A 55,878-nucleotide genomic window follows, 5' to 3' on the forward strand; every position below is an offset into this window, starting at 1 on the left:
GCTGGTTAGATCGTCGCAGTCCTGACAACTGCCGTACTCTGCTAGAATTTCAAGGTTGCCGTCTAACGGCCGCGGATAAAGAGAGCCCCAGCATTCAGCTGTGGGCACCGCGCAACGAATAGAGAGGGGATCACCTTATGGCTCTTGAAGCTAGCATCAAGAAGGCGATCATCGAAGAGTACGCAACCCACCCAGGTGACACGGGATCCCCCGAGGTCCAGATCGCGATGATGACTCGTCGCATCCTCGACCTCACGGAGCACCTCAAGATGCACAAGCACGACCACCACTCACGTCGTGGACTGCTTCTTCTTGTTGGTCAGCGTCGTCGTCTGTTGGGTTACCTTCAGAACGTTGACATCACGCGTTACCGTACGCTGATTGAGAAGCTGGGACTGCGCCGCTAGTCGACTCGTCACACTTGCCAAAGGCCGTCTTCGCTCTGCGAAGGCGGCCTTTGTTGTTGGTGCTGTGCGCCTCTAGGCGGTGACGTCCGTTGTGTTTTTCTCTGGGGCCTTGTTCTTGCGCGGCAGTGTGAGCAACGTAGTGACGCTGACAGCGATCATGAGAATCGCGCCGATGGCGACGAGCGAGGTGAGGCTTGCTGCCGGGAGCACGAACATGGCGACGCCGGCAGCCATCGAGACGATCCCGCTCACCCAGCCGAACCAACGGGGGTGGATGGTGCCGCGTACGCCACCGACGAGGTCAATGATTCCTTCAAGGATCCACCCGATTCCGATGACGAGCGCTAGCGCGATGAGAGTGTCGAACGGGTTGGAGAGGCACAGGATGCCGGCGATGACAATCAGCAATCCGAGGATGCCCGTGACCCAACGCATCGTGAAATCGAGGTTGGTAGCCACTGATGCAGACATGATGCGGTACATGCCGGAGGCAATCAGGTAGATCCCGAACAGCACAGCAACGGTGAGAAGGGTAGCGCCGGGAAAGAGCAGGCCTACTACGCCAAGCACTAGCCCGATCACAGCAACGGCTACGAGCTGTCCGCGGTGTGCGCGCAACAATCCAGGAAGAATATCTTGCGTTGACGTTGCGCGGGTGGCCGTGTTGTCAGATGAGCTCATGAGAGTCCTTACCGGTGTCGTGAATCGGTGTACGTTACGTTCATTCTTCCAGTTCACGCGGGCTGGTGTGTGAAAACGACGCACCCGCTACGCTCGATAGATGTCACGTCGCGTTTCTTATTCTCAGCTCGGTGGGCCTGAAGTGCTCACGATTTCCGATGTCAATGAACCGCACGCGGGGGAGGGCGAAGTGCGGGTTCGTGTGAAGTTCGCAGGGATTAACCCCTTTGATGCCAAAGTTTTCGGCGGAAAAGGCACCGCGAACCCTCAGAGTATTTCTTTTCCCAATGGGAACGGCACTGACTTTGCGGGTGTCGTTGACGAACTCGGGGAGGGTGTTGTCGGGTGGGCCATCGGTGACGAGGTGCTTGGCGGCAAGGGCTTTAGCGCTCAGGCTGACTATGTCGTTGTTCCGGCGGCCAAGCTCGTGCTCAAGCCTGCTTCCCTCGGTTGGGAGCAAGCGGGCAGTCTCGATGTTGCTGGTCGCACCGCCTGGGCCAGCGTCGAGAGCCTTTCATTGACGTCCACCGATACCGTGCTTGTGAGTGCGGCGGCTGGCGGCGTCGGGGTGATCGCGGCGCAACTCGCCAAGCTGAAGGGTGCGAAAGTAATCGGCTCGGCTAGCGAATCGAACCACGAGTTCTTGCGTTCGCTTGGTATCCATCCCGTCACGTACGGCGAGGGAATGGTAGAGCGCATATTGGAGATCAGCCCCGAAGGAATCACTGCAGCGCTCGATAACAACGGTCGTGAAACCGTGGATGCCGCTCTTGCCCTTGGTGCGCCAGCAGGCCGTATCAACACGATCGCCGACTACGGCGCCAGCGAGAAGTATGGAGCAACCACTGTCGGAGCAGCGGGGGCTGGTACCGATGATCTTGCGGCGCTTTCCGCCTTGGTAGCCGCCGGCACAGTCAGGTGCCGATCGATTCAGTATTCCCCTTTGAGCAAGTTTCTGAGGCCTATGCGAAGTTGGCCAAGGGGCATTCTCGCGGCAAAATCGTTCTCGAACTCTAGCCGCAACCAGAGAGTGACGACCACCATTTTTCAGCTCTTTTCTACGGGCGTTATTGCGGCAATTGCAGGTTTCGCGGCCTCATTTACTCTGGTGATTGCCGGGCTGCAGGCGGTTGGGGCCAGCGAAGCTCAATCCGCATCCGGTCTTCTGATTCTTACCGTTCTGATGGGTCTCGCGACGATCGGGCTTGCGTGGCGCTATCGGATGCCGATCACCGTCGCGTGGTCTACTCCGGGCGCTGCGTTGCTGATTGTCGCTGCTGACGGCAGCATGGATTTTCGGTCAGCAGTCGGTGCCTTCATTGTGTGTGCGGCGCTCATCATGGTGAGTGGTCTCGTACCGGCACTACGTCGGCTCGTGACGAGCATTCCGCAACCGATTGCCAGTGCCATGTTGGCTGGCATCCTTTTCACAATTTGCCTTGCTCCGATCACGGCGTCCGTTGAATTCCCGTGGTTAGGGCTGCCGATGGTGATTTTCTGGTTGGTGCTGCTCAAAGTCGCTCCGCGCTGGGCCGTGCCCGGTGCGCTCGTGGCAGCGGTGGTGGCAATTGTGCTCACGACAGAGGGCGCTCTGGTGCCGCCGACGGCGATCGTGCCCCAGCTGACGCTCGTTACGCCCGACTTTGATCCGATTGTGATGGTCAGCCTGGGGATCCCGCTGTTCATCGTCACGATGGCGGGCCAGAATGTGCCCGGCTTCACCGTGATGCGCACTTACGGGTACACGGTGCCCGCCGGCCCGGCGCTCGCCGTAACGGGGGCGACCTCGGCGGTTGGCGCCTTCTTTGGCGGGCACGTCGTCAACTTGGCTGCCATTACCGCTGCCCTGACGGCGAGCGAAGAAGCGCACGACGATCGCAGCAAACGCTGGATAGCCTCCGTTGTCGCTGGCGCTACCTACGTTGTGATCGGCTTGGGGGCAGGGTTTGCGACAGCCCTCGTCTCGATGGCACCACCCATCGTCGTGGTGGCGATCGCCGGGCTTGCCGTAGTTGGGGCGCTGATCGCCTCGGTGCGTTCCGCGCTGGAGGCTCCCGAACACCGTATCGCCGCGATCTCGACGTTCTTAGTCGCCAGTTCTGGCATCACGGTGCTCGGCGTTGGTTCTGCCTTCTGGGCGCTCATCGTTGGTGCGGCTGTAATGGCGTGGTTGGGCTGGCAACGAAAATCTCGTTCACAAGTTTTTTGAGATGAGTGCATCCAAATAGGGTGCTCAGCCAGAAGTACTCCATGTCAGGCGATTTACGCCCGAACATGAGAGGACAAGAACAATGCGAAACAAAATTATTGCTGGCGTAGCTGTCGGCGCGATCGCCGCAGTCGGCGTCGCTCTTCCCGCGCATGCGATCTCAGACACCAATGCAGACCTGTACGTGCTGCACGCGGTGCCCGGGCTGACCGTTGACGTCTACGTCAACGGCGACCTAACTCTTGACGACTTTGAGCCAAGCGACCTCGCTGGGCCCCTCGACCTTCCTGCTGGTACCTACACGGTAGCGATCACGGCAGCGGATGCCGCCGATGACTCGTCGCCCGCCATCGGTCCCATCGACCTCACCCTCGAAGCCAACATGAGTTACACGGCTGTTGCTCATTTGGATGCCGCTGGTGACCCCACGGCGAGCCTCTTCACTAACGACCTGAGCACGATCCCGGCGGGAGAAGGCAAGCTCACCGTGCGCCACACCGCTGCGGCTCCCGCCGTCGATGTGCTCGCCAACGGCGCTGCAGCCTTCACTAACCTCAGTAACCCTGACGAAGTGAAAGCAAACCTTCCCGTGGGAACTATCTCCGCTGCTGTTGCGCTGACGGGCACCACAGATCCCGCAATCGGCCCGGCCGACGTGACGATCGCCGAAGGAGTAAACACGATCGTTTATGCCTGGGGCAGTGCGGCTGATGACAACCTCACCCTCGCAGTGCAGACCATCGACGGTCTCCACTCCGTTCCCGGTGGAGTGGACGCGGGAACTGCCGGTCTCGCCGCTGACAGCAACAACGGTCTACTTATCGGCGGACTCGGTGCTCTTGCGGCACTGATCGCGCTCGCCGGATTCGCGGCGACCCGGATCACCGCAGCTCGCGCCGCGAAATAGTCACCAGCGTTAGTACATCTCACCACCAGCCCTCACCCACCCCAGCAAGGAGAACGTCATGGCCGCGAGAATCCTAGCCCTCGCGGCCATGGCGCTTCTCCTTGCTGGTTGCGCATCACCACAAGCACCATCGATCGCCCCCGAGCCGGCCCCTGCTCCGCTTCCGACCGCGGCGATCGATGTACCACGACAGTCGAGTGAGGTCGTGCCGGTACAGCCCGCCGCGGCCCCAATACGGATTCAGATTCCGGCGGTAGCTGTCGACATCCAAATTTCTCCTGTCGGCATCGAGCCAGACGGCTTCATGCAGATTCCCGAAAACATCACGATCGCCGGATGGTACCGCTACGGTTCGTCTCCTGGCAGCGCGACCGGTTCAACGGTGATCACCGCCCACGTTGATGACTTCATTCAGGGCCTCGGCCCGTTTGCCACTCTCGCTTCACTGTCCGCGGGGGCAGAAATCATCATTACGACTGACGATGGTGTAGATCACCGCTACCTTCTCGAATCAGTGCAGAGCATCCAGAAAGCGCAAGTTCCGCTCGATCAGGTCTTTGATCGGGATGGCGCTCCTCGGGTCGTGCTTCTCACTTGTGGTGGACAATTTGACGAAAATGTGCGGCAATACTCTGACAACGTCGTAGCGATAGCGAACCCGCTGTGACGACCACCAACCGGAGAGCTATGACCGACGCAGAAGTCGCCAACGAAGCCCGCATAACGCAGGCGTTCGTGGCCGGCGACGAGTCGTCGCTCGCCGAGGTTTATTCTCGCTGGTCGGCGCTCGTGTTCACTCTTGCCTTTCGTTCGCTTGGCGACCGGGGTGACGCTGAAGACGTCACCCAAAAAGTCTTTGTGTCTGCCTGGACCGGTCGAGCCGGGTATAAACCAGAACGCTCGAGTCTTTCCGCGTGGTTAGTGGGAATCGCGAAGAACAAGATCGCCGACACTCACGAAGCCAGAGCACGTGTACGGAGGCTCCAAGAGGAACTCGCCGCTACAACCGTGAGGGGAGAACCAGTTGTGCAAGACTTCGATCTGGCTGACACCTTGATGATGGCCGACGAAATCGCTCGCCTCGAACCGGATGCTCAAGCAATCATGAGATTGGCATTCTTTGATGACCTCACCCACAACCAAATAGCCGATCGCCTCGAACTACCTCTTGGCACGGTAAAAAGCCATATCCGGCGCAGCCTGCAACGGATGAGAACACGATTGGAGGGGACCTATGCAACACGTTGATCCGGAGCTCCTTGCGTTGCTTGCCCTTGGCGAGCAGGTCGCCCTCCCCGAAGATGGTCAGCACATTAGCGAGTGCGAACAGTGCCGTCGCGAGATCGAAATCCTTGCGCGCGCCGCCATGGTTGGCCGTTCGACCTTCGACGCCGGAGAGCTGCTCGAGCCGCCGTCGTGCGTCTGGGATCGCATCAGCGACGAATTGTCGTTGACGGCAGAAACAGCGAGTGCGCCCTCCACACCCGCGGTCGTTGGCCTCATTGACGATGTGCCGGGCGATGATCTGGCGCAAAAGCGCGCCGAACATGACCGCGCTCCGATGAAGGAACCTGCGGCAGCTGATGCTGCCGCCCCCGCGGACGCTACGGGTGCCCCCGCTGATTCCCCCGCTGCTCCTGAGGATGCGACCGTGCATTCCTTGGATAAGCGTCGTCGTCCTTGGGGCGGCATTGTCGCGGCTGCGGCCGCGGTTGCCTTAGTAGCGAGTGCGGGAACGGCGCTGTGGTCGACCTTCCGCCCCGCGGAACAACCCACGATTCTCGCGAGTGCGACGCTCGACGCGTTCCCCAACTGGCCCGATTCCACGGGCGATGCCCAGCTTGAACAACTGCCAGATGGCACGCGCGTTATCGAGGTGAAGTTCGACGCACCCGCGACCGACGGTGGCTATCGAGAAGTGTGGCTGATTACGACGGATGCCACGGCTCTCGTCAGCCTCGGAATCGTTGAGGGTACGACGGGTCAGTTCACTGTTCCTGAAGGTCTCGATATCTCCAACTATGACCTCGTCGACATCTCAGAGGAACAATTCGACGGAAACCCGGCTCACTCCGGCGACTCCATCGTGCGGGGCCAGCTCTCTACTGAGGCGTAGCCCGCAGCGCCCGCACTGGCGCCGGGTGGCCCAGAATCGAGCCCCGCAGGCTTCGGGCTGACATTGTTGACCTACAATACTCGTTAATGAGCACTATTCACTCTTGGTTGTGATCCCGTCAGCTCATGCGCCGACGGGACGAAGAAAGGCATCGACGATGATCCGTTGGACAGTAAGCAACCAGGCCGGTCACCGTAGCTAGGCACACTTACGTCGCTTGTCGGTTTCGGTCGCGGTCGAATGAGTACCGTGAGGGTTCTGCGCGTGCTTGTTGCCATAGCGGTGTCTGCTGCCGTAGGGGTTGCCACGGCAGGGTGCGCAACCGCGCAGCAAAGTGACACTGCCGTGGCCGCTGATCAACAGACCCAGTTGGATGAGTACATTTCCCCAGCGGATTTGTGGGGTGCCGAAATTATGGCGCAAATTCCCCTCGACGAGACGGCTACCGTTTACGAACGATTAGGCGGAGTTCGCTCTACGAGCTCAGGTTCCGAGGAATGGCCGAAGTATTACTTTTGGTCAGAAAGCGTAGATCTGCTGCTTGAGGATGCGCGAACTCCGACGCAACTTGCCGATGATCTAGAGCCTTGGTTAGGCGATGAAGGCTGGGAGACAGTTGATAACGGGTTTTTGTTCGGCGACGATTTTTTTCGCCGGAGCTACTCTCGTGGAGAGTACAGTCTGACCGTTGAGGTCTACACGGTCCCTGCACCAAGCGCTCAGACCCTTGTATTTTCGATCGTGGCGCCGGATACCGATTGATCTTGGTTCCTCACTAGTCGAAATGCGTAGTTTCTAGTCGGTACAGGGCCAGCGCAACCGAGAGTCGCGTGCGCCCGCGCGAGGTTCGCACGTCGAAGCCGAGTTTTCCACTGAGTTCCTCAGCGCGGGATTGCACCGTTGAGTGGTGAAAACCGAGCGTGCTGGCGGCGGCGCGGAGGCTTTCGCTCGCGGCGAGGGTATCGAGCATGGGCAGGATGCGCGGGGTCTCACGAATCACGACACCGAGCGACTGCAGGTCGCAGTTTTCCGGGGCTCCAGCGGGGCTAATCTCGGCGAGCAACAGCAGCGAACCAAGGTCATCAGCGTGCAGCACCGGTTCGCTTTCGGAGGTCAGTCGCAGGGCGGTGAGGGCTGAAAGCCACGAGCGCACCAGATCGGCGGGGGAGGCAGCGATGCCGATTCCTGCTCGCAGAGCCGTGACAGTATCCGAACTGAGAACGATCTCAGCACGGATAGTGCCCGCGACTGTCGTGATGACGGCGGAGGGGCCAGCGGCCGCATTCGCGGTGTTTGCGGGCTGCGTGATTACGCGGTAGCGCGTGGTGGGAACGAGGTGCAGGGATTGTGCGGCTGAGTGGCGGTGCTCAGTGGTATCCGCAGCGTCCAGCAACACTTCGACCGGATTGTGCATCGATTCGGCTGGTCCGGTGCGCTCGAAAAGGATGCCGATCGCGAGGGCGACCCGTTCGAGGATCATCTCGTCGTTGGCGTGAGCTTCGCCAGCACGTTCAATCCATACCGTGGCCCCGCCGGAAATGGGGCGGGCGGGCCTAGAACCGGCTGACCACTGCTCGGGGCTCCGACGGCCCCGCTCATCCACGCGCACGTTGAGGGCGGCCGACGTGAGGCCTGCAGGGCATCCAGCCAGCATGCTTGCCCCGCGCAAGAGCACCTCGGCACTGGCGTGGCCCGCGGTAAGCGCGTCAAAGTACGAGATCACTCGAAGCGTCTCGCTCGCTTCGGGGTCGAGTGCTTTCAGGCGCCCCGCTAGTTCTTGCATTCTCGTTCCGTCCTTAGTGGTTCGAGCCCTACTCTATTGCCGCGACAGTCGCGAGGCACCCGTGAGGCTCGAACCACCTGGACCAAGTGTTCGAGGAGAATCTAGACGCCGAGCGTGCGACGTAACCAGTTCAGCCGGGCGTCTTGAGTAGCAATCGAGAGAGCCGCGAATGGTGCCATGCTGTCATAGCCGTGGAAGCCGCCAGGCCAGACGTGAAGCTCACAATGTCCGCCCGATGCCCAGATGGTCGAGGCATAAGCGACATCCTCATCGCGGAATACTTCCGCTGTCCCCACATCGATGAATGTGGGAGGCAGATTGCTGAGATCCGTAGCGCGCGCCGGGGCAGCGTAGATCGAGACCTGATCGGTCTTGCGGCGATCACCAAGCAATGCATCCCACCCGGTGTCGTTGCTGCCGCGATCCCACACCCCGGTTCCATCAATTTGATGGCTAGAGACGGTTTCGTTGCGGTCATCAATCATGGGATAAATCAGCATCTGTGCGGCAAGGTGCGGTCCTCCGCGGTCTCGCGCTAGTAGCGCGGTTCCTGCCGCGAGCCCGCCTCCGGCGCTTCCGCCAGAGATCACCAACATGGCGGGATCGATGCCGAGCTCAGCGGCGTTGGCTGCCGTCCACACGAGGCCCGCATAGCAATCCTCAACCGGTGCAGGGTCAGGATGCTCGGGGGCTAGCCGATACTCGACAGAGACGACGACAGCATCCAGCTCGTCGATCCACGACAGCATTGTTTCTAGGCCGGTGAAGCGGTCGCCAATGATCATGCCGCCACCATGAGTGTGGAAAATCCCCGGACCGGCCGTCCTGTGGTCGTCGCGCGCGAAGATGGAGACGATGAGGTCACCGTCGGGTCCAGGAATTGTTTGCTCGCGATGACTGATTGAACGGCCGTCTAGCAGCGCAGGCACATCGGTGACGAATCCCTCGCGCAGGAGGGCAATCATCTCCGGAGTGATTGTTGGCGGGAGTTGCTCATTGACGACGCCGAGAACAGCGGCCAGTTCGGTGTCGAACGGGGGAGCGGGATGAACGTTGTGCGTAGTCATGAGACCTCCATTGGTCCGCGTCACGCCGGTGTGACGACCTTGTCTCCACGGTAGAGGCTCACGCGGGCGGGGGCGTACCGCCAGCCGCTCGACGTTCGAACCAACTTAACCGCCATGTGGCGGTACGGTGCTGGAATTATCCGGAAACAGGGTGGTTGAACCGGATAACTGATTCATCCAGACAGATTTTGGGAGACCGGAGCACACCATGCAGTTCGGAATTTTCACCGTTAGTGACGTCACGACTGACCCGACAAACGGCCGCACGCCTACCGAGGGCGAGCGCATCAAGGACATCGTCACGATCGCAAAGAAAGCGGAAGAGGTCGGGCTCGATGTCTTCGCCCTAGGGGAGCACCACAACCCGCCATTCTTCTCCTCAAGCCCCACGACGACGCTTGCCTTCATCGCGGCTCAGACCGAGAAGCTCATTCTCTCGACGAGCACAACGCTCATCACCACGAACGACCCGGTGAAGATCGCCGAAGACTACGCGATGCTCCAACACCTCTCCGATGGCCGCGCCGACCTCATGATGGGCCGCGGCAACACGGGGCCGGTGTACCCGTGGTTTGGTAAAGACATTCGTGAGGGCATCCCGCTGGCCATCGAAAACTACTCGCTGCTGCACAAGCTGTGGCGTGAAGAGTTCGTCAACTGGGAGGGCAAGTACCGCACACCGCTGCAGGGCTTCCAATCGACGCCACGACCGTTGGATGGCGTGCCTCCCTTTGTCTGGCACGGCTCGATCCGAAGCCCCGAGATCGCCGAGCAGGCGGCGTACTACGGAGACGGCTTCTTCGCGAACAATATCTTCTGGCCCAAAGAGCACTACATGCGTCTCGTGAGCTACTACCGTCAGCGCTTTGAGCACTACGGCCACGGCACTGCGGCGCAGGCCATCGTTGGGCTCGGCGGTCAAGCGTTTATGCGCAGTAACTCGCAGTCGGCGAAGGCAGAGTTCCGCCCGTACTTCGACAACGCTCCCGTGTACGGCCACGGGCCGTCCATGGAGGACTTCACCGAGCAGACACCGCTCGCCGTCGGCAGCCCGCAAGAGGTGATCGACAAGTACGCGGGAATGCGCGAACACTTCGGTGATTACCAACGCCAGCTCTTCCTCATGGATCACGCCGGCCTGCCGCTCAAGACTGTTCTCGAGCAGCTCGACATCCTCGGTGAAGAGGTCGTTCCCGTCCTTCGCAAGGAATTCGCGACCAACCGCCCAATCGAAGTTCCGGATGCCCCCACTCACGCCTCGCTCGTCGCCAAGCGTGACGCGGCTCTCGCTGCCCCCGCGGCTGTCGACACGACAACCGTCTAACGCTCGCAATTCTCAAATCAGCAGTACCCACAAGAAAGAAGCGCACCATGTCAGACGTCAAGAAGATTGCCGTCATCGCCGCTGGTCTCAGTCAGCCATCGTCCACCCGATTGCTCGCCGACCGCCTCACCGAAGCAACCGTCAACGACCTGCGTGAGCGCGGCATCGACGCAGATGTCACGGTCATCGAATTGCGTGACCTCGCGCACGACGTGACCAACAACCTGCTCACGGGCTTCCCGAGCACCAAGCTCGACGAGGCAATCGCGGCCGTCACCCGCGCTGATGCTCTCATCGCCGTCACGCCCATCTTCACCACGAGCTACAGCGGGCTGTTCAAGTCGTTCATCGACATACTCGACCCGCAATCGCTCACAGACCTACCGGTGCTGCTCGGTGCGACGGGTGGAACCGATCGGCACTCGCTCGCGATCGACTATGCGATGCGACCGCTGTTCGCTTACCTTCATGCCGTGGCAGTGCCAACCGGCGTGTATGCGGCATCCGCGGATTGGGGAAGCACAGGAGACAGCGCATCGAGCACACTCCCCGGGCGAATTGCTCGTGCAGCAGGAGAGCTGGCGGCGCTCGCCGCAGCCTCTGATCGATCTGATCAGGTGGTAGATCCGTTTGCGTTGTCTGAGGGCTTCAGCCCGGTCGGCAGTTTCGGCGCCCAGTAGTACTGAGCCGCGCTGCTCGGCGAACTCCGCGGGATGTAATCCACGCGGTGTCGCCGGGCGGCAGCGGTTGTTCCGCTCGTTTATCCAGTCTTGCGGCGGAAGTCGCGCTTGTGATCTGCGCGATCCTGCGTGCCGTGAATAGCCGATTCGGCATCCAAGTGGCCTGGGCGTGATGTTTCTTTGCCCTGCTTGCGATCAAGCGCCTCGCGGAACCTGCGCTTGTTCTCTTCGCTCGCAGAGGGTGTTTCTTCTGTGGGTTCCATACTCCCCAGAGTAAACGACGAGGCGGCTGTGCGTGTCGATACCGCTGATTTCGGAGGTCAGAAGGTGCCTAATGATACGATTGTGGGAGTTGTCCACGTAGTTGTAGGGCAACGTACGGAGCAGGCTGGCAAGAAGCTGGTCACCGGTGGTAATTTTCCGAGTCGTTCGGAGGCTTTCTACTGTTGGCCAGACATGCGCCGCCACTCTAGGCAAGCGCATGAACCATCGCGTCCTTCTGCCCGCTCCTGCTCCTTGACGAGTCGCACACCACACGGGTGCGCGACGTAAAACAAAGGAGAAACCCCCGCATGGAGGGTCCAGAAATCACATTCGCCGAAGCCGTTCTCGATAACGGTAAGTTCGGCAAGCGCACCGTGCGCTTCGAAACCGGTCGACTCGCTCAGCAGGCACAGGGTGCCGTCGCTGCGTACCTCGACGAAGAAACAATGATCTTGAGCGCCACCAGCGCTGGCAAGCACCCGCGTGAAGGCTTCGACTTCTTCCCCCTTACGGTGGATGTTGAAGAGCGTTCCTACGCAGCAGGCAAGATCCCCGGCAGCTTTTTCCGTCGCGAGGGTCGCCCCTCCACGGAAGCGATTCTCGTCTGCCGTCTCATTGACCGTCCGATGCGTCCGACGTTCGTTGAGGGACTCCGCAACGAAGTTCAGATCGTCATCACCGTTCTGAGCATCGCTCCTGACGAGTTCTACGACGCTCTCTCGATCAATGCTGCATCGCTCAGCACCCAGATCTCGGGCCTCCCGTTCTATGGCCCGATTGCCGGCATCCGCCTGGCTCTGATCGGTGACCAGTGGGTTGCATTCCCCAAGCACAGCCAGCTTGCTGACGCTGTCTTCGACCTCACTGTTGCCGGCCGCATGGTCACCAACGACAAGGGCGAAGAAGACATCGCCATCATGATGGTGGAAGCAGAAGCTACTGAGAACAGCTGGGAGCTCATCAAGGCTGGTGCAACCAAGCCAGATGAGGCCGTTGTTGCTCAGGGCCTCGAGGCATCCAAGCCGTTCCTCAAGCAGCTTGTGAAGGCTCAGCTCGAGGTTTCGACCAAGGCCGCAAAGCCTGTTGCCGAGTTCAAGCTCTTCCCGCCCTACTCTGACCAGGCCTACAACGCCGTCAGTGAAATTGCTGAGGCAGAGCTTCGCGATGTCTACAAGATCGCGGACAAGATCGAGCGCCAGACCGCTGACGACGAGCTCAAGGCTCGCGTCAAGGCTGAAGTTCAGTCGAAGGTCGACGCTGAAGAACTCGGCGAAGACGTTCTCGCGATGGTTGGCGGCGCGTACAAGGCTGTCAGCAAGAAGGTAATGCGCACCCGCGTACTCACCGAGGGAATCCGTATTGACGGCCGTGGCTTGAGCGACATTCGTGCGCTTGATGCTGAGGTCGAGGTCATTCCTCGCGTTCACGGTTCAGCAATCTTCCAGCGCGGCGAGACTCAGATCTTGGGTGTTACCACACTGAACATGCTCAAGATGGAGCAGCAGATTGACTCACTGGCCCCAGTGACCAAGAAGCGCTACATGCACCACTACAACTTCCCGCCTTACTCGACTGGTGAGACCGGTCGCGTTGGTAGCCCGAAGCGTCGCGAAATCGGTCACGGTTTCCTCGCCGAGCGTGCCATCGCACCGGTGCTTCCTCCCCGTGAAGAGTTCCCTTACGCCATCCGCCAGGTTTCCGAGGCTCTCGGTTCCAACGGTTCGACGTCGATGGGTTCCGTCTGTGCTTCGACCCTGTCACTGCTCAACGCTGGTGTGCCACTGCGCGCACCGGTTGCCGGTATCGCCATGGGCCTGATCTCGGATGAAGTTGATGGCGTTACGCGCTACGCCGCTCTCACCGACATCCTCGGTGCTGAAGACGCACTCGGCGACATGGACTTCAAGGTTGCCGGTACGAGCGAATTCGTTACCGCCATTCAGCTCGACACTAAGCTCGCTGGTTTGCCTTCGTCAGTTCTCGACGGTGCACTCAAGCAGGCTAAGGAAGCGCGTACCGCGATTCTTTCGGTGCTCAACGCTGCAATCGATGCTCCCGACGAGATGGCTCCCACGGCTCCTCGCGTGATCTCGGTTCAGATTCCGATCGACAAGATCGGTGAGCTCATCGGGCCAAAGGGCAAGAACATCAACCAGATCCAGGATGACACCGGAGCCGACATCTCGATTGAGGATGACGGAACGGTCTACATCGGCGCTGTCGATGGTCCTTCTGCCGAGGCTGCACGCGCGGCGGTTAACGCCATCGCGAACCCGCTCAACCCTGAGGTTGGCGAGCGCTTCTTGGGTACGGTCGTCAAGATCGCTACCTTCGGTGCATTCGTATCGCTCACCCCGGGCAAAGACGGACTGCTGCACATCTCCGAGGTTCGCAAGCTTGCCGGTGGCAAGCGTGTGGAGAACGTCGAAGACGTGCTCGGAGTCGGCCAGAAGATTCAGGTCGAAATCACCAAGATCGATGACCGTGGAAAGCTCTCGCTTGCCCCCGTCACTGACGAGACTGACGCAGAAGCAGCGGCTCCCGCTGACGAAAGCTAAGACCAACTAGTTACTAGTTTGTCTGCGGCGCCCATCCTCTCTGAGGGTGGGCGCTGTGTCGTTGACGGGCAAATCTGTTGGCGCGCGACGTAATTGCCGCCCACGTTCACCGCGCTGCTCAATCGCAATACCGTTGAACCCAGCGCTTTGTGGGGTAGTCACCTCAGTCTGCCCTAGCTCTGGGTGGCTATCCGGGCGTGTCGTCCCGGTATGGTGTACCTGTGACCCGAATCACTACACCCCTTGACGCCTTCATGAGCGACATGCTCTTGTGGCTCGATACCGCGTGGTATCTGTGGGTTGCTCTCGGAATTGTTGCCGTTGTTGTTGTCGTAAGTGTGGTTGTTGCGAAGATGCGCAGCCGTGGTTATGAACGCGTGCCACATTACTTCCGCCGCAGCAGCTAGTTCCGCAGTCCTCGTGATGATCCCTTTTCCCGTATTCCCGACGCGGGATGTTTGTTGAGCCTAGTGACTAGGCGCGAGACGCTTAAGCGCGCGTTATGCTCGGGTTATTCGCCGACCTCGGTGGTCGAATAGCCGATAAGTTGGGCTCGCGCTACGACGTGATCGCGCAGCGCGAATCCGAGCATGGCGGGGGTGCTGTCTTCGGAGACGTCGAGTCGTTCTATGTTCAGGGCACTCAGGGTAAAAACGTAGCGGTGGGCCCCGTGCCCAGCAGGCGGTGCCGCTCCTTGAAATGATGCAAGTCGAAGTTCATTGGGAAGCGTCACAGTGCCGTTCGGCATGAGTTGAGCGTCGGGGTTGCCGGCATCCTGGGGCAGCGACTCTACGGACGCGGGGATATTGAAGACGGCCCAATGCCACCATCCACTTCCCGTTGGCGCGTCAGGATCGAATACGGTCAGTGCGAAGCTCTTGGTGCCAGAAGGAAAGCCGTGCCAGTGCAGTGTGGGGGAGCGGTCTTCGCCTCCGGCATTCGCTATCCCAGATCGGGCCCATTGCGGGAGTGTTCCGCCGGCTTCGAAGTCGGGGCTCTCAAGTTCGAAAGTCGGCACGATGGGCAGATTCCAGTTCGGGTCGTTCACGATAGTGATCCTCTCGATATGAGCAATAGAGCTGGTGCCATTATTGCGAGGATGAGCGCTAGGCGACACCACCCGCTGCTGGCGGGCCCATATATGACAGTTTTCGACACGGACTAGTAACGATCAGGGTGTGCTCCGTGTATTCGCAACGCTCCCGGCATACTCTTACGAAAAGCCTTGTGGGAGGCCGTTATGACGCAAGTGCACCCGACGCGATCACTGCCGGGTTCCACCAGTGCGCGACCAAGTCCGCAACCCCATTTCGTCACCCGAGTGGTTGGCTCATCTGACCTTCGTGTGTATCCCCTCGCGCTCAGCGGAAACGTCTTTGGCTGGACGGCCGATGATCCCGCGACCACCGCGATTCTCGATGCTTTTTCCGAGGGCGGTGGCAATTTTATTGACACTGCTGACTCGTACGCTTCAGGTCGAAGCGAACTGATGATTGGCAAGTGGATGCGGGTTCGCCGCAATCGTGATGACATCGTCGTTGCGACCAAGGTGGGCAAGAGTCGCGAAAACCCGGGCATGCGCGCTGAAGCGATCAAGCGCTCGGTAGCGGAGTCTTTGGCTCGCTTGGGCACGTCGCACATCGATTTGCTGTACCTGCATGTCGACGACGAAAGCGTCGATTTCGACGAGACGTTGTTGGCCGTCGACGAGCTCATCAGTGAGGGTAAGGTTCGCTACTTTGGCGGCTCTGACCACACCGGAAATCGCCTGATTCAGGCGCGCATTGCGTGCGGCCAAATGGGAGTTGCTCCGATGGTCGCCGTGCAATCGCACTACAACCTCATGCACCGTGAAGAATATGAGACTGGACTCGCCCACGTCGCGGCGATTCAGGGCTTGGGCGTGATGCCGCGCTTCGCTTTGGCAAGTGGTTTTTTGAGCGGAAAGTATCGTCAACGCGCTGACCTTGCACTTAATTCGCGCGGTCACGACACGGTGCAGTATCTTCGCCGCCGAGGCTTCAAGGTGCTTGCTGCTTTGGACGAAGTGGCTGACGAGCAAGAAGCAAGTGTGGCGACGATCGCTTTGGCGTGGCTGCTAAATAAGCCAGGAGTTGTTGCCCCGGTCGTGAGTGCGAGCAGTGCGTCTCAGGTGCCCGATTTGCTTGCGGCAGCGCGGCTGCCATTAACGCGTCACCAATCAGCGGTGCTGGATCGCGCCTCTGCGTACTAGCGGTGCCAGTTGGCTCGCTGAGGCCTGAGACCAGGTTGTGCTAGCTGCTAGGCCGAGACAGATTCTGCGAGAACGCGCTTCACGACGCGCCCCATTGCCGCGCCAGCGGCGATCGTATCGCCCGCGTAGCCGCCGGCAAGGGCGCCGTCTTTGGCGAGCATGAGTTCGTCTGCGGCATCGCCAGGGAAGGGGTGGCCAGCGCCGCGCATGAGCTCATAGAGAGCTTCGTTGTACCAATCGCGGTGCTCGGCGATCAGGCGACGAACTGGATGTGCCGGATCGGGTACTTCGGCGACGACGTTGAGAAAAGGGCATCCGCGAAAGTCGTGTTTGGTGAGTTCGGCAGCGACGCTCTCGAGCAGGCCGAGAACAGCATCGTGCGGAGACGCTGCCCCGTCGATGATGGACTGCACTTGTGATTCGGCTGCTGCTCGACGGCTCTTGACGTATTCGAGGATCAAGTTGTCTTTTGAGCGGTAGTGCTTGTAGAACGTTGCCTTGGTCACGCTGGACTGGGCGATGATGCGGTCTACTCCGACGTTCAGGATGCCGTCTTGGTAGAAAAGTTCGTTGGCGGTGTCAAGGATTCGGCCTTTGGCCGGAGCGCGCTGTGCGGTCTCTGGTGTCTCAAGTACCATCACAGCGCACTCCTTCCGGGGGAAATTCGGATCAGGAACTAATCCCCACTATGTGCACCACCTGATTCGGGTCAAGTGATGCGGTTCGGTTGACACAACCCGGTTCGGGTCCGGGTTGTGTTTTTACTACCATCGCCCGGTTCGGGTCCGGGTGATGAGTTGGCGGCTTCGGGTGCCTAGAAAGAACATTACCACGTGAGGACATACAGACAAGTCTGTCTGTCCTCATTGCGTCACCCCAGTTGGGGGGACTCTTCGGGAATCGATGTTTGGCAACCTCGCTGGGTCAACTAATGACGTAGGCTCATTGGTGATGAGCGACGCTGTGATTCTCCCTCTTGACCTTCCCGAACTATCGTTCACCGCAACCGGCGACAGTCTCGTTCGTAGAACTGTTTTGCCCAGCGGTGTGCGCATCCTGACTGAGCAAGTGCCCGGCGCACGCAGCGCGACGGTTGGCTATTGGGTCGCTGCGGGCTCGCGCGACGAGCAGCCGGTCACCTTTGGCGCAACGCACTTCCTAGAGCATCTCTTGTTTAAGGGCACGCCATCGCGAACGGCGCTCGATATCGCCGTCAGTTTCGACGCAGTCGGCGGCGAGCACAATGCGATGACCGCTAAGGAATACACCTGCTATTACGCCAAGGTTCAAGACATTGATCTCCCGATGGCGATCGAAGTCATCGGCGACATGCTCACCTCGAGCCTTATCGACCCAACGGAATTCTCCAATGAGCGCGGAGTGATTCTCGAAGAACTCGCCATGGCAGACGACGACCCGACAGACGTTGCCAGCGAGCGATTCTTCGAGGCAGTCTTCGGCGACCATCCTCTTGGCCGCCCGATTGGCGGCAGCCCCGAAACGATCAATGCTATTTCGCGCGATTCGGTCGTCAAGCATTACCGCGGCAACTATCGTCCGCAAGATCTCGTCATTACCGTGGCTGGCGCCGTCGACCATGACACTCTCGTCGCCGCGGTCTCGGCATGCCTTGTTGCTGCCGGTTGGGATCTCTCGCTTGAGGCGACGCCAGTCTCACGCCGTGATAGTGCGACGGCGGCGTCCGCCACTAGTAGTCCAGGGCAACGGCTCCAGATCACCCACCGCCCTATCGAACAGGCAAACATCATCGCGGGTGTTGAGGGGCTATCGGCAACCGACGAACGTCGTGCGACTCTCACCGTGCTCAACTCCATTTTGGGCAGCGGAATGTCATCGCGGCTATTCCAAGAGGTGCGCGAAAAGCGTGGTCTGGCGTACTCCGTCTATTCTTTCGCTCCGAGCTACTCCGATGCTGGCATCTTTGGCATCTATGCCGGATGCTCGCCGGCGAAGTCTGCGCAGGTTGCAGAACTCATGCTCGAGGAGTTCAGCAAACTCGGCACAGCGCCCGTTACTGATGAAGAAATTAGTCGGGCCGTTGGCCAATTACGGGGGGCATCTGCTCTTGCGCTCGAAGACTCGGACGCTCGGATGTCCAGACTCGGCCGCAGCGAATTGACACTCGGCGAGTTCATCGACCTCGATGCCTCAATTGCCCGAATCTCGGCGGTCACTGCCGACGATATCCAAGAACTTGCTCGCGAACTCTCATCGCGCCCGCTGTCAATTGCGGCGGTAGGTGCGGTCACAGAAGAGATGTTTTCCGGGCTGACTTTGGGCAGCGCTGCCCAAAGCTAGATCAACAAAGGAATGGTGATGGCTCACTACCTGTACCTCGTTCGTCACGGCGAACAGCAAGATGCAGAACACGGACTCCCTGACGGCCCACTTTCGGGCAAGGGCACACGTCAGGCGAGGGCAATTTCTGAGCGCCTCGGTGGCGTTCCCTTCACGCGTGCGTTTCATTCGCCTCTTCAGCGTGCCGCTGAAACTGCGGCCATCATGACAGAGCGGATGCCGGCGCTCGAGTCGCAACCAACAACTTTGCTCATGGATTGCATCCCTAGCGGTCCTACCTCCGACATGCCTTCAGCGTTCGAACCATTCTTTGGTTCGGTAACGCCCGAGGAGATCGATGCCGGTCAGGCCCAGATGGAAGATGCCGTTGCAGAGTTTCTCACGCCGGCTCGTGAGGACCGCCATGACTTACTCATTACCCACAACTTCGTGATCGCGTGGTTCGTTCGCGAAGTTCTTGGTGGCGATCAGTGGCGCTGGCTTGGCCTCAATCAGGCCAATTGCGGGCTCACGATCATCCGAGTGCGTAGCGCTAAGCCGCCTGTGCTGGTGGCGCACAACGATCTAGGGCATTTGCCGGCAGAGCTCCGCACAGGTTTGCCAGAAGAGCAGCCTTACTAGGCGAGCCCCATCGCGTTCTACCGGAGTTCTTTGCGGTACCAGGTAGTCGCGTTGGGATTGTCGTTATAGGGCGCCACGGTGGCGAACCCGCTTGAGCGATAGAGCCCGCCGGCGGCCGCCAGGCTCTCATTGGTGTCTAGCACCAGCGCGGTCGCTCCCCAAGCCCGGGCTCGACGTTCGAGTTCACCGAGCAGCTGTCGCCCGAGCCCTGCGCCACGACCGTCTGGCCGCACCCACAAGTGCTTTACCTCGAACACGCCCGGATCGAGCTGGCGGATGCCGCCACAACCGACAACGTTGCCTGACTGCTCGATGACAACAAAAACGCCATGCGGCGGCTCGAACTGCTCGGCAGTCGGGAACGTCGTGACGTAACCCGCGGGGGTGGGGAAGCTCTCAGCGCGGTAGCTGAAGTACTCGGTGAGAAGCTCGCGGGCGAGAACATCCGTGACGGAGACGGGACGAAACTGTGGCACAGCCCTAGAGTACTCGCCGCCGCTTCAGCACGCAGTAAGCGGCATCCCTCAGCATTGGTAGATTTGAACAATGACAACGAAAGTAGCAGTAGTCGGTGCGAGCGGTCGCATGGGCAAATTCATTAGCAGCGTGGTCGAAGCCGCAGACGACTTTGACCTGGTCGCTACCCTCAACTCGCGCTCAGAGCTCAGTGAGATGCTCGAAGCAGACGTCGTCGTGGATGTCACTGAGCCGAGCGTTTCGCCGTCTGTTGTCGAGTTCGCGACGTCTCACGGCAAGAGTGTTCTTGTCGGAACCTCAGGCTGGAGTGAAGATCGGATCCAGGCCGTGCGCTCTGCACTCACCGATGCCCCAGAAGTCGGCGTGATCTTCATCCCCAATTTTTCTCTTGGTTCGGCGCTGGCAACCTCGTTTGCCGCATCGGCCGCGCGCTACTTCGACTCCATCGAAATCATCGAAAGCCACCACGCCGGTAAGGTCGATTCGCCGTCCGGCACGGCGGTGCGTACGGCAGAACTCATGGCAGATGCACGCAATGAGCGTGGTCCGGTGGCGGCACCCCATCATGATCAGCGAGCCCGGGGCGAACAGGTTGCGGGAATTCCCGTCCACAGTCTGCGGATGACCGGAGTCGTTGCCCACCAGCAAGTAGTTTTTGGCGGCGCAGGTGAAGTCCTCACAATCGACCACCGCACAATGTCGCAAGATTCGTACGAAGCCGGAATTCTGCTCGGACTGCGAGGAGTTGTGACGGCACGCGGCGTCACAGTCGGGCTCGATCAGCTTATAGATCTCGCACCGAGCAACCGTGCGGAGTCAGCATGAAGACGCGTATCGCGGCTCTCGTCATGGTGGGACTCTTGGTTCTTTACCTAGTTTTTATCATCAACTATTCGTTTGTATTGATCGGCACTGGCCAACTTATCGCTCAGATTATGGGCTGGGCATTGCTCGTGCTTCCGCTAATTGGATTCTGGGCCTTGGCCGCCGAGATGGCCTTTATTTTTCGGGCTGAGCGACTGCTCAATACTCTTCGGGATGAGGGCGCCCTGCCCGAGGAAGTTGAAGAGCGTCGGCCGAGTGGTCGCCCTGATCCTGAAGCTGCTGACCGGGCGTTTGGGCGTTACCGGGACGAAGCCGAGGCAAGCCCCGAATCGTGGCGAGCGTGGTTGCGCTTAGGGCTCGCCTATGACGCCAGTGGAGACCGCAGCCGCGCACGCTGGGCTACGCGCCGCGCTATTGTGCTGTCTCGCAGTTCTCCGCGCACAACGGCGTAGCTTCCGATGCTCTCACTCCACCGGCGGCTAGCGTTCGCTGAATATGAGTTGGATTAGTCGACGAATTCGTCGATGGCCTGCTCAATTGTGGTGTGCGAGAAGGCAAAGCCAGTCTCGAGTAGAGTGCGCGGCTGAACATTCTCGTCGACCAAAATGAGGTCTTTGCCTGCGTCTCCGAGCATCCGAAATGCGAAGCTAGGAACGGCCAACCAGTGCGGTTTATGCATGGACCGCGCGAGCGTCTTCGTAATCGTTTCAGCGGTGGCGGGGGTTGGCCCGACGAGCGATACGGCACCAGCGAAATCACTGCGCAGCAGGTGGATGATGGCAGCGGCCTCATCGTGAAGGCTAATCCACGGCCAGTACTGCTCTCCGCTGCCGAGGCGGCTACCCAGTCCGTAGTGGGTGAGCAGATTGAGCGGAGTGAATGCTCCACCTTCTCCGACAACAATGCCTGTGCGAAACATGACTAGGCGCGTCGTGGGGGGAGTGAGCCGTGCGGCCATCTCCCACGCGTCAACGACATCGCTCAGAAAACCCGTTCCCTTAACTGACTCGTCATCCAAGACCTCGCCGGGGCGGCTTCCGAAGTAACCGACCGCTGAACCGTTGAGAAAGACTGCCGGGGGAGTGTTAGAGCGGCGAATGGCTTCAGCGATGGTGCGCGTGCCACTGACTCGCGAGCGCAGTATTTCGCTCTTGTAGCTTGGTGTCCACGGGATTTTGCCGGTACTCGCGCCAGCCAGGTTGATGACCGCATCGGCGAGCGTGATGGAGCGGTCGTCGATAGTTCCGGAGCGGGGATCCCAATAGAATTCTGTGTCGGTGCGCGGTTCGCGGCGCACAAGACTCAGGACCTCGAAACCGGCTGCCTCGAGTTGAGAGACAACTTCGGTGCCGATGTAACCTGAGGAACCGGCGACCAGTACCCGCGTGACGGTAGCCTCAGTCACCATTACGCCAGACTTGCTTCAAGTGTGATCGGGATGCCCGTCAGGGCGCGAGAAACGGGGCAACCTTCTTTGGCTTCCTGAGCCAAGCGCTGAAAGTCTTCTTCGCTGAGGTCGGCAACTTTTGCGCTAACCAAAAGGTGGCTACCGGTGATTCCGACGGCGGGATCAAACGTGACTGCTGCTGTAACTTGCAGGCTCTCGGGAGGCGTGCCGTTGGTGGCAAGTCCATTGGAGAATGCCATCGCGAAACACGCCGAGTGAGCCGCACCGAGAAGTTCTTCGGGGTTCGTCGTTGACTCTTGACCTTCCGACCGTGCTGCCCACGTAACGGGGAGCTCTGCGGCGTCAGAGGAATCTAGCGATGTCGTTCCTTTGCCACTAAACAGGTCACCAAACCAGAGTGTTGTTGCTTCGCTTGTAACAGGCATTGCCGTTCCTTTCGTCGGGCTCAACACTATGCGCTGGCTGAGGGAATCGCATCTGAAACCCATGTGAAGATCCATCAAGCCCGGTACTATCGATCCGATGGCTTCTACGATTTCAACCCCCTATGAAGACCTGTTGCGCGACACTCTCGCAAACGGCGTCCACAAGAGCGATCGCACGGGCACCGGCACGCGAAGCGTATTCGGCCGCCAGTTGCGCTTCAACCTCGCAGAGGGGTTTCCCCTTGTCACCACCAAGCGTGTGCACTTCAAGTCGATCGCCTATGAACTCTTGTGGTTCTTGAGGGGTGAAAGCAACGTGTCGTGGTTGCGCGATAACGGAGTCACAATTTGGAATGAATGGGCAGACGACGACGGCGAACTTGGCCCGGTCTACGGTGTGCAGTGGCGCTCCTGGCCAACCCCTTCCGGCGCACAGATCGATCAGATCTCCGAAGTCATTGAGCAGATCACGACCAACCCCGACTCGCGCCGGTTGATCGTCACGGCATGGAATCCGGCGGATATTCCGAAGATGGCTCTGGCCCCGTGCCATGCCTTCTTCCAGTTCTATGTTGCCGATGGCAAACTCTCGTGCCAGCTCTATCAACGCAGTGCTGATCTCTTTCTTGGTGTGCCCTTCAATATCGCGAGCTACGCGCTACTTACGCATTTGGTGGCTGAGCAGACTGGTCTTGAGGTCGGAGACTTCGTGTGGACCGGTGGGGACTGCCACATCTACGACAACCACATCGATCAGGTCACCGAACAACTCACGCGCGAACCATTCGCGCCGCCGCGCCTTGCTATCAAGGCGACACCAGCTTCGGTCTTTGACTACGCCTTCGAAGATTTCGAGATTGTTGGCTACGAGCACCACCCGGCGATCAAAGCGCCGGTTGCAGTGTGAGTGTGTCAGTTGGCCTGATCTGGGCTCAGGCTGACGGCGGCATAATTGGCAATGAGGGAACGATGCCGTGGCATTTACCCGAAGACCTTGCCCACTTCAAAAAGATCACGCTTGGCAGCCCCGTCATCATGGGGCGCAAGACTTGGCAATCTCTTCCTCAACTCTTTCGGCCGCTTCCGGGTCGTCGCAACATCGTTGTCACTCGCCAGCAGGAGTGGAGCGACGACGGGGCCGAAGTCGCGAACAGCGTCGCCAGCGCGATCACGTTGGCGGGGGCATCCGTGCACTCCGGCGACACTGTTTGGGTTATCGGCGGCGCTGAGATTTATGCTCAGGCTCTCGAGCACGCGGACACGCTCGAACTCACCGAGATTCGCGAAACCTTTATTGGCGATACTCGTGCACCTAAGCGAGGCGAAAAGTGGATGCTGCGGGCCAGCGATCCGGCCGAGGGATGGCACACGTCATCCAGCGGTCTTCACTATCGTTTCTTGCGGTACGAGACTCAGGCCTCCAACCAGCGGTAGCCTAGAGGGGTGACTAAAGAGAATCCCTTCGGCCAAGTCCTTGTTGCCCTCATCACGCCATTCACCAGCGATGGTGAAGTTCATTGGGGTGATGTAGAAAAGCACATCGACAGTGTGATCAATTCTGGTGCCGATGGCATCGTCGTTACCGGCACCACCGGTGAGACGAGCACGCTCACCGATCCCGAGAAGATCAAGCTTGTCGAAGTCGCCAAGTCTGTATCGGCCGGTCGAGCCAAGATCATCACCGGCGGCGGTTCGAACGAGACTGCTCACGCCATTGAGCTGTACAAGGCAAGTGAAAAAGCGGGAGCTGACGGGGTGATGTTCGTCACTCCGTATTACAACAAGCCGACTCAGGCCGGAGTGCTCACCCATTTCCGTATGTTGGCGGATGCCACCGATCTTCCGGCGATTTTGTACGACATCCCCGGCCGTACCGGTGTGCCGATCATGTACGAAACTATTCTTCGAGCGGCGAAGCACCCGAACATCATCGCGGTCAAAGATGCCAAGGGCGATTTCAGCGAGGTGAGCCGTGTGCTCAACCAGACCGATCTGCTCTACTTCTCTGGTGACGATGCCAATGTTCTCCCACACTTAGCGATTGGTGCTTCTGGTCTCATCGGTGTGACCGCCAACATCGCCCCCGCGCCCTACCGTGTGATTGTAGATGCGGTAAATGCTGGCGACTTGGCAACGGCGACGGCCGCCCATAAAGCTCTCGAGCCGCTAGTGCGTGCAGCGATGACTCATGTTCCTGGCACTGTTGCGGCCAAGTACATCCTTCACGGCCTTGGGCGCATTTCGAGTCCGCGGGTTCGTTTGCCCCTCGTCGGACCCGAAGAGGCAGAGGCAGCCCAGATTGAAGATGAGTTGGCTTTGGTCACCGGCATCAAGGGCCTCGATCTTACAAATTTTCGCCCAGACCGCAACGCAGCGGCGGGTGGCGCATTGCCTAAAGTCGCGGGAGCCACGCGCTAGGTACCTCCGCGAGGGGTAGGCTCTGGCTTGGGCACGGCCCACATTTTTCGCACGGGGGCTAACGGCCCCACACTTCTAACTGCAAGGTATTGAATGCCAGTTTCCTTATTTGATCCGCCCGCGCTTGAATCGGGCACGCTTCGCGTCACACCGATTGGTGGTCTCGGCGAAATCGGCCGAAACATGACGACGTTCGAGATCGACGGCAAGATTCTCATCGTTGACTGTGGCGTGTTGTTCCCCGAGGAACACCAGCCCGGAGTCGACCTGATTTTGCCTGACTTCAGCTCGATCCGTGACCGTCTTGACGACATCCTCGGCATTGTGCTCACGCACGGTCACGAAGACCACATCGGTGCTGTTCCTTATCTCTTGCGTTTGCGCCAAGACATCCCGCTGATCGGATCGACCCTCACGCTCGCGTTGATTGAGGCGAAGCTCAAAGAGCACCGCATTAAGCCGTACACGCTTAACGTCACCGAGGGCCAGAAAGAGAAGATCGGCCCCTTCGATCTCGAGTTCGTTGCCGTCAACCACTCGATTCCGGATGCACTCGCCGTCGCCATCACCACTGTGGCGGGCACCGTTCTGCACACGGGTGACTTCAAGATGGACCAGTTGCCCCTCGATAACCGCATCACCGACCTTCGTGCGTTTGCACGACTCGGCGAAGCGGGCATCGACCTGTTCCTCTCCGACTCGACGAATGCCGACGTCCCTGGCTTTACGCCGAACGAGCGCGACATTGGGCCAGTACTCGAAGCGGTTATCGCTAAGGCTCCGCGGCGCGTCATCGTGGCGAGCTTCTCTAGCCACGTGCACCGTGTTCAGCAGGTTCTGGATGCCGCCATTGCCAACAATCGCAAGGTTGTTCTCATGGGGCGTTCTATGGTGCGCAACATGGGCATCGCGTCAGACCTCGGATTCCTCAAGGTGCCAGACGGGGTTTTGTTAGACGCCAAGAAGGCCGTCAACTACCCCGACAACCAGCTCGTGTACATGTCCACGGGCAGCCAGGGAGAGCCGATGGCTGTTCTGGCGCGCATGGCCAACATGGAACACCAGATTGAGGTGGGCCAGGGCGACACCGTCATCCTCGCGTCGAGCCTCATCCCCGGCAACGAGAATGCGGTTTACCGCGTCATCAATGGCCTCACGAAGCTGGGCGCCAACGTTGTGCACAAGGCGAATGCCAAGGTGCACGTCTCAGGCCACGCTGCCGCAGGCGAGCTGCTCTATTGCTACAACATCTTGCGTCCCAAGAATGTTCTCCCCGTTCACGGTGAGTACCGCCACTTGGTCGCGAATGCGAACCTCGCCATTCAGTCGGGCGTGCCCGCTGAAAACACGATCATCGCGGAAGATGGCACCGTTATAGACCTCAAGGACGGTCATGCGGCTGTCGTCGGTCAGCTCGATGTCGGATTCGTCTACGTCGATGGTTCCAGCGTTGGCGAGATTACCGATGCCGATCTCAAGGATCGCCGAATTCTCGCTGAAGAGGGATTTATCTCCATCTTCGTCGCGGTAGACGCGCAAACGGGCAAGGTCATTGTTGGTCCCGAAATCCAGTCGCGCGGTTTCGCTGAAGACGAGAATGTGTTTGACGCGGTTATGCCGATGGTCGTGAAGGCACTCACCGATGCTGCCGAGAATGGAACGCGTGACACCCACGCGTTCGCGCAGGTAGTTCGACGCACGGTTGGTCGTTGGGTAAACACGCAACACCGCCGCCGGCCAATGATCGTTCCGGTTGTCATCGAGGTTTAGTTCGTTCGCACTATTCAAGTGTTAGTCCGAAAGGCACGAGGGGCACCGCTCCTCGTGCCTTTTGTGTTTCCCGCGATCGTCACCTTTTCGCTTGTATTTTTCGCTGTTCAGTGATCTTATATGAAGATTACTCGGTTGGTCTGCCGAGCCAAATCTTCAGTTCGGGGTATCGAGTGAGCGTTGCGCGCAGGTGGGTCTTCCCCATTATCTGGATGATCATTTTTAGCGTTATTGCGGCGGCACTCGTGAAATTTGCGTTCTTCGGGGATGCGCTCAAGGCCGACCAGCTTGAATACCCCACCGTCGCCATCGAAGAGCCGCACTACGAGGTGGTGGCGGGCACAATTACCAACAATGTCGAGCTGACCGGAAACGTAGCGGCAGCGGCGAGTATTCCGATCCCCGCAACGCTGTCGGGTGAGGTGCGAGAGGTATTGGTTTCAGCGGGCCAAGCTGTCGAAAAAGATCAGGCGATCCTGAAGCTCCGTGCCGAAGTCGTTAACCCTGATGGGACCGCCGGCACTCAGTGGAAGGTCGTGGTCGCTCCGGCCGCCGGGTTAGTGACGGATTTTACGACGCTCGTCGGAGCGTCGTTCCAAGTTGGTTCGCCTGTCGGCCAAATTTCGCCTCAGTCGTACACGGTGAGCGGAACGGTGCCATCTGAGCAGCTTTATCGCCTTGTCGATCGACCAAGCGAAGCGAGTGTTGCGATCAATGGCGGGCCAGCCCCGTTCACGTGTACGGGCCTCAGTATTACTTTCGCCTCAACAACCGCGACAGCGGGGGAGTCGGCTGAGGGGCCGACCGTATCGTGTGCGGTGCCCAGCGATATCGTTGTCTTTCCGGGATTGACCGCTCAGCTCACCATCGCTGGCGGTATCGCAGAAGACGTTATGGTGGTGCCGATCACCGCAGTGGAGGGCACCGCTGTCAAAGGAAATGTCTATTTCGTTCTGCCCGATGGAACGACCGAACTCCGTGAAGTGGTCTTGGGGCTCAATGATGGCATCAGTGTAGAAGTCGTTTCAGGGCTAGAAGCCGGCGACGCGATTTTGCAATTCGTTCCTGGTGCGGAGGCACTTGACGAAGAAAATCTCCCAGAAAACTGCTACAAAGACGGCGACGACGTGGTGTGCTACTAATGCCCCTCTTGTCTCTCGAAGGTGTGACTCGCTCCGTTGAGCTTCCCGATTTCAGCCGGCTCGACATCCTCAAAGGTATCGATCTCGATGTGGAAGTTGGCGACCACATCAGCATTGTTGGGCGATCCGGCTCAGGCAAATCGACGCTTCTCAATCTGCTCGGGCTGATCGACAACCCCACAACCGGTCGCATTATTTTCGATGGCGCCCCGTTGGAGAAGCTCTCGGGTGGCAAACGCGATCGCAAGCGCGGCCGCGATGTTGGCTTCATCTTTCAGCAGTTCAACCTGCTGGCGGGGCGTACAGCACTGGAGAACGTGATGACACCGCTTCTGTACGCAACTGGTCGCCAGTTCTGGCGCCGCCGGGTGCTTGCCGAAGAAATGCTCGATCGGGTAGGCCTAAGTGAGCGCATGGCGTCGATGCCGGACAAGCTTTCGGGCGGGGAGCAACAGCGGGTCGCAATCGCGCGTGCTCTCGTGCGCAGTCCACGCCTGATTCTTGCCGATGAGCCGACCGGTGCTCTCGATGTTGAGACCGGTGCCACAGTGATGGAGCTATTGGATAACGTGGCCGAGCAGTCCGGCGCCGCGCTCATCACGATCACTCACGATCCGAATGTGGCAGCTCTTGCACGTCGGCATTATCGCCTCGATAACGGAGTGCTGTCGCGAATCGACGTGAAGCGCATGCTCGCTACGTCACTGCCCGAGGCTTCGCTGTGACGTGGTGGCGCAAGAAGTCGAGCGAGCGGTCAGCTGCCGTTGCTGCCGAGGAGTCAACGGTAGAGGCAACTATCGAGCCGAGCGACGAAGCAGCATCTATCGGTGCAGTGCCGTCTGCTGCTGACGACCTCGCCATCCGCCCAAAGTATGAACTGGCCAAGCCGACCAAGGAGCCGCGAGGTTCCCTACTGAGCAGCATCGTTGGCTCGGTGGTTGAGGCCTGGGATGAAGTGCGGATCAACCGTACGCGTGTGCTCCTCAGTCTGGTCGGTATCGGCGTCGCAGTGTGCGCGCTCGCCACCGTGGTTGGCGCGGGTGCTGTCTTTGGTCAAGCCCAGACGGAACAGTATGAGAAATCCAGCGGGCGCCCCGCGACGTTGACGGGCTATCCGCCGTTCTCGATGACGACTCAGCAGCCCGTCGAGTCGGCAAAGTACTTCGAGCTTCTGGATACCCTCGTTGAGCGCTATCAAGTGAGTCATTCCACTGCGATTCGTCGCGGCAGCGCCTCCGTTCAACTTCTCAACGGCACGCAATTCACCGCTGTGCAGGGTGTCAACGACAAGTTTGGCGTTATGCATCGCGTAGATGTAGCCGTGGGGCGTTGGCTCACAGAGGAAGACGGAAACAGGCTCGCTCCCGCAGTTGTGGTCAACGACAACTTTTACGAGCAGCTCGGACGACCCGATCTCCGTACGCACCCCACGATTGAACTCAAGGCAGAAAATTTGACCACCGCGGTCATCGTGGGAGTTCTCGCCCCTGAGTCATACCGGCCTGGGCTCAGCTTGTCGATGCTCGATCAGCCCTTTCGTGATCTAGTCGGAACCAAGGCCGCGAGTGAAGGCGACATAACCTATGAGATCTGGGTGCCCGAGGAGCAGGCCGCTCAACTGACTGACCTTCTCAACCGTGACATCGCGGCCGTTTTTGGCGACGATATCAACCCGAGTATCAACCGGAATGATTATCTCGCGTGGGGAGGGCCAAGCCCTCTAGAGCCGCTTCAGTGGGCGATTGGTGGTATCGCCGCGCTCATCCTTCTTCTTGGCGCGTTAGGGCTCGTGAACATCTCTCTCGTCACAGTGAAATACCGGGTGAGGGAGATCGGGGTGCGCCGTGCGTTTGGACGACGGCGGGTCGCGTGTTCTTCGCCGTGATGATGGAGAGTGTCGTCGCGGCGATTGCTGCTGGAGTCATCGGCGTTGCGGTGTCGATTGCGATTGTCCAAAATCCGGCCGTGCAAAACCTCATCGCTCCCGGTGTTCAAGATTTGCCGCCGTACCCGCTCGAAGCCGCCTTGATCGCGCTGGGGGCATCCGCCGCCGTTGGCGTTCTCGCGGGGTTCATGCCTGCTCTCGTTGCGGTCAAGGTGAAGGTGATTGACGCGATCCGGTATTAGCACTCGCATTGAGCGCAGCCGCGCGGGTCGAGTGTCGCTGCACCTCTCTGACAGAGGCCACCGGTAGCTTTGAATTATGGCTACGCGTACATCGTCGACCTCGCGCTCGGGTGCGTCGAAACCTCGCGCCAGAAACACCACAAACAAGACTCAGGCTACTAAGCGGTTACCCCGCGGCAATCAAGCCCCGGTCGAGCCAGACGGGCCCCTCACCAAAATGTGGCTTGCCCTCGCGCACATGGTTGGTGGCGCTTTCCGGGTGTTCGGCCGTGAAGAGCTCACGAAAGATGAACGCCGCGATGGCGTTCCCTTCCTCTTCTTTGTCTTGGCTATCGTCGGCGCAATCGTCGAGTGGTTCAACCCCCTCGATTCTGTCGCAATCGCGCTCGACGCCTACACCTTTGGTGGCCTCGTTGGTCGCGTTGCTTTCGCTCTGCCCGTAATTTTGCTGTTGCTTGCGGTCTGGATGTTTCGGCATCCGTCGAGCGTTCATGACAACGGTCGCATCGGCATCGGTTTGAGCGTTCTCATTGTTACTGTGGCGGCGCTGTGCCATGTGTTTAGTGGTCAACCTCACCCGTCAGAGGGAGCAGAAACCATTGCGCGTGCCGGTGGTGTATTCGGCTGGCTGATGGCGAACCCGCTCATCTGGCTCGGTTCAACGATCTTGGCCGTTCCGGTTATCGTGTTGCTCTTAGTGCTCTCGCTGTTCATCATCACTAAAACGCCGCCGAACCGGTTGCCGTCGCGGCTTCGCGAGTTGTATGCGTACCTGTTTGGCGCGCAGCTTCAGAGCGATGAAGAGCGGGCTCAGACGAAGGCTTTGGCCAGCGCCAGCAAGAACGATTCAGTTCAGTTCGGTTCGCTGACCGACATTGGGCTCGGAGGAGACAACGACACGTCTTCGTTGCCGTGGTGGCGCCGCAATAAGTCGCAGCACACCGAAGACAAGGCGTTCGACAGTCCCGTTATTTCGCGCGACCAGCCCACTGAGACCGTGAATCCCACCCCGCCTCCTGCGGCCAAAGACCTCACGAAAAAAGAAGAACAGTTCGGGGTCGAGCTTCTCGAAGATCTCCTCAAGGCCGAAGAAGCGGTAAAGAAGTACAACACCGGTGAAGTGGATGTGTCGGCCACCGCGGTACGTGACGACGGCCCCCGCGTGCTCCCCGGCTTCACGATTAAAGCCAGCGAGAAAGGTTCGGCGGGAGAATTCGACGGACCGCACGAGACCACGCCGCAAGCGTCGCAGGCTGTCTACCGTCTACCGCAGGCATCCATGTTGTCGGCAGGAACGCCACCCAAGTCGCGCTCGGCCGCGAACGACGAAGTAGTAGCGTCGATCACTGAAGTGCTCAAACAATTCAGCGTTGATGCCACTGTGACAGGGTTCAGCCGCGGCCCGTCGGTCACGCGCTACGAACTCGAACTGGGGCCAGGCGTCAAGGTTGAGCGCGTTACCGCTCTTGCGCGCAATATTAGTTACGCGGTCGCCAGCAACGAGGTCAACATCCTTTCGCCTATTCCAGGCAAGAGCGCGATCGGTGTTGAGATCCCCAACAAGGATCGCGAGATCGTCTCGCTCGGTGATGTGCTGCGCTCGAGTGCGAGCACAAAGAGCGAGCACCCCATGACAATTGGTCTCGGCAAAGATGTCGAGGGCGGATTCGTCGTGGCGAACCTCGCCAAGATGCCCCACCTGTTGGTGGCGGGGTCAACTGGCTCCGGTAAGTCGAGCTTTGTGAACTCGATGATCACCTCGGTATTGATGCGTGCGAAGCCGGCAGAAGTGCGCATGGTGCTGATCGACCCCAAGCGCGTTGAGCTCTCGATTTATGCCGGAGTTCCTCACCTGATTACCCCCATCATTACGAACCCGAAGAAGGCAGCAGAAGCGCTCGCTTGGGTCGTCAAAGAGATGGACATGCGCTACGACGATCTCGCGAGCTTTGGTTACCGTCACATCGACGACTTCAACCGTGCAGTCATCGCAGAAGAGATCAAGCTGCCAGAGGGTAGCCAGCGCAAGCTCAAGCCCTACCCGTATTTGCTGATCGTCGTCGATGAGTTGGCAGACCTGATGATGGTTGCCCCACGAGATGTCGAAGACTCAATTGTTCGCATTACTCAGTTGGCGCGAGCATCCGGAATTCATTTGGTGTTGGCGACCCAGCGCCCCAGCGTCGACGTAGTCACCGGTTTAATCAAGGCCAATGTGCCATCCCGACTGGCATTCGCCGTGTCGAGCATGACCGACTCACGAGTGATCCTCGACCAGCCGGGCGCCGACAAACTGATCGGGCAGGGTGACGCGCTCTTCTTGCCGATGGGAGCATCGAAGGCGATCCGGGTGCAGGGGGCGTGGGTTCCCGAGAGCGAAATCGCTGAGATTGTGCAACACGTTATTGCCCAGGCTCAGCCGGAGTACCGCAACGACGTTGCTGTGGTCGCGGAGAAAAAGAACATTGATGCTGACATCGGGGACGACCTTGAGGTGCTGCTCGCAGCCACAGAACTCATCGTCAGCACGCAATTCGGTTCAACGTCGATGCTGCAGCGCAAACTGCGCGTTGGGTTTGCTAAGGCAGGCCGTCTGATGGACTTGCTGGAGTCGCGTGAGATCGTTGGGCCATCAGAAGGGTCCAAAGCTCGGGATGTGCTCGTGAGCGCGGAACAGCTGCCGTCGGTGCTTGCGCGCTTGCGGGGCGAGGACGAACCAGCACCCGTAGACGCGGTAGAAGAATCTCTCAGCGGATACGATGAAGTAGAAAGCGGCTCAGATGAGGACGCTTGGAATTTGACCGATCGGGAGTGATCGCGTGAGCGACCAGCCAGTTTCACCGTCTGCTCCGCCCAAACGCACCAGCTCGATGCGCGGTCGGATGATTCGAAAAGGGGATACGCCCGCCTCGAATGCCAACATCGCCAACATCATCACTGTCGTGCGAATTTTCCTTGCGCCGCTGTTCATTTGGCTCCTCCTGCTCGATGACAGCGAGATGGGCCTCATCCGGTATCTGGCTGCCGGACTGTTCATTTTTGCAATCGTGACCGACGCCGTCGATGGGCACTTGGCACGCGGTCGGAACCTCATCACCAACGTCGGAATCATCTTGGATCCGATCGCAGATAAGGTGCTCACGGGTGGAGCATTGGTGGCTCTCTCGATCTTGGGTGAACTGCCCTGGTGGGTCACAATTCTCATCTTGGTGCGAGAGTTCGGAATCACGATCTATCGCTTTGCGGTGCTTTCCAAGGTTGTTGTCCCGGCCTCTCGTGGCGGCAAGTTGAAGACCGTCTTGCAGGCGGTCGCTATTTCGCTTTATCTTGTTCCGTTGTCTTCCGTTCTCGGCTCGTGGGTGTCTTGGATCAACTGGTCGGTCATGACGGTCGCGGTCGTTCTTACGGTCTACACGGGCATCGAATATTTGTGGCAGGCACGGCGCCATACCCGCAAACTCAACCCAGGAGCGTGACCCTTCACGAGTGAATACTGAAGAACTCGCCACAAAGATTGTGGCGATTCTCACGGAGCGTCGTCAGACAGTTGCCCTGGGGGAGTCACTGACTGGCGGGCTGCTTTGCGCAGCGCTGGTTTCGGTTCCGGGCGCATCCGCCGTGGTCAATGGGGCCGTTGTGGCGTACAACACCGCGATCAAGCATCAGGTCTTGGGCGTGGATGCCAGCCTGCTCGCAATCTACGGCACGGTGCATCCGGATGTCGCAGCTCACATGGCTACCGGTGTTCGCGACGTGCTGGGAGTGGGGGAGCATCAGGCGTCCTACGGCCTGGCGACAACGGGAGTTGCGGGCCCAGAGTCGCATGAGGGGAAGGCTCCCGGGACGGTTTTCATTGCTCTTGCCGCGAATCACTATGTTGAGACCCGAGATTTCACATTTGGCGGGGGTAGGGAAGAAGTGCGGGAGCAGACTGTGCATGCCGCGCTCGAGTGCCTATACCAATATCTTGAGTCGGCTGACTAGTTCCGTACGTTTTCAGCGAGCTCGATATCGATGAACGGGGCGACCGGTCGACCCGTATCGGGGCTCGACTAGGGCAGTTCCGGTGGTGACTAGATGTTCGAGATAACGCCGTGCGCCCACACGAGACATGCCAATGACTTCGGCAACCTCGCTTGCCGAAAGATCGGTTCGCGCTTCGCTGAGCGTCGCCGTCACAAGCTGGAGAGTAGCTACTGAGAGTCCCTTAGGCGGCAGCATTCGGTTGTGATGCGACCCCAAGATGAGATCGTCCACGGCATTTTGGCTGAGGCTCTGGATGCGACGTGCGCTGCCAAGAGCGTCATGTGATCGCGCAACTTCATCAAGACGTTCGCGAAGCGCCGCCGCGGTGAAAGGTTTCACCAAGTAGTGCCGTACACCGTTCGCGCGCGCTTGACGCACGCTTGCGAGATCCCGGGCTGCGGTTACCGCAATAACTTCGGTGTAGCGGGCCTGTTCCACGCGCAATCGACTGAGCACTTCAAGGCCAGAAAAGTCGGGAAGGTATACATCGAGAAGCACAAGGTCAGGGTCGAGCCGTTCAATCGCATCGAGCGCAGCAGCACCGGTATGTGCCTCGGCGATGACTTCGAATTTATCGTGAGCGTCAACGAAACGGTGATGAAGCTGCGCAACCGCGAAGTCGTCGTCGACGATCAAGACTCGTATGGGCAATGTCATAAGACGGCCACGGACTGCGGTGCCTTGTGGGGCCGGGTGCTGTCGTCGAATGGAAGACGCACGGAAATGGTCGTGCCTCCCATGAGCGGTTCTTTGACCACTGCCTCGCCACCGTGACGGTGAGCGATTCGCTCGACGAGGGTTAGTCCGATGCCGCGGCTGGCGGTAACAAGCCCTGGGTTGGGCCCCTTCGTCGAGAATCCCGGAGTGAAAACCTTACGGCGTAGCTTTTCAGGAATTCCCGGGCCGTCATCGGATACTTCGATGTCGACACTTCTGGGGCTCTCCAGAACACGGACGCGCACCGTGGCGCCCGACGCGCAAGCTTCTGTGGCGTTGTCGACCAAGTTGCCCAGCACGGTTAGCAGATCATCCCTCAATTCTTCAGCACTATCGTGCGTTGCTAGCGGAGAAAGCTCGGACGAGGAGTCAAGTTCGAGATTTATGCCACGCTCGTGCGCGCGCATCTGCTTGACGAGCAGGAGCGCAGCGATTTCTAAGTCGCGGATGCCGCTGTCGCTCGTAACACTCGATAACGTTCCACCGTCACCGACGCGTTCGATGAAGGCTACTGCTTCTGAATTGTGGCCCAGCTCAAGTAGGCCGCTAATGACGTGAAGTTTGTTTGCGAAGCCATGCGCTTGGACCCGGAGTCCATCCGCGAGGTCATGTGCGCCGTCAAGGTCGCGCATGAGGGCATGCAGCTTGGTGTTGTCACGCAAGATGAAAACGGATCCGAGCATTCGATCGCCGATTTTCGCGGAGTCGCACTGTACAAGAAGCACTCGTTCGCCGGCCAAAATCAGCCGCTGACGGGACTCTTCGTCATCGAGCATCTTGAGGAGATCGTCATCCAATATGTCCGCAGCTGGTCGCCCTACAACGTTATTTTGGTCGTCGATTCCCAGTAGGTGCGCCCCGGCGTCATTAATGAGGGCGATACGTCCATGTTCATCTAGGGCGACAAGTCCCTCTCGCATCCCGTGCAGCATGGCCTCGCGAGCTTCGAGAAGTCCCACGATTTCGTCCGGTTCGAGTCCATAGATTCGTCGGCGGATCACTGTCGTGACCCAGGCAGCGCCGACGACCCCGAATGCCGCCGCTACGCCAATCGTGACGAAGAGTGCCACGGAACTGCCGAGAAAATCGCTGCGCAGGCTGGATTCCAGAATCCCCACCGAAACTGCGCCAATAATCTGGTTTCCATCAGTTATGGGGACCTTGACTCGCCATGATTCGCCGAGGGTGCCCGTCTGAGTCCCCACATAGATTTCGCCAGCTAGTACATCAGAGGGATCGGTCGAGACCTGCTCGCCAATTCTTGCGGGGTTGGGGTGCGACAAACGTACGCCCGTGTCATCCACAACGACGATGTACGTGACGTCGGATGCTTCGCGCACAACCTCTGCGATGGGCTGAACCGTCTCGCTTGGTTGAGTGTCGTCGAGAGCATCGATGATGGCAGGAAGCGTAGCAACAGATTGAGCGACGGCGATCATGCGATCGCGGTAGGCATCGCGGAGCTGCTGTTCCTGCAGCCAGCCGGCAACGATGCCTGTTCCCAGCACAGCGACAAGCACGATTGCTAACTGCAGCAGCAGCAATTGTGTGCGGAGCTTCATCGACCGGACCACTCGACTAGTGTGCCCGAACATGGGGCCCCTGGTGACAATCGACGATCCCATTTTGTGTACAAAACGACCAAAACAACCACTATGTCCGCATCGTTCCGTTCTGGCGCGACCCTCCCTAGCGTGTGAGGCGTGCTGCGGCCACGTCGCAGACACATCATTCGTTTAGCTCAAGGAGGAGCAATGCGTATTTCCGCACGTTCACAGCACTCATCATGGCGGCACGGAGCACTGACCGTTATCGCTGGTCTCTCGGCGCTCAGCCTCGTCGGCTGTGCAACAGGTTCGTCAACACCTGATTCCGGCGGCGAACCTGCCGAACTGTCATCCGTCAACATCATCGTCCCCGCAGACCCTGGAGGTGGTTGGGATCAGACTGGCCGGGCACTTGCCGAGGTCGGTACTAGCGAGGGGATCATTACCTCCGCACCAGTGAACAACATTGGTGGTGCCGGCGGTACGATTGGTCTCGCGTCGCTGGCGAACGAAAGCGATCCATTCACCCTCATGCTGACCGGCTTTGTGATGGTTGGTGCGGTTGAGACCAACAGCTCCGAAGTGCGCCTCGAGCAAACAACACCGATTGCGCGCCTGACTGAGGAAGCCGGAGTGATCGTGGTGCCCAAGGAGTCACCATACGAGACGCTCAGCGATCTTGTGGATGACATGATCGCCAACGGTAAAGACGTCTCGATTACTGGCGGTTCCGCCGGTGGTGTCGATCACATTCTGGCCGCGCAGCTCTTGAAAGAGGCGGGCCAAGACGCCGGCCAAATCAACGAAAAGCTCAATTACATCCCCAACGCGGGAGGTGGCGAAGCTGTCACTTTGCTTCTGGGAAATAAGGTCTCTGCCGGAATTTCCGGAGTGAGCGAGTTTGCTGAGCAGATCAAAGCAGGCGAGCTGAGGGCGCTTGCCGTGTCGAGCGCGGGGCCGAGCGATCTTCTCCCCGATGTACCGACAATCATCGACTCCGGCTATGACCTCGAAATCACCAATTGGCGAGGTGTTCTCGCACCTGGGGGAATTTCCGACGTCGAGCGTCAACAGCTAATTGACCTGGTGACGAAGATTTCAGAGAGCGATGGCTGGAAGGAAACGCTTGAGTCTAAGGGCTGGGCCGACGCATTCCTGGCCGGTGATGAGTTCGACGCCTACGTCACTCAGAACATCACCGATACCACCGCCGTGCTCAAAGACATAGGGCTCATCGGTTAGTTCATGACATCTCCACAGTCAGGCTCGTCCGGCGTTTCGACGCCGGGCGAGCCCCGCTCCGTTTCTGAAGAACTTTCTGGCCGTCGCATTCCGATCGGCGAGTACCTTTTCGCTGCTCTCGCAGCGGGCATCGGGATCTACGTTCTCATCGCGGCCAATTACATCCGAATTCCCATCTCGAGTAACACACTGGGTCCACGATCCTTTCCTTACCTCGTCGGCGCATTGTTGCTGTGCGCAGGCATCGCAGTCTTTATCGGCGTACGGAGAGGCCGACTCGGCGAGGCTGAGGAGGGCGAAGATGTCGATAGCTCGGTTGCAACCGACTGGGTGACCGTCGCCAAGCTCGTCGCATTTTTCACGGCTCACGCCTTTTTGATCGAGTTCATCGGATGGCCTATTGCTGCAGCACTGTTGTTCGCCGGAGCGGCATGGAGCCTTGGTGCTCAGCGACTCCGTTGGGCGATCCCCATTGCTCTTGCCCTCGCCTTCACTATCTACTTTCTCTTCGGGCGATTGCTCGGCCTCTCGCTTCCTGCGGGACCACTACTCGATTGGATGCCGTTCTTCTGATGGATAATTTCGCTCAACTCATGGCGGGGTTCGCGACCGCCCTTCAGCCGGAATATCTCCTCTATGCATTCTTCGGCGTCGTTATCGGCACCGCTGTTGGGGTTCTGCCGGGTATCGGACCAGCAATGACGGTGGCGTTGCTGCTCCCGATTACCTACACGTTGAATCCGACAGCAGCCCTGATCGTGTTTGCGGGGATCTACTACGGGGGTATGTACGGAGGTTCGACAACCTCGATTCTTTTGAACACTCCTGGAGAATCGGCATCCATTGTGACCGCGCTTGAGGGTAACAAGATGGCGAAGATGGGGCGTGGTGCGGCAGCGCTTGCGACAGCCGCAATCGGATCCTTTGTCGCGGCCAGCGTCGCCACGGTGGGGCTTACCTTAGTGGCACCGATTCTGGCTCGCTGGGCTGTCACGTTGGGACCGCCCGATTACTTCGCGCTCATGATCGTTGCGTTTACGACGGTTGGCGCGCTGATGGGAAAGTCGGTTTCGCGCGGAATGCTGTCTCTCGGTCTCGGGCTCTTTCTCGGTCTTGTTGGCACGGAGGTGCTCACCGGTCAGCAGCGCTTCACGGGCGGTGTTCCTGTCTTGGCGGATGGTATCGACGTGGTGCTCATCGCCGTCGGTCTCTTCGCGGTTGGCGAGTCGCTGTATGTCGCGTCCCGTCTCAAGTCAGGTCCTGTCAGCCTCATTCCAGTCACCAAGGGCTGGCGCAACTGGATGAGTAAAGAAGATTGGGCGCTGTCGTGGCGTCCGTGGTTGCGCGGAACTGCGATTGGCTTCCCGATCGGAACTATTCCTGCTGGGGGAGCGGATGTCGCAACTTTCCTTTCGTACGCTGCCGAGAAGCGGCTAGCCAAGAAGGGCAGAAAGAATGTCTTTGGCAAGGGAGCGATCGAAGGAGTTGCTGGTCCGGAAGCGGCAAACAATGCTGCAGCCGCTGGAGTACTCGTTCCCCTGCTAACTCTGGGACTTCCCACAACGGCCACGGCCGCGATCATTCTGTCGGCATTCCAATCGTATGGAATCCAGCCTGGGCCACTGTTGTTCCAAAACCAGAGTGCTCTCGTCTGGGCGTTGATTGCGAGTCTCTACATTGGCAACATCATGTTGCTCGTGCTCAACCTGCCGCTCGTCGGTATCTGGGTGAAGGTACTTCAAGTGCCACGCCCGTATCTCTACGCCGGCATCCTGTTGTTTGCTGCGCTTGGTGCATTCTCGATGAACTCAACTATCTCGATGTGTTGATTTTACTGATCGTTGGTCTTGCCGGATTCCTCATGCGACGTTTCGGATATCCGGTGGCACCGATGGTGATTGGCGGAATTCTTGGACCAATGGCCGAGACACAACTGCGCAAAGCACTCGCGATCAGCCAAGGCGATCTCAGTGCGCTTGTGACGAGTCCGTTCGCGGCTATCGCGTATCTATCACTCATCGGCTTCCTCGTCCTTGGACTGTTTCTCAAGCGTCGCCAGCAGCAAATGGAAAGCGAACCCGTCGATGCGGAAGAAGTTCCTGCCCCGTAGTGGGAATATCTAAGAACTCTTTTTGATTACACACTATGTACTCACAACACATATACAGATGGAATTGACTACAGTTTCACCACGGTAAGCTTTTCTATCACTGAACATAAGGGAGGGTCCAATGGTTCTCGTTCGTCAAGAAATCGGTGACGTTCTCCGCGACGTACGCCTGCAAAAGGGACGCACCCTTCGTCAGGTCGCAAGCAAAGCAAGCGTTGCCCTCGGATACCTCAGTGAGGTTGAGCGTGGTCAAAAAGAGGCCAGCTCCGAAATTCTCGCTTCGGTAGCCGAAGCGCTCGATACCCCGATCTCCGTAATCATGCGTGAGGTTGGCGATCGCCTCGCCGTTATTGAAGGCGCAACGTCGATCCCCGATACGTTGCCCGATGAGCTCGTTGCCGAGTTCGATTCGAATTTGGTTTCGCGCTAAATATTCCACACCGGATGCCCCGCTCTTTCGTTGAGTGGGGCATTCGTGGGTTAAGGCGAGTGTTCGTGAGTAATGTAAAGCGAACGTAGGGTGGTCGAATGCGATTGAGCGAGTTTTGGACAGCGGTTGCCGATGAGTTCGGTGAACCATATGGCCGCGTTCTCGTCAACGACCAAGTTCTGGGCTCTGTTGGCGGCGTTACTGCGGCCCAGGCGCTTTCTCGCGGCGTTCCTGCCCGCCAAGTGTGGGCCGCGCTGTGCGATGCGATGGATGTTCCCGCTGACCGTCGGTACGGCGTCGGGCAACGCGAGCCCAAAAAGCAATAGCCCTGCCCCGCGTGGCGTGTTCGAACATGTATTCGATATTGTTAGTCTTCTCCCTAACACCCAATCGAATACAACTATTGGGCGCCGCTGTCACGTGAGTTTTCTGGAATGTCAGAGCCGACACGTAACGTGGCATTTAGCAACACAGCCTTTGTCGGGAGGTTGCGGGCCTTGCACTATCGGCCCGCACAATTCGCGACAGCCTATGGGCCGCAACCTACGACCAATGGAGAAAATATAATGCCATCAGCAGCAGACCGCGAGAAGTCCCTCGAGACAGCGCTCGCACAGATCGACCGTCAGTTCGGCAAAGGCTCAGTTATGCGCCTAGGCAGCGATGAGCGCGCTCCGGTCGAGGTCATCCCCACCGGGTCGATTGCGCTGGATGTCGCACTCGGCATAGGCGGGCTTCCCCGCGGTCGAATCGTCGAGATTTACGGTCCCGAGTCCTCAGGTAAGACCACTCTCACCTTGCATGCCATCGCCAACGCTCAGCGCAACGGTGGCATCGCCGCGTTCATCGATGCTGAGCACGCACTCGACCCCGAATATGCGGCCAAGTTGGGCGTCGACATCGACGCTTTGCTCGTTTCTCAACCCGATACGGGTGAGCAGGCGCTAGAAATCGCCGACATGTTGGTTCGAAGCGGATCCATCGACCTCATCGTTATTGACTCGGTCGCGGCACTTGTTCCGCGTGCAGAAATCGAAGGTGAGATGGGGGACACGCACGTTGGTCTTCAGGCTCGACTCATGTCTCAAGCGCTGCGTAAGCTCACCGGTGGCCTCAGCCAGACCAACACCACCATGATCTTCATCAACCAGTTGCGCGAAAAGATCGGTGTCTTCTTCGGCAGCCCAGAAACTACTGCTGGTGGTAAGGCGCTCAAGTTCTATGCCTCCGTTCGACTCGACATTCGTCGTATCGAAACGTTGAAAGATGGAACGGACGCTGTGGGTAACCGCACGCGAGTTAAAGTTGTCAAGAACAAAATGGCCCCGCCGTTCAAGCAGGCTGAGTTCGACATTCTCTATGGCATTGGAATCTCTCGCGAAGGTAGCCTCATCGATTTCGGGGTGGATCACGAGATCGTCCGCAAGTCGGGCGCGTGGTACACCTACGATGGCGACCAACTCGGCCAGGGTAAAGAAAAGTCTCGTGCGTTCCTGCTCCAAAATCCCGCCATCGCGCTTGAGATTGAGCAAAAAATTATGCGCAAGCTCGGTGTGGGTGCAGAAGCTAAGGCTGCAAATGCGAGCGAAGCTAAGGCCGTCGCAGATGCCGAAGCCAAGGCAGAGAAGGCCGCAAAAGTAGCAAAGGCTAGCGCGAAGGCAGACGGGCCAGTGCTGCCGGTCGCTGATAAAGCAGCAGCACCACTCAAAAAAGCAGTAGGCCAGTAGGTTCAACGATGACATCCTCCGACGACGAATACATCGCCCCCGTTATCAATTTATTTGGTAACCGCAGCGGTAACAAAAGTGCCGCCGCGACCGAGACAGGTTCGTCGTCGGAGGTTTCACCAACTTTCGCATCCCACCCCGAAGCAGAAGAAAACGACGGGTGGGCGAAAGCAAACGCTCCGATGACAGCCGACCCCAGACCGGCAGAAGATCTGAACGCCGGGTCCGGGGCAGACGCTGCCGCCGGCACCATTTCGCCGGTAGTTGCTCTTGCGTCAGTTCGAGCATTGCCGACAATGGCAGATTTCACCTCATCACACGACGACGATGGGTCGCACAATTCGGAGGTAGCGCAAACAAAATCTGCGCAAACGAAGCCTGCGCAAACGAAAGCCGCGCGCGCTGAACCGGAGGCAGAAGCGGCGCCTAGTCAATCCAAGGCAGAGCGACGCCAGGCGCGTGACGGCTTCTCAGAAATTAGTCGCGTCAGCATGCGGGCTCTCGCTCGTCGAGGCATGTCATCAGACGAAATGACTCAATTCTTAGGCACTCGAGAATTCGAATCAGAAGACATCGATGGCGAAATCGAACGGCTGGAAGGGTGTGGCCTTCTCGACGATGCGGCGCTGGCGGAGACGCTCACACGAACCCTGCGTGAGCGTAAAAAGCTCGGCGCCTCAGCTATCCGCGCCGAATTGCGCCGGCGCAAGATCGATCAAGAACACATTTCTGCGGTGCTCGACGACGATCGTGATGAAGAGCAAGAGCGAGCGACAGAGATCGCGCTCAAGCGCGCTCCTCAACTCCGCTCGCTCGACGGCGTCACAGCAAAACGACGCCTCACCGGCTTTCTCATGCGCAAGGGCTACTCGGGCTCCGTCGTATCCGCCGCGGTGGCCGCTGCTCTGGCGCCCGGATCCGGCAATTCCACCGGTGGTCCTGTCTTTCGCTAGAACGACGTAAAGCTAAGCCCCCTCAGAGGCTTAAGGTGGAAGACATGATTGACGAAAAACTGGCGAACCCGCGCAGCTACGAGGTGCGCACCTACGGGTGCCAGATGAATGTGCACGACTCCGAACGACTCAGCGGGTCCCTCGAAGCCGCCGGCTATATTCGCGCGACAGACAAGCAAGCAGACGTAGTAGTCATCAACACCTGCGCGGTTCGAGAGAACGCCGACAACAAGCTCTATGGCAACCTCGGCATGCTCGCCAGCGTCAAAAAAGAACACGAAGGCATGCAAATCGCCGTCGGAGGATGTCTCGCGCAAAAAGACAAGAACGTCATCCTTGAGAAGGCCCCCTGGGTAGACGTGGTTTTCGGAACCCACAACATGGGTTCGCTGCCGGCACTGCTCGAACGAGCTCGGCACAATGAAGAAGCACAACTCGAGATTCTCGAATCGCTCGAGGTCTTCCCGTCGACCCTGCCAACAAGACGAGAATCAACCCACAGCGCGTGGGTGTCAATCTCGGTCGGCTGCAACAACACCTGCACCTTCTGCATCGTTCCCGCGCTTCGCGGCAAAGAGAAAGACCGGCGCCCCGGCGACATCCTCGCTGAAGTGCAGGCCATCGTCGACGACGGAGCCATCGAAGTCACACTGCTCGGTCAGAACGTCAACTCCTATGGGGTTGAGTTCGGTGACCGTCAAGCTTTCAGCAAACTCCTTCGTGCAGTGGGGGCCATCGAGGGCCTCGAACGCGTGCGCTTCACTAGCCCGCATCCGGCAGCATTCACTGACGACGTCATCGATGCAATGGCCGAGACCCCCAACGTGATGCCGCAACTTCACATGCCGCTGCAATCAGGATCAGACAGCATCCTCAAGGCAATGCGTCGAAGCTACCGCTCCACCAAGTTCTTGGGCATTCTTGAGCGAGTTCGCGCACAAATGCCTCACGCGGCAATCACCACCGACATCATCGTGGGATTTCCGGGAGAGACCGAAGAAGACTTCCAAGAAACCATGCGCGTCGTTGAAGAGTCACGCTTCGCCTCCGCCTACACCTTCCAGTACTCGATTCGGCCCGGAACACCGGCGGCGACCATGGAAGAACAGATTCCCAAAGAAGTTGTTCAAGAACGATATGAACGACTCGCTGCGCTCCAAGACCGGCTCTCGCGAGAAGAGAACGACAAGCAAATTGGGCGCACCGTGCAAGTAATGGTGACCGCCACAGAAGGTCGTAAGCAAGCAGAAACTGCGCGACTTTCCGGCCGAGCCGAAGATTCACGACTCGTGCACTTCAATGTTCCCGAGGGAAGCGAAACCCCGCGCCCCGGAGACGTCGTCACGCTCACAATCACTGAAGCGGCAGCGTTCCACCTCGTGGCCGACACTGCTACCGGTGATGTGCTCGATATCCGTCGCACTCGTGCGGGAGATGCGTGGGATCGTGCTGAAGCTGAATCCTGCGGCGTACCAACCAGTGCAGACGCGAGCGCCACCGGCCCGCGCGTTTCGCTTGGACTCCCGACGATCCGCGTTTCTACGACGCCCATCTATGACCCCTCAGACTCTCTCCGCTAACCGGAAGCCCGCGCTGAATCGTCAGCGGCATCAGCGTCCTCTGCATACCCCGCTTGGTCGCAGTATCTCAAGGGACCCTCGGTGACCGTCGTGGAGCGAACGAGTTTTTCCGACCTTATAGTGGTTGTCGGTGCGACCGGCACAGGTAAGTCCGAACTGTCACTCGGCCTCGCGGAGGCCCTTGCTCAACGAGGCGCCTCGGCAGAGATCATCAACGCTGACGCTATGCAGCTCTACCGCGGTATGGATATCGGCACCGCGAAGCTGCCGCTCAAGGACCGTCGTGGAGTTCCGCATCACCTGCTCGATGTGCTCGAGCCCACAGACGAGGCTAGCGTTGCCCAATACCAAGAGGACGCTCGCCGCATCATCAGGCAAGTGCAGGCTGCGGGGCATGTGCCCATCTTGGTCGGAGGTTCGGGGCTCTATGTCTCCAGCGTCATCCACGACTTTCAGTTCCCTGCACGCGATCCGGCGGTGCGAGCCCAACTTGAGTCAGAGCTTGACGCTCTGGGCATCGGCATCCTTTTTCAACGTCTCAAAGAGCTGGATCCTGAGGCCGCTCAGTCGATCGGCGCCCGCAATGGGCGCAGAATTGTTCGTGCCCTTGAGGTGATCGAAATCACGGGGGAGCCATTCGGCGCTGGGCTTCCCGAAGAGAAAAAGTTATGGACGCCAGCTCACATCTTTGGAGTCGCGGCCCCGCGCGACGAGTTGGTTCCGCGGCTCAACAAGCGCGTTCAGCACATGTGGGACTCCGGGCTAGTCGACGAAGTGCGTGGGCTTCGCCCGCACGGATTCGGCGTCACTGCGGCGCGGGCGATTGGATACGCCCAAGCGATCGAACAACTCGACGGCAACCTCGCCGAAGCTGACGCCATAGAACAGACCGCGGCGCTCACCCGGCGCTACGCGCGCCGGCAAGTCGGTTGGTTTAGACGCTATGACCACTGTCATTGGCTTGAGTACGACGACCCGGCGCGCGCAGCGCGTGCCTTGGCGATCGTGATGGGAGAGAATGGAACACATGGCGACGCTTAACTTCACAAAAGGTCAGGGAACTGGCAACGACTTCGTGCTGTTCTCCGATCCCGACGGCGAACTTGACCTCACCCCGAAACAGGTAGCTGCGATCTGCGATCGTCGATTCGGGGTCGGCGCAGACGGAATCATTCGTGCAGTTCGTTCACGCAACCTCGACGCTGGTGCAGCGGCATTGGCCGAAGACGCTGATGCAGAGTGGTACATGGATTACCGCAATGCCGACGGAAGTATTGCCGAGATGTGTGGCAACGGCATCCGTGTATTTGCGCACTATCTCGCCGAAAACGGTCTCGTAGATTTCGAGCCAGGTGACACGCTGCCCATCGGCACGCGCAGCGGTGTGCGAGACGTGCAACGGAACATGGCTGGCTATCAAGCAGATATGGGGCGGTGGTCGCTCGATGGCGGTGAGCCCCTAGTTCGCGCTAAAGAGCTCGACGTCGCCCGTCCGGGCCTCGGCATTAACGTTGGCAACCCTCACGTTGTTGTTGCATTGGCTGAAGAGGCCGAGCTTGACCAAGTCGACCTCACTTACATTCCCGTCATTGACCCGCCTCCAGAAAACGGTGCGAACGTCGAATTTGTGGTGCCGGCCGAGCCAATGGTGAAAGATGGCGTCGGTTCGCTGCGCATGCGGGTGCACGAACGTGGAAGTGGCGAGACGCAGTCTTGTGGCACCGGTGCTGTCGCCGCAGCGTTGGCGATTCGGCACTATGCCGGGCCGAGCGCTCCCCACCAATGGCGTGTAACCGTGCCCGGTGGCACTGTGGTCGTGCGCATGTTCCCCACTGAAGACGGCGAACACGTCTCGCTCAGCGGGCCTGCAGAGCTCGTCTACACCGGCAGCCTCGAGCTCGCGTAACGCTGGTCTATGTCGCCGCGAGAGTGCGGCGGTGAGCCCGAAGCAAGCGGAACCCCTTGTGGGTTGCAGCGCGGCTGAAGGCGAAATCTTCAGGAAATGTCGATTCCATCCAGCGGTGCAGCGAGTCCGAACCCAAATTGCGTTGAATCACTAGCCACGCGTCGGCATCCATTTCGAGCCGCGGTAGCCACGTTTCGAGAATGTTGTGAAGTGCTTCTTTGCCGACACGGATGGGCGGATTCGACCAAATAGTCATAAACGTTATGTCTTCGGGAACATCCTGAGGCAGAACCGCGTTAATGTTGGGTATGGACAATTTCTTGGCGTTTGCGCGTACCAGATCCAGTGCGCGCTCGTTGACGTCCACCGCCCACACCGTTGCATGAGGTGACTCGAGGGCAAGGGTGAGCGCCATCGGACCCCAACCGCACCCGAGATCAAGCAGGTTTCCTCCCGGAGGAGGCGCTGGCACGTTCGACAAAAGAACTTGGGTTCCCACGTCGATGTGCGCGGGGCTGAAGATCCCATTTGACGTGACAAGTTCGCGCTCGATACCAGCAATGGTCGCGTGAATCGTCCGCAATTTGAGATCACTCTCGGGTGTTGACGAGAAGTAATGCTCGTTAGCCATGAACAGAACTTACCGAAAACTAGAGAAGTAGGGTTAACCCAATGACGCGAAACACGACAGAAACCAGTATCGAGGCCAACAATGGCGACGACGCCGAGCGTTCCGTCGACCGCGTGCTCGCTAGCGAGAGCTCCGACCATGTCGCGGTTACGCGCTTTAGCTCGGGCAATTCCGGTGCGCAAGCGCTCCAGTCGGATGCACACTACGAGTCAGACCGAGATGGTGACCAATTTGAGCGAGACGATCGGCGCGCTCTCAAAAGAGTTCAGGGGCTATCGACCGAGCTCGATGACGTCACCGAGGTCGAGTATCGACAGCTTCGAATTGAAAACGTCGTCCTAATCGGAATTTATGGCCAAGGCACGCTACGCGAGGCGGAGAACTCTCTGCGCGAGCTTTCCGCACTGGCTGAGACCGCGGGAGCAGTCGTACTTGACGGGCTCTTACAGAGCCGCTCACACCCCGATCCGAGTACATACTTCGGCAAGGGCAAGGCGATCGAATTGCGCGATGTCGTTGCGGCCACGGGCGCTGACACTGTGATTGCTGATACTGAGCTTGCGCCAAGCCAACGTCGCGCGCTCGAAGACGTTGTCGGGGTAAAGGTGATCGACCGCACCGCGGTGATTCTCGACATCTTTAGCCAGCACGCAACAAGCCGTGAGGGTAAAGCTCAAGTTGAGCTCGCCCAGATGGAATACTTGCTCCCACGATTGCGCGGTTGGGGCGAGTCGATGTCGCGGCAAGCTGGTGGCCAGGTTGGTGGTGCTGGAGCCGGTATGGGTAGCCGTGGCCCCGGTGAGACCAAGATTGAGCTTGATCGTCGTCGCATCCACACTCGGATGGCGCGGCTGCGCAAGCAGATCAAGGGTTTTGCCCCAGCGCGCGAGGCGAAGCGCGCGAACCGTGATCGCTTTGAAGTACCTAGCGTTGCCATCGCTGGTTATACAAACGCCGGTAAGTCGAGTCTGCTCAACCGCCTGACGCGTGCGGGGGTGCTGGTTGAAAACGCCCTGTTTGCGACTCTCGATGCCACTGTGCGGCGTTCGGCGACGGCCGACGGCCGGCTGTTCACCCTCAGCGATACTGTCGGGTTTGTGCGCAACCTGCCGCATCAGTTAGTTGAGGCATTCCGCTCGACGCTCGAGGAGATCGGCCAGTCCGATGTCATCGTGCACGTTGTGGATGCTTCGCATCCGGATCCTGGAGCTCAACTGGCAACCGTGCGCGATGTGATCGGCGAACTTGGTGCCCGTGATATCCCGGAGATCGTTGTGTTCAACAAGAGTGATCTTGCGGATGATGACCAGCGTGTCTTGATTCGTGGCCTTGAGCCGACCGGCATCTTCGTTTCAGCGCGCTCGGGTGAGGGGATTGACGAGCTTAATGCGCGAATTGCCGAACTCTTGCCGGCGCCAGAAGTCGAGGTCACTCTGCTTGTGCCCTACGACCGTGGCGAGATCATTTCGCGTCTGCACGTTCAGGGGCGAGTGCTTTCGACTGACTATCGCGAAGACGGCACTCTTGTCACTGCACTGGTGCATCCAGCTCGCTTGCCCGAAGTTGAAGAATTCGTCACGAAAGCTTAACTTTCGGCGAGATAGCTTCCTGCTTCGCGTTAAACGTGGGCAGGAGGCTATCTCGCGAGCCTCCGGACCGACGAATCGTTCGCCGCCGTGCGGGTAGTGCTTTAGAGGCGGGTAGTGCTTTAGAGAGCGCGCAGCACGGTGACGACTTTGCCTAGCACTGTGGCGTAGTCGCCAAGGATTGGCTCGAAGTTGGAGTTGCGGGGGAGTAGCCACGTGTGGCCGTCTCGCTGACGGAACACTTTGACTGTCGCTTCTTCGTCGAGCATCGCGGCAACAATGTCGCCATTCTCGGCGGTTGGTTGCTGTCGCACGACCACCCAGTCGCCGTCGCAGATCGCGGCGTCAATCATGGAATCGCCAACAACTTTGAGCATGAAGAGTTCTCCTTTGCCGACAAGCTGGCGGGGAAGAGGGAACACTTCTTCAATGTGCTGCTCAGCGGTAATGGGAATACCGGCGGCAATGCGGCCGACTAGAGGAACCATCGCGGCATCTCCCATTGACGGGCTCATTGTGCTCGACTCATCGGTGGCGCTCGGTACATCGATGAGCACCTCGATCGCGCGAGGTCGGTTGGGGTCACGACGAACGTAGCCGCTCAACTCAAGCTGGTTCAGCTGATGCGTGACGCTCGACAACGAAGACAACCCGACGGCATCCCCAATTTCGCGCATGCTCGGCGGATATCCCTGAGTGGCAACAGCCCGTTGGATCATTTCGAGGATTGCTAGCTGCTTAGCGCTCAGGCTGGTGCGCCGCCGCGTTCCACGCTCTGTGGCATCACCGTTCGGAGCTATTGAGTCAGTCACGATCCCTCGATTTCTGCCACGAACGATTCCAATGTCGGTGGCTCATTCGAAACTGTATCCGCACAAGAAGCCAAAAACAAACATTTGTTCGAGTGTCGTCGAGCAATGTCGGTGGCTTGTTCGAAGATTTACTTGAAATTAGAACAATTCGAATGTATGTTCGGAACACAGCTTCGCACCCGGCTCTCCCGGCCGAGAGTCGGGTGCGAGAACCCTTAGAGGAGAGAATGATGACAACTGCAGCGATTGCACCCAACGCGGTAGCCCGTGCTCGGCAGTCTGCACCGCGTCTTCGCCTCACTACGCGCGGTCGTGTCGTTCTCATGACGCTCGCCGCGCTGCCATTGGTTATTGCCGCTCTGTTGTTTTCGCTGAACAGCGGCGACGCGGCGGCAACGTCCGAGTCCAATGAGAGTGCGTTCGTTTACGTTGACGTCAATGCGGGCCAGTCGCTCTGGAACATCGCTGAGACGCACGCCCCTGGCCATGATCCGCGTGAAGTTGTCGCTCAGCTTATTGAGTTGAACCAATTGCCCTCGGCTGACGTGTTCGCCGGCCAAGAGCTTGCGATTCCCGCCAGTTTCTCCCGCTAACTTCACGTGATCTAGCATTGCGGAGTGACTTCGCTTTCAGATCTCCCCATCCGTGATGACCTTCGAGGGCTCAAGCCCTATGGTGCCCCGACAGACCCGGTAAGCATTCAACTTAACGTCAATGAAAACACGCATCCCATTCCGGAGGCTGTTGCTACCGACATCGTGATGGCATTGGCGAAAGCGGTGATGACCGCCAATCGCTACCCGGATCGCGAATTCACCGAGCTGCGTGAGGCCCTCGCGGCGTATCTCGGCCATGGGCTTACCGCCGAGAATATGTGGGCTGCCAATGGCTCCAACGAAGTTCTTCAGCAGACGTTGCAAGCATTCGGAGGGCCGGGGCGTCGCGTCTTAGGTTTCCCACCGACTTACTCGATGCACTCGATCATCGCTTCAGGAACCGGCACAGAATGGGTGACTGCCGCTCGCGATGCTGGGTACGATCTCACCGCCGAGACCGTTGTCTCGGCAATCGCTGAACACAACCCTGACGTGGTGTTCCTCTGTTCGCCGAATAACCCCACGGGAACGCCGGTCAGCAACGAGACAGTTGCTGCGGCCTATGACGCTACGGAGGGGATCGTTCTCGTCGACGAAGCGTATGCAGAATTCTCGGACCGCGAATCAGCTCTCACCTTGCTCGCTGGTCGACCTCGACTCATCGTTTCGCGAACAATGAGCAAGGCATTCGCTTTTGCGGGCGCCCGCGTGGGGTATTTAGCCGCCGACCCTGCCATCGCTGATGCGCTACGGCTTGTTCGGCTGCCGTACCACCTCTCAGCGCTTACCCAAGCGGCGGCAATTGCCGCGCTTGCGCACGCTCCCGAGATGCTCGCCATGGTCGACGAGATCAAGACCCAGCGTGATCGCATGAGTGCAGGTCTAGCAGCGTTGGGGTTCACTCCGGTGGCCAGCGAGTCAAACTTTGTGCTGTTCGGCAACGTTGCAGACCCTCAAACGCTCTTTCACAAGCTGCTGATTCAAGACATCTTGATTCGCGATGTTGGTATTCCTCACCACTTGCGGGTGACTGCGGGCACAGAGTCCGAGACCACGGCGTTCTTGGATGCGATGGCCGACCTCCAAGCGCTCGGTAGAGTTGAGTAATGACTTCACAGCGCACCGCGACGATCACGCGCGAGACCAGCGAGTCGAGCATCGAACTCTCGATCAACCTCGACGGCACCGGCACCTCATCCATTGAGACGAGCGTTCCGTTCTATGACCACATGCTGACGGCTTTTTCGAAGCACTCGTTGATCGATCTCACTGTGAAGGCTAGCGGTGACACGCACATCGACGTCCACCACACGGTAGAGGACATTGGCATTGCGTTGGGTCTCGCTATCAAGGAAGCGCTTGGCGACAAAGCCGGCATCTCGCGCTACGGCGATGCATTGGTACCGCTCGACGAAGCACTCGTCCGCGCTGTCGTTGATGTTTCTGGCCGCCCGTACCTTGTTCACTCTGGGGAGCCGGCCGGTTTCGAGATGCACCTCATCGGCGGACACTTTACTGGCTCTATGGTCCGTCACGTCTTTGAGGCCATCAGCTTCAACGCGGGCATTACCGTTCACGTCACTGTTTTGGGCGGAAGGGATCCGCATCACATCGCCGAAGCGGAGTTCAAAGCGTTCGCCCGGGCGATGCGCGGCGCGGTTGAGCCCGATGCTCGTGTCACCGGAATTCCTTCGACTAAAGGCGCGCTCTAGTGGTTGCGCCTTCGGTCGTCATTCTTGATTACGGTTCTGGCAACATTCACTCGGCGGCCAAAGCGCTTGAGGCGGCTGGCGCGAATGTTCGGTTGAGCGCTGATCGTTCGGTAGCAGAGGCTGCTGACGGCCTTCTCGTGCCTGGTGTGGGTGCCTTCGCTGCTGTCATCTCCGCGCTCGAGTCCGTGCGCGGTGGCGCGATCATCGAGAAAAGGCTCACAGGCAGCCGTCCTGTGTTGGGTATCTGTGTAGGGATGCAAGTGTTGTTTTCGTCGGGAGACGAGCACGGTATTGAGACGGCTGGGCTCGATGAGTGGCCGGGTGTTGTAGAAAAGTTACCCGCGCCGGTTCTTCCGCACATGGGGTGGAACACTGTCGAAACTCCAGAAGACACCACGCTTTTCGATTCGATCCGCAGTGAGCGTTTCTATTTTGTTCATTCTTACGCCGCCCAACAGTGGACTCTTGACGTTCAGCCCCCGTTTCCGCAGCCGAAACTCTCGTGGTCCGAACACGGTGGGCGCTTTCTCGCCGCTGTTGAGAATGGGCCGCTAACGGCCACCCAGTTTCATCCAGAAAAGTCTGGCGAGGCAGGAATTCAGCTTCTCCGTAACTGGTTGACGTCGCTGTGATTTTGCGACTCTGCGAGGTCGGCTAGTATCGGATGCTTGTGCGCGGCGTTCCGCGATCAGGTCTTCAGAGAGTAAATCTATGAGCGAATTTAACAAAACCCCCAGCCTCACGCTATTGCCAGCTGTTGATGTTGCTGACGGCAAGGCAGTCCGCCTCACTCAAGGTGAAGCGGGAACCGAGAAGAGCTACGGTGACCCGTGCGCTGCAGCCCATGACTGGGTTGATCAGGGCGCTGAGTGGATTCATCTGGTTGACCTCGATGCGGCCTTCGGCCGTGGCAACAACCAAGCGATGATCAAGAAGGTCATCAAGTCGACGCCTAAGCGCGTCAACATCGAACTTTCTGGCGGCATCCGCGACGACGAGTCGTTGAAGGCTGCTCTCGCAACCGGCGCCAAGCGCATCAACCTCGGCACGGCCGCACTCGAGAACCCCGAGTGGGCGGCGCACGTCATCGCTGAATACGGCGAGGCGATCGCTGTTGGTCTCGACGTGCGCGGTACTACTCTGGCTGCACGTGGCTGGACTCAAGAGGGCGGCGACCTGTGGACGGTCCTCGAGCGCCTTGAAGCTGCTGGCTGCTGCCGCTACGTGGTCACTGATGTGACTAAAGACGGCACGTTGCAAGGTCCAAACGTCGAGCTGCTTCGCCAGGTGATGGAGCGGACCCACCGTCCCGTCATCGCGTCCGGTGGGGTGTCGAGTCTTGATGACCTCATCGAGTTGCGTGAACTCGTGCCTCAGGGGCTCGAGGGTGCCATCATCGGTAAAGCTCTCTACGCCAAAGCCTTTACGCTCGCCGAGGCCCTCGACGTTTCGTCGCAGTAGTTAGTTTTCTGCGTTGGGTGCTGAAATGAATTCCACTGACTCGGCTGGCACTCCTTGGGAGGGTCGGTCATTCGATCCCAATCCGGCCCCCGATGATGACGGCACCGCTCCGCCAAAGTTGATGGCTACCATTACCCGTTTTCATCAAGGGGATGCCGCTGAGACCGACGTGATCGATGTCGTTCGGGAATCTCGCCTCCTTATCCCGTTGCTCGCTCGAGCGGGAGAGACGGCGACCAGCGATGCTGGCCTCACGATTGATAAGACTCAAGAGTTGTCAATTGTTACGGTGACGGGCCCGGACGGCCGTGCCGTGTTGCCGGTATTCAGTTCCGTCAGCGCCATGAGCAAGTGGAACCCAGAAGCCCGGCCAGTGCCAGCAGCTGGTACCCGCGTCGCGCTTGCGGCCGCGAGCGAAAATACTGACCTCGTGATCATTGACCCCCTCAGCGATAGTGAGTTCGTGATCCGCCGGCCGGCACTTTGGGCCATCGCGCAGTCGACAGCGTGGATTCCAAGCTATTTGCGCGTGGATGTTCGTGACGAGTTCGCAGCGTCGGCGGCAGATGTAGACGACGTTGCTGAGGTGCAACTGCTGCCGGGGGATCCCGGCGCACGGTTGCACGGGCCAGAGTTAGTGGTTCAGATCGCCATGCGCCCGGGGCTCGACCGTGGGGCTCTCGATGCCACCATGGATCGCCTCCGGGAGCGTTGGGCGTTATCTGAACTCATTGCACAATCAGTCGACTCCTTGGCCGTGCAAGTCGTCCGTGCGCCGAGCGCTGACGCTAGCTAATTATCTAGCCAACGCACGCCAAAGCACGCCAACGCACGGCACGCGAATCGCAGCGGGCTTAGTTGACGGGCCCGGTCCATTTTTCGCCCGGACCCTGTCCCGGTGCGTCCGGGAAGGTTGACGCTTCGCGGAACGCCAGCTGAAGTGAACGCAGTCCGTCTCGAAGCGGTCGTGCGTGATGGTTGCCAATCTCAGGGGCTGCCGCGGTGACAAAGCCAGCTAGAGCGTTGATGAGTTTTCGGGCTTCATCGAGGTCTTTTTCTGCTTCAGCGTCTGGGCCATCTGAAAGTCCTAGCTTTACTGCGGTGGCGCTGAGCATGTGCACGGCAACGGTATTAATTACCTCGACCGCCGGTACCTCAGAGATGTCTCGTGCTTCGTTGACGTCGTCATTGGTGAACTCGCTCATGATGTCCTTCGCTTATTGGGGTTAGCTCTGCTATCCTGATGCAGGCCCGGGGCTCGCCCCGGATACGAAAGTGGAGATTCTCCCACCTGTCAACCGCATACAAGGTTACCGGGTAGTTACACCCCGCATGGTTCGCTTGCGGTGCAGTACGTGTGATTAGTTCGCTGATCCTCGCGTTGTTCCGGATGTTTACCTGCAGCTTTAAAGGGTGATGCAGCATTAGCTGCGTGACGATCCTCTTTCGTGCCACGGCATCCGCCGAACTGCATTTTGTGAAACGTTCTGCGTTTTCGAAAAGCACCACGAACTGTAAGGAGAACACGCATCAGCGATCCCCGTACCAACGACCGAATCCGAGTCCCTGAGGTCCGTCTTGTCGGACCCGCCGGTGAACAAGTCGGTGTCGTCTCTATAGACGTCGCCCTCAAGCTCGCCCAAGAGGCAGATCTTGATTTGGTTGAGGTTGCTCCCAGCTCCAAGCCTCCCGTTGCCAAGATCATGGATTACGGCAAGTTTAAGTACGAAGAGGCGCAGAAGGCGAAAGAAGCTCGTCGTAACCAGACGAACACGATCCTCAAAGAGGTTCGTTTTCGTTTGAAGATCGACACGCACGACTACGAAACTAAGCGCAAGCGCGCCGAGGGATTCCTCGCGGGCGGCGACAAGGTCAAAGCAATGATCTTGTTCCGTGGTCGTGAGCAGTCGCGCCCCGATCAGGGTGTGCGTTTGCTTCAGAAGTTTGCCGAAGATGTCTCGGAGTTCGGTTCAATCGAATCAACCCCGACAATTGACGGTCGCAACATGGTCATGATTATTGGCCCACACAAGACCAAGGCGACAGCGAAGGCTGAAGCCGAGGCCCGCAAGGTTGCTAACAAGAAGCCTCGTGAGGCAGAAGTTCCAGAGAAAGAGGAGAAAGATGCCTAAGCAGAAGACGCACTCAGGCACCAAGAAGCGTTTCAAGATCACCGGTAGCGGCAAGGTCATGAAGCAGCAGGCTGGTATGCGACACAACCTCGAGGTTAAGAGCGGAAAGCGCAAGCGCTCGCTCAACCAGGATCAGGTTCTGGCCCCGCAGGACGCCAAGACCATCAAGAAGCTTCTCGGTAAGTAAGGGTTTAGGAAATACATCATGGCAAGAGTTAAGAGGGCGGTAAACGCTCACAAGAAGCGTCGGGTTATTCTCGAACGCGCAAAGGGTTACCGCGGACAGCGTTCGCGTCTCTACCGCAAGGCCAAGGAGCAGGTTACTCACTCGCTCGTCTACGCATACCGCGACCGTCGCGCCCGCAAGGGTGAGTTCCGTCGTCTGTGGATCCAGCGCATCAACGCTGCATCGCGTGCAAACGGTCTCACGTACAACCGTCTTATCCAGGGCTTGAACCTGGCTGGTGTGCAGGTCGACCGTCGTATCCTCGCTGACCTTGCGGTCACCGAGCCCGCTACGTTCGCGTCGTTGGTTGCAACCGCTAAGGCTGCACTTCCTGCTGACACTTCAGCACCGCGTTCGGCTGCGTAAGTAGTCGCACCACACATCGTGCAACGGCACGCTGTACTGTCCATTTTGGTCAGCACAGCGTGCCGTTTCTCGTTTCTGTGCCGGGGGAGTCTAGGGTTGGCGACGTGATTGATAACCCGCGCTCACCACGCGTAAGAGCTGTGGCCAAACTTGAAAAGAAGAGTGCCCGGGCTGAGACTGGCCTTTTCCTCTTAGAAGGGCCGCAGTCAGTTGCTGAAGCCCTCAACTATCGGCCCGAGCTCCTCGTTGAGCTTTATGCCACCCCCACTGCGCTTGAGCGTCACACTGAGCTCGCGCGGGCGGCAGAAGAAGCCGGCATTGAGATTGAGTTTGTCACTGAGCAAGTGATCGAGACGA

The 55,878-nt window shown here is 58.9% G+C and carries 61 protein-coding genes and 1 pseudogene (1 of these 62 only partly in view); 48 read left to right on the forward strand and 14 right to left on the reverse strand.

Annotated elements, in window-relative coordinates; translation table 11 throughout:
- Nucleotides 1-137 precede the first annotated feature (137 nt).
- On the forward strand, nt 138-407 hold the full coding sequence (gene rpsO, locus ON14_RS11055; protein WP_009771894.1) for a 30S ribosomal protein S15: 270 nt from the start codon (nt 138-140) through the stop codon (nt 405-407).
- A 72-nt stretch (nt 408-479) separates the two neighbouring features.
- Here the strand turns inward: rpsO and ON14_RS11060 are convergent, their stop codons facing one another.
- A complete protein-coding gene (locus ON14_RS11060) occupies nt 480-1,088 on the reverse strand; it encodes an HdeD family acid-resistance protein (protein ID WP_010205160.1) in 609 nt (202 codons plus the stop codon).
- A 100-nt stretch (nt 1,089-1,188) separates the two neighbouring features.
- Here ON14_RS11060 and ON14_RS15990 point away from each other — a divergent pair, with 100 nt between their 5' ends.
- The 6 genes from ON14_RS15990 (at nt 1,189) to ON14_RS11090 (ending at nt 7,082) form a co-directional block, all read left to right on the forward strand.
- A complete protein-coding gene (locus ON14_RS15990; RefSeq protein WP_010205161.1) occupies nt 1,189-3,297 on the forward strand; it encodes a benzoate/H(+) symporter BenE family transporter in 2,109 nt (702 codons plus the stop codon).
- Between the two features lie 82 nt (nt 3,298-3,379).
- Nucleotides 3,380-4,204: a DUF4397 domain-containing protein gene (locus ON14_RS11070; protein ID WP_010205162.1), complete on the forward strand. Its 825-nt coding sequence runs from the start codon at nt 3,380-3,382 to the stop codon at nt 4,202-4,204.
- A 58-nt stretch (nt 4,205-4,262) separates the two neighbouring features.
- Nucleotides 4,263-4,871 (forward strand): class F sortase, encoded by a 609-nt coding sequence (locus ON14_RS11075; RefSeq protein WP_081503560.1) that lies wholly within the window; start codon nt 4,263-4,265, stop codon nt 4,869-4,871.
- Nucleotides 4,872-4,891: 20 nt separating this feature from the next.
- A complete protein-coding gene (locus tag ON14_RS11080) occupies nt 4,892-5,452 on the forward strand; it encodes an RNA polymerase sigma factor (protein ID WP_010205164.1) in 561 nt (186 codons plus the stop codon).
- Nucleotides 5,439-6,320: an anti-sigma factor gene (locus ON14_RS11085; protein ID WP_010205165.1), complete on the forward strand. Its 882-nt coding sequence runs from the start codon at nt 5,439-5,441 to the stop codon at nt 6,318-6,320. The genes ON14_RS11080 and ON14_RS11085 overlap by 14 nt, the downstream gene beginning before the upstream one ends.
- Nucleotides 6,321-6,569: 249 nt before the next feature.
- The gene (locus ON14_RS11090) at nt 6,570-7,082 is read left to right on the forward strand and encodes a hypothetical protein (protein ID WP_026037684.1); all 513 of its coding nucleotides are present in this window, start codon (nt 6,570-6,572) and stop codon (nt 7,080-7,082) included.
- A gap of 13 nt (nt 7,083-7,095) precedes the next feature.
- Here the strand turns inward: ON14_RS11090 and ON14_RS11095 are convergent, their stop codons facing one another.
- Together ON14_RS11095 and ON14_RS11100 are read right to left on the reverse strand one after the other, a co-directional pair.
- Nucleotides 7,096-8,103, reverse strand: a complete 1,008-nt coding sequence (locus ON14_RS11095; protein ID WP_010205167.1) for a helix-turn-helix domain-containing protein — start codon at nt 8,101-8,103, stop codon at nt 7,096-7,098.
- A gap of 101 nt (nt 8,104-8,204) precedes the next feature.
- A complete protein-coding gene (locus tag ON14_RS11100; protein ID WP_010205168.1) occupies nt 8,205-9,170 on the reverse strand; it encodes an alpha/beta hydrolase in 966 nt (321 codons plus the stop codon).
- A gap of 208 nt (nt 9,171-9,378) precedes the next feature.
- On the opposite strand from ON14_RS11100, the gene ON14_RS11105 reads away from it, so the two are divergent.
- Nucleotides 9,379-10,494, forward strand: coding sequence for an LLM class flavin-dependent oxidoreductase (locus ON14_RS11105; RefSeq protein ID WP_010205169.1), 1,116 nt, complete (start codon nt 9,379-9,381; stop codon nt 10,492-10,494).
- 47 nt (nt 10,495-10,541) lie between these two features.
- Nucleotides 10,542-11,174: an FMN reductase gene (locus ON14_RS11110; protein WP_010205170.1), complete on the forward strand. Its 633-nt coding sequence runs from the start codon at nt 10,542-10,544 to the stop codon at nt 11,172-11,174.
- Nucleotides 11,175-11,254: 80 nt separating this feature from the next.
- On the opposite strand, the gene ON14_RS11115 is transcribed toward ON14_RS11110, so the two are convergent.
- A complete protein-coding gene (locus tag ON14_RS11115) occupies nt 11,255-11,437 on the reverse strand; it encodes a DUF5302 domain-containing protein (protein WP_010205171.1) in 183 nt (60 codons plus the stop codon).
- A gap of 309 nt (nt 11,438-11,746) precedes the next feature.
- Between ON14_RS11115 and ON14_RS11120 the strand changes: the two genes are divergently transcribed.
- Nucleotides 11,747-13,996, forward strand: coding sequence for a polyribonucleotide nucleotidyltransferase (locus tag ON14_RS11120; protein WP_010205172.1), 2,250 nt, complete (start codon nt 11,747-11,749; stop codon nt 13,994-13,996).
- Nucleotides 13,997-14,217: 221 nt separating this feature from the next.
- On the forward strand, nt 14,218-14,403 hold the full coding sequence (locus ON14_RS11125; protein WP_010205173.1) for a hypothetical protein: 186 nt from the start codon (nt 14,218-14,220) through the stop codon (nt 14,401-14,403).
- Nucleotides 14,404-14,507: 104 nt separating this feature from the next.
- Here ON14_RS11125 and ON14_RS11130 read toward each other — a convergent pair whose 3' ends face one another.
- Nucleotides 14,508-15,047, reverse strand: a complete 540-nt coding sequence (locus ON14_RS11130) for a YbhB/YbcL family Raf kinase inhibitor-like protein (protein WP_026037685.1) — start codon at nt 15,045-15,047, stop codon at nt 14,508-14,510.
- Nucleotides 15,048-15,236: 189 nt separating this feature from the next.
- On the opposite strand from ON14_RS11130, the gene ON14_RS11135 reads away from it, so the two are divergent.
- The gene (locus tag ON14_RS11135) at nt 15,237-16,229 is read left to right on the forward strand and encodes an aldo/keto reductase (RefSeq protein ID WP_010205175.1); all 993 of its coding nucleotides are present in this window, start codon (nt 15,237-15,239) and stop codon (nt 16,227-16,229) included.
- A gap of 47 nt (nt 16,230-16,276) precedes the next feature.
- Here ON14_RS11135 and ON14_RS11140 read toward each other — a convergent pair whose 3' ends face one another.
- Nucleotides 16,277-16,867 (reverse strand): TetR/AcrR family transcriptional regulator, encoded by a 591-nt coding sequence (locus ON14_RS11140; protein ID WP_010205176.1) that lies wholly within the window; start codon nt 16,865-16,867, stop codon nt 16,277-16,279.
- A gap of 313 nt (nt 16,868-17,180) precedes the next feature.
- Between ON14_RS11140 and ON14_RS11145 the strand changes: the two genes are divergently transcribed.
- Together ON14_RS11145 and ON14_RS11150 are read left to right on the forward strand one after the other, a co-directional pair.
- Complete coding sequence (locus ON14_RS11145; protein WP_026037686.1) at nt 17,181-18,548, forward strand: M16 family metallopeptidase; 1,368 nt, start codon at nt 17,181-17,183, stop codon at nt 18,546-18,548.
- Between the two features lie 18 nt (nt 18,549-18,566).
- A complete protein-coding gene (locus ON14_RS11150) occupies nt 18,567-19,169 on the forward strand; it encodes a histidine phosphatase family protein (protein ID WP_010205178.1) in 603 nt (200 codons plus the stop codon).
- Nucleotides 19,170-19,186: 17 nt separating this feature from the next.
- Here the strand turns inward: ON14_RS11150 and ON14_RS11155 are convergent, their stop codons facing one another.
- Nucleotides 19,187-19,645, reverse strand: a complete 459-nt coding sequence (locus tag ON14_RS11155) for a GNAT family N-acetyltransferase (RefSeq protein ID WP_010205179.1) — start codon at nt 19,643-19,645, stop codon at nt 19,187-19,189.
- Nucleotides 19,646-19,715: 70 nt separating this feature from the next.
- Between ON14_RS11155 and dapB the strand changes: the two genes are divergently transcribed.
- Nucleotides 19,716-20,471 (forward strand): 4-hydroxy-tetrahydrodipicolinate reductase, encoded by a 756-nt coding sequence (gene dapB, locus ON14_RS11160; RefSeq protein ID WP_010205180.1) that lies wholly within the window; start codon nt 19,716-19,718, stop codon nt 20,469-20,471.
- Entirely contained in the window at nt 20,468-20,923 is a 456-nt protein-coding gene (locus ON14_RS11165; protein ID WP_010205181.1) for a hypothetical protein, read from the forward strand. Before dapB ends, ON14_RS11165 begins: the two co-directional genes overlap by 4 nt.
- A 53-nt stretch (nt 20,924-20,976) precedes the next feature.
- Here the strand turns inward: ON14_RS11165 and ON14_RS11170 are convergent, their stop codons facing one another.
- On the reverse strand, nt 20,977-21,879 hold the full coding sequence (locus tag ON14_RS11170) for a TIGR01777 family oxidoreductase (RefSeq protein ID WP_010205182.1): 903 nt from the start codon (nt 21,877-21,879) through the stop codon (nt 20,977-20,979).
- Complete coding sequence (locus ON14_RS11175) at nt 21,879-22,304, reverse strand: OsmC family peroxiredoxin (RefSeq protein ID WP_010205183.1); 426 nt, start codon at nt 22,302-22,304, stop codon at nt 21,879-21,881. The genes ON14_RS11170 and ON14_RS11175 overlap by 1 nt, the downstream gene beginning before the upstream one ends.
- 97 nt (nt 22,305-22,401) lie before the next feature.
- On the opposite strand from ON14_RS11175, the gene ON14_RS11180 reads away from it, so the two are divergent.
- From ON14_RS11180 to ON14_RS11225, 11 genes are all read left to right on the forward strand, one after another.
- Entirely contained in the window at nt 22,402-23,211 is an 810-nt protein-coding gene (locus ON14_RS11180; RefSeq protein WP_010205184.1) for a thymidylate synthase, read from the forward strand.
- Nucleotides 23,208-23,738, forward strand: a complete 531-nt coding sequence (locus ON14_RS11185) for a dihydrofolate reductase (protein ID WP_010205185.1) — start codon at nt 23,208-23,210, stop codon at nt 23,736-23,738. The genes ON14_RS11180 and ON14_RS11185 overlap by 4 nt, the downstream gene beginning before the upstream one ends.
- A gap of 9 nt (nt 23,739-23,747) precedes the next feature.
- On the forward strand, nt 23,748-24,722 hold the full coding sequence (gene dapA, locus ON14_RS11190; protein WP_010205186.1) for a 4-hydroxy-tetrahydrodipicolinate synthase: 975 nt from the start codon (nt 23,748-23,750) through the stop codon (nt 24,720-24,722).
- A 93-nt stretch (nt 24,723-24,815) separates the two neighbouring features.
- Nucleotides 24,816-26,492 (forward strand): ribonuclease J, encoded by a 1,677-nt coding sequence (locus ON14_RS11195; RefSeq protein WP_010205187.1) that lies wholly within the window; start codon nt 24,816-24,818, stop codon nt 26,490-26,492.
- A gap of 110 nt (nt 26,493-26,602) precedes the next feature.
- Nucleotides 26,603-27,634 carry an efflux RND transporter periplasmic adaptor subunit gene (locus ON14_RS11200; protein WP_010205188.1) on the forward strand — a complete coding sequence of 344 codons (1,032 nt, stop codon included), beginning with the start codon at nt 26,603-26,605 and terminating at the stop codon, nt 27,632-27,634.
- The gene (locus ON14_RS11205) at nt 27,634-28,359 is read left to right on the forward strand and encodes an ABC transporter ATP-binding protein (protein WP_010205189.1); all 726 of its coding nucleotides are present in this window, start codon (nt 27,634-27,636) and stop codon (nt 28,357-28,359) included. The genes ON14_RS11200 and ON14_RS11205 overlap by 1 nt, the downstream gene beginning before the upstream one ends.
- Entirely contained in the window at nt 28,356-29,519 is a 1,164-nt protein-coding gene (locus tag ON14_RS11210; protein WP_050993052.1) for an ABC transporter permease, read from the forward strand. The genes ON14_RS11205 and ON14_RS11210 overlap by 4 nt, the downstream gene beginning before the upstream one ends.
- Nucleotides 29,504-29,761 carry an ABC transporter permease gene (locus ON14_RS15255; RefSeq protein ID WP_050993053.1) on the forward strand — a complete coding sequence of 86 codons (258 nt, stop codon included), beginning with the start codon at nt 29,504-29,506 and terminating at the stop codon, nt 29,759-29,761. Before ON14_RS11210 ends, ON14_RS15255 begins: the two co-directional genes overlap by 16 nt.
- Nucleotides 29,762-29,837: 76 nt before the next feature.
- On the forward strand, nt 29,838-32,576 hold the full coding sequence (locus ON14_RS11215; protein ID WP_026037689.1) for an FtsK/SpoIIIE family DNA translocase: 2,739 nt from the start codon (nt 29,838-29,840) through the stop codon (nt 32,574-32,576).
- A gap of 4 nt (nt 32,577-32,580) precedes the next feature.
- On the forward strand, nt 32,581-33,237 hold the full coding sequence (pgsA, locus tag ON14_RS11220; RefSeq protein WP_010205191.1) for a CDP-diacylglycerol--glycerol-3-phosphate 3-phosphatidyltransferase: 657 nt from the start codon (nt 32,581-32,583) through the stop codon (nt 33,235-33,237).
- Nucleotides 33,238-33,247: 10 nt separating this feature from the next.
- Nucleotides 33,248-33,745 (forward strand): CinA family protein, encoded by a 498-nt coding sequence (locus tag ON14_RS11225; RefSeq protein WP_010205192.1) that lies wholly within the window; start codon nt 33,248-33,250, stop codon nt 33,743-33,745.
- A 12-nt stretch (nt 33,746-33,757) separates the two neighbouring features.
- Here ON14_RS11225 and ON14_RS11230 read toward each other — a convergent pair whose 3' ends face one another.
- Both ON14_RS11230 and ON14_RS11235 read right to left on the reverse strand, forming a co-directional pair.
- On the reverse strand, nt 33,758-34,444 hold the full coding sequence (locus ON14_RS11230; protein WP_010205193.1) for a response regulator: 687 nt from the start codon (nt 34,442-34,444) through the stop codon (nt 33,758-33,760).
- Nucleotides 34,441-36,066, reverse strand: a complete 1,626-nt coding sequence (locus tag ON14_RS11235; RefSeq protein ID WP_010205194.1) for an ATP-binding protein — start codon at nt 36,064-36,066, stop codon at nt 34,441-34,443. The genes ON14_RS11230 and ON14_RS11235 overlap by 4 nt, the downstream gene beginning before the upstream one ends.
- A gap of 192 nt (nt 36,067-36,258) precedes the next feature.
- On the opposite strand from ON14_RS11235, the gene ON14_RS11240 reads away from it, so the two are divergent.
- The 10 genes and pseudogenes from ON14_RS11240 to dapF all read left to right on the forward strand — a co-directional run bounded on the left by ON14_RS11240 (nt 36,259) and on the right by dapF (nt 45,999).
- Nucleotides 36,259-37,293, forward strand: coding sequence for a Bug family tripartite tricarboxylate transporter substrate binding protein (locus tag ON14_RS11240; RefSeq protein WP_010205195.1), 1,035 nt, complete (start codon nt 36,259-36,261; stop codon nt 37,291-37,293).
- A 3-nt stretch (nt 37,294-37,296) separates the two neighbouring features.
- Nucleotides 37,297-37,866, forward strand: coding sequence for a tripartite tricarboxylate transporter TctB family protein (locus ON14_RS11245; protein ID WP_010205196.1), 570 nt, complete (start codon nt 37,297-37,299; stop codon nt 37,864-37,866).
- Nucleotides 37,866-39,403: pseudogene (locus tag ON14_RS11250) on the forward strand (tripartite tricarboxylate transporter permease). Before ON14_RS11245 ends, ON14_RS11250 begins: the two are co-directional and overlap by 1 nt.
- Before the next feature lie 121 nt (nt 39,404-39,524).
- The gene (locus ON14_RS11255) at nt 39,525-39,833 is read left to right on the forward strand and encodes a helix-turn-helix domain-containing protein (protein ID WP_010205199.1); all 309 of its coding nucleotides are present in this window, start codon (nt 39,525-39,527) and stop codon (nt 39,831-39,833) included.
- Nucleotides 39,834-39,931: 98 nt separating this feature from the next.
- On the forward strand, nt 39,932-40,159 hold the full coding sequence (locus tag ON14_RS11260; protein ID WP_010205200.1) for a DUF3046 domain-containing protein: 228 nt from the start codon (nt 39,932-39,934) through the stop codon (nt 40,157-40,159).
- Nucleotides 40,160-40,399: 240 nt separating this feature from the next.
- Nucleotides 40,400-41,560: a recombinase RecA gene (gene recA, locus ON14_RS11265; RefSeq protein ID WP_010205201.1), complete on the forward strand. Its 1,161-nt coding sequence runs from the start codon at nt 40,400-40,402 to the stop codon at nt 41,558-41,560.
- Between the two features lie 8 nt (nt 41,561-41,568).
- The gene (locus tag ON14_RS11270; RefSeq protein ID WP_010205202.1) at nt 41,569-42,513 is read left to right on the forward strand and encodes a regulatory protein RecX; all 945 of its coding nucleotides are present in this window, start codon (nt 41,569-41,571) and stop codon (nt 42,511-42,513) included.
- A 44-nt stretch (nt 42,514-42,557) separates the two neighbouring features.
- The gene (gene miaB, locus ON14_RS11275; RefSeq protein WP_010205203.1) at nt 42,558-44,093 is read left to right on the forward strand and encodes a tRNA (N6-isopentenyl adenosine(37)-C2)-methylthiotransferase MiaB; all 1,536 of its coding nucleotides are present in this window, start codon (nt 42,558-42,560) and stop codon (nt 44,091-44,093) included.
- Nucleotides 44,094-44,174: 81 nt separating this feature from the next.
- Entirely contained in the window at nt 44,175-45,134 is a 960-nt protein-coding gene (gene miaA, locus ON14_RS11280) for a tRNA (adenosine(37)-N6)-dimethylallyltransferase MiaA (RefSeq protein WP_010205204.1), read from the forward strand.
- On the forward strand, nt 45,121-45,999 hold the full coding sequence (gene dapF / locus ON14_RS11285; protein ID WP_010205205.1) for a diaminopimelate epimerase: 879 nt from the start codon (nt 45,121-45,123) through the stop codon (nt 45,997-45,999). Before miaA ends, dapF begins: the two co-directional genes overlap by 14 nt.
- A 7-nt stretch (nt 46,000-46,006) precedes the next feature.
- Here the strand turns inward: dapF and ON14_RS11290 are convergent, their stop codons facing one another.
- Complete coding sequence (locus ON14_RS11290) at nt 46,007-46,630, reverse strand: class I SAM-dependent methyltransferase (RefSeq protein WP_010205206.1); 624 nt, start codon at nt 46,628-46,630, stop codon at nt 46,007-46,009.
- Between the two features lie 41 nt (nt 46,631-46,671).
- Here ON14_RS11290 and hflX point away from each other — a divergent pair, with 41 nt between their 5' ends.
- Nucleotides 46,672-48,219, forward strand: a complete 1,548-nt coding sequence (hflX, locus tag ON14_RS11295; protein WP_010205207.1) for a GTPase HflX — start codon at nt 46,672-46,674, stop codon at nt 48,217-48,219.
- 119 nt (nt 48,220-48,338) lie between these two features.
- Here hflX and lexA read toward each other — a convergent pair whose 3' ends face one another.
- Entirely contained in the window at nt 48,339-49,016 is a 678-nt protein-coding gene (lexA, locus tag ON14_RS11300) for a transcriptional repressor LexA (RefSeq protein WP_050993061.1), read from the reverse strand.
- Between the two features lie 242 nt (nt 49,017-49,258).
- Between lexA and ON14_RS11305 the strand changes: the two genes are divergently transcribed.
- From ON14_RS11305 to ON14_RS11330, 6 genes are all read left to right on the forward strand, one after another.
- Complete coding sequence (locus ON14_RS11305; protein WP_010205209.1) at nt 49,259-49,621, forward strand: LysM peptidoglycan-binding domain-containing protein; 363 nt, start codon at nt 49,259-49,261, stop codon at nt 49,619-49,621.
- A gap of 24 nt (nt 49,622-49,645) precedes the next feature.
- Entirely contained in the window at nt 49,646-50,731 is a 1,086-nt protein-coding gene (locus ON14_RS11310) for a histidinol-phosphate transaminase (protein WP_010205210.1), read from the forward strand.
- Nucleotides 50,731-51,336 carry an imidazoleglycerol-phosphate dehydratase HisB gene (hisB, locus tag ON14_RS11315; protein WP_010205211.1) on the forward strand — a complete coding sequence of 202 codons (606 nt, stop codon included), beginning with the start codon at nt 50,731-50,733 and terminating at the stop codon, nt 51,334-51,336. Before ON14_RS11310 ends, hisB begins: the two co-directional genes overlap by 1 nt.
- Nucleotides 51,336-51,968: an imidazole glycerol phosphate synthase subunit HisH gene (hisH, locus tag ON14_RS11320; protein WP_010205212.1), complete on the forward strand. Its 633-nt coding sequence runs from the start codon at nt 51,336-51,338 to the stop codon at nt 51,966-51,968. Before hisB ends, hisH begins: the two co-directional genes overlap by 1 nt.
- 79 nt (nt 51,969-52,047) lie before the next feature.
- A complete protein-coding gene (gene priA, locus ON14_RS11325) occupies nt 52,048-52,797 on the forward strand; it encodes a bifunctional 1-(5-phosphoribosyl)-5-((5-phosphoribosylamino)methylideneamino)imidazole-4-carboxamide isomerase/phosphoribosylanthranilate isomerase PriA (protein ID WP_010205213.1) in 750 nt (249 codons plus the stop codon).
- A 25-nt stretch (nt 52,798-52,822) separates the two neighbouring features.
- Nucleotides 52,823-53,593, forward strand: a complete 771-nt coding sequence (locus ON14_RS11330; protein ID WP_010205214.1) for an SseB family protein — start codon at nt 52,823-52,825, stop codon at nt 53,591-53,593.
- A 58-nt stretch (nt 53,594-53,651) separates the two neighbouring features.
- Here the strand turns inward: ON14_RS11330 and ON14_RS11335 are convergent, their stop codons facing one another.
- Nucleotides 53,652-54,002, reverse strand: a complete 351-nt coding sequence (locus ON14_RS11335; protein ID WP_010205215.1) for a DUF1844 domain-containing protein — start codon at nt 54,000-54,002, stop codon at nt 53,652-53,654.
- 324 nt (nt 54,003-54,326) lie between these two features.
- Here ON14_RS11335 and infC point away from each other — a divergent pair, with 324 nt between their 5' ends.
- The 4 genes from infC to ON14_RS11355 all read left to right on the forward strand — a co-directional run.
- Entirely contained in the window at nt 54,327-54,929 is a 603-nt protein-coding gene (gene infC, locus ON14_RS11340; RefSeq protein WP_081503561.1) for a translation initiation factor IF-3, read from the forward strand.
- Nucleotides 54,922-55,116: a 50S ribosomal protein L35 gene (rpmI, locus tag ON14_RS11345; RefSeq protein WP_010205217.1), complete on the forward strand. Its 195-nt coding sequence runs from the start codon at nt 54,922-54,924 to the stop codon at nt 55,114-55,116. The genes infC and rpmI overlap by 8 nt, the downstream gene beginning before the upstream one ends.
- A gap of 18 nt (nt 55,117-55,134) precedes the next feature.
- Complete coding sequence (rplT, locus tag ON14_RS11350) at nt 55,135-55,521, forward strand: 50S ribosomal protein L20 (RefSeq protein WP_009771944.1); 387 nt, start codon at nt 55,135-55,137, stop codon at nt 55,519-55,521.
- 104 nt (nt 55,522-55,625) lie between these two features.
- Nucleotides 55,626-55,878, forward strand: partial view of a TrmH family RNA methyltransferase gene (locus ON14_RS11355; protein ID WP_026037692.1) — the 5' end (the start) only. The gene runs 551 nt beyond the window's last position; the window shows 253 of its 804 coding nt (coding positions 1-253); the start codon lies at nt 55,626-55,628; the stop codon falls past the right edge of the window.

This window comes from Salinibacterium sp. PAMC 21357, assembly GCF_000247645.1.
In the GTDB taxonomy this organism is placed as follows: domain Bacteria; phylum Actinomycetota; class Actinomycetes; order Actinomycetales; family Microbacteriaceae; genus Rhodoglobus.

Excerpts from the sequence above, each read along its gene's own strand:
- ON14_RS11305 (WP_010205209.1), top strand. The coding sequence starts at position 49,259 with ATGACAACTGCAGCGATTGCACCCAACGCGGTAGCCCGTGCTCGGCAG.
- ON14_RS11165 (WP_010205181.1), top strand. The coding sequence starts at position 20,468 with ATGAAGACGCGTATCGCGGCTCTCGTCATGGTGGGACTCTTGGTTCTT.
- ON14_RS11100 (WP_010205168.1), bottom strand. The coding sequence starts at position 9,170 with ATGACTACGCACAACGTTCATCCCGCTCCCCCGTTCGACACCGAACTG.
- ON14_RS11215 (WP_026037689.1), top strand. The coding sequence starts at position 29,838 with ATGGCTACGCGTACATCGTCGACCTCGCGCTCGGGTGCGTCGAAACCT.
- hflX (WP_010205207.1), top strand. The coding sequence starts at position 46,672 with ATGACGCGAAACACGACAGAAACCAGTATCGAGGCCAACAATGGCGAC.
- ON14_RS11060 (WP_010205160.1), bottom strand. The coding sequence starts at position 1,088 with ATGAGCTCATCTGACAACACGGCCACCCGCGCAACGTCAACGCAAGAT.
- ON14_RS11135 (WP_010205175.1), top strand. The coding sequence starts at position 15,237 with ATGACGCAAGTGCACCCGACGCGATCACTGCCGGGTTCCACCAGTGCG.
- ON14_RS11230 (WP_010205193.1), bottom strand. The coding sequence starts at position 34,444 with ATGACATTGCCCATACGAGTCTTGATCGTCGACGACGACTTCGCGGTT.
- ON14_RS11150 (WP_010205178.1), top strand. The coding sequence starts at position 18,567 with ATGGCTCACTACCTGTACCTCGTTCGTCACGGCGAACAGCAAGATGCA.
- miaB (WP_010205203.1), top strand. The coding sequence starts at position 42,558 with ATGATTGACGAAAAACTGGCGAACCCGCGCAGCTACGAGGTGCGCACC.
- ON14_RS11070 (WP_010205162.1), top strand. The coding sequence starts at position 3,380 with ATGCGAAACAAAATTATTGCTGGCGTAGCTGTCGGCGCGATCGCCGCA.
- ON14_RS11245 (WP_010205196.1), top strand. The coding sequence starts at position 37,297 with ATGACATCTCCACAGTCAGGCTCGTCCGGCGTTTCGACGCCGGGCGAG.
- ON14_RS11205 (WP_010205189.1), top strand. The coding sequence starts at position 27,634 with ATGCCCCTCTTGTCTCTCGAAGGTGTGACTCGCTCCGTTGAGCTTCCC.
- ON14_RS11260 (WP_010205200.1), top strand. The coding sequence starts at position 39,932 with ATGCGATTGAGCGAGTTTTGGACAGCGGTTGCCGATGAGTTCGGTGAA.
- ON14_RS11170 (WP_010205182.1), bottom strand. The coding sequence starts at position 21,879 with ATGGTGACTGAGGCTACCGTCACGCGGGTACTGGTCGCCGGTTCCTCA.
- ON14_RS11140 (WP_010205176.1), bottom strand. The coding sequence starts at position 16,867 with ATGGTACTTGAGACACCAGAGACCGCACAGCGCGCTCCGGCCAAAGGC.
- ON14_RS11290 (WP_010205206.1), bottom strand. The coding sequence starts at position 46,630 with ATGGCTAACGAGCATTACTTCTCGTCAACACCCGAGAGTGATCTCAAA.
- ON14_RS11335 (WP_010205215.1), bottom strand. The coding sequence starts at position 54,002 with ATGAGCGAGTTCACCAATGACGACGTCAACGAAGCACGAGACATCTCT.
- ON14_RS15990 (WP_010205161.1), top strand. The coding sequence starts at position 1,189 with ATGTCACGTCGCGTTTCTTATTCTCAGCTCGGTGGGCCTGAAGTGCTC.
- ON14_RS11105 (WP_010205169.1), top strand. The coding sequence starts at position 9,379 with ATGCAGTTCGGAATTTTCACCGTTAGTGACGTCACGACTGACCCGACA.
- ON14_RS11240 (WP_010205195.1), top strand. The coding sequence starts at position 36,259 with ATGCGTATTTCCGCACGTTCACAGCACTCATCATGGCGGCACGGAGCA.
- ON14_RS11180 (WP_010205184.1), top strand. The coding sequence starts at position 22,402 with ATGGCTTCTACGATTTCAACCCCCTATGAAGACCTGTTGCGCGACACT.
- priA (WP_010205213.1), top strand. The coding sequence starts at position 52,048 with ATGAGCGAATTTAACAAAACCCCCAGCCTCACGCTATTGCCAGCTGTT.
- hisB (WP_010205211.1), top strand. The coding sequence starts at position 50,731 with ATGACTTCACAGCGCACCGCGACGATCACGCGCGAGACCAGCGAGTCG.
- ON14_RS11110 (WP_010205170.1), top strand. The coding sequence starts at position 10,542 with ATGTCAGACGTCAAGAAGATTGCCGTCATCGCCGCTGGTCTCAGTCAG.
- rplT (WP_009771944.1), top strand. The coding sequence starts at position 55,135 with ATGGCAAGAGTTAAGAGGGCGGTAAACGCTCACAAGAAGCGTCGGGTT.
- ON14_RS11085 (WP_010205165.1), top strand. The coding sequence starts at position 5,439 with ATGCAACACGTTGATCCGGAGCTCCTTGCGTTGCTTGCCCTTGGCGAG.
- ON14_RS11145 (WP_026037686.1), top strand. The coding sequence starts at position 17,181 with ATGAGCGACGCTGTGATTCTCCCTCTTGACCTTCCCGAACTATCGTTC.
- rpmI (WP_010205217.1), top strand. The coding sequence starts at position 54,922 with ATGCCTAAGCAGAAGACGCACTCAGGCACCAAGAAGCGTTTCAAGATC.
- ON14_RS11195 (WP_010205187.1), top strand. The coding sequence starts at position 24,816 with ATGCCAGTTTCCTTATTTGATCCGCCCGCGCTTGAATCGGGCACGCTT.
- dapB (WP_010205180.1), top strand. The coding sequence starts at position 19,716 with ATGACAACGAAAGTAGCAGTAGTCGGTGCGAGCGGTCGCATGGGCAAA.
- ON14_RS11235 (WP_010205194.1), bottom strand. The coding sequence starts at position 36,066 with ATGAAGCTCCGCACACAATTGCTGCTGCTGCAGTTAGCAATCGTGCTT.
- ON14_RS11120 (WP_010205172.1), top strand. The coding sequence starts at position 11,747 with ATGGAGGGTCCAGAAATCACATTCGCCGAAGCCGTTCTCGATAACGGT.
- ON14_RS11270 (WP_010205202.1), top strand. The coding sequence starts at position 41,569 with ATGACATCCTCCGACGACGAATACATCGCCCCCGTTATCAATTTATTT.
- ON14_RS11115 (WP_010205171.1), bottom strand. The coding sequence starts at position 11,437 with ATGGAACCCACAGAAGAAACACCCTCTGCGAGCGAAGAGAACAAGCGC.
- dapF (WP_010205205.1), top strand. The coding sequence starts at position 45,121 with ATGGCGACGCTTAACTTCACAAAAGGTCAGGGAACTGGCAACGACTTC.
- ON14_RS11330 (WP_010205214.1), top strand. The coding sequence starts at position 52,823 with ATGAATTCCACTGACTCGGCTGGCACTCCTTGGGAGGGTCGGTCATTC.
- ON14_RS11095 (WP_010205167.1), bottom strand. The coding sequence starts at position 8,103 with ATGCAAGAACTAGCGGGGCGCCTGAAAGCACTCGACCCCGAAGCGAGC.
- ON14_RS11175 (WP_010205183.1), bottom strand. The coding sequence starts at position 22,304 with ATGCCTGTTACAAGCGAAGCAACAACACTCTGGTTTGGTGACCTGTTT.
- ON14_RS11255 (WP_010205199.1), top strand. The coding sequence starts at position 39,525 with ATGGTTCTCGTTCGTCAAGAAATCGGTGACGTTCTCCGCGACGTACGC.
- ON14_RS11080 (WP_010205164.1), top strand. The coding sequence starts at position 4,892 with ATGACCGACGCAGAAGTCGCCAACGAAGCCCGCATAACGCAGGCGTTC.
- ON14_RS11075 (WP_081503560.1), top strand. The coding sequence starts at position 4,263 with ATGGCCGCGAGAATCCTAGCCCTCGCGGCCATGGCGCTTCTCCTTGCT.
- rpsO (WP_009771894.1), top strand. The coding sequence starts at position 138 with ATGGCTCTTGAAGCTAGCATCAAGAAGGCGATCATCGAAGAGTACGCA.
- recA (WP_010205201.1), top strand. The coding sequence starts at position 40,400 with ATGCCATCAGCAGCAGACCGCGAGAAGTCCCTCGAGACAGCGCTCGCA.